Here is a 55,364-nt window from a genome sequence, read left to right as displayed (position 1 = left end):
GCCGCCCGGCAACGAACTGCTCTGCGACGCGGACGCGCACGTGGTGACGTACGAGGTCGGGGCGGCCGCGGCGTACGGCGGCATCTCCTCGCGGACCTGGCCCGCCGTCGGCGCCGACCTCGACCCGGACCTGATCGCCTCGATGGTCCGGCCGGACGGCTACCACGCGGTGCCGACCCGGGCGATCGCGGTCGAACAGACCCACAACCGGGGCGGCGGCGGGGTCATCCCGCTCGCCACCCTGGGCGAGCTGCGCCGAACCGCCGACCAGGCCGGCCTCGGCCTGCACTGCGACGGCGCCCGGATCTGGCACGCGCACGTCGCGGACGGGGTGCCGCTGGCCAGCTACGGCGAGCTTTTCGACACCATGTCGGTCTGCCTCTCCAAGGGGCTCGGCGCCCCGGCCGGCTCACTGGTGATCGGCAGCGCGGAGAAGATCGCCCGGGCCCGGGTGGTCCGCAAGCGGATGGGCGGCGGCATGCGCCAGGTCGGCGTGCTTGCCGCCGCCGGCCGGTACGCGCTCCGGCACCACGTCGACCGGCTCGCCGAGGACCACGACCGGGCGGCCCGGCTCGCCGAGGCGCTCGCCCCGTTCGGGGTGCTGGCCGGCCCGGTCCGGACCAACATCGTCCCGCTCGACCTGACCAAGTGCGGATTCGACGCCCCCACACTGGGTGCGGCGGCCCGGGAGAAGGGCGTCCTCGTCTCGGTGCTCGGTCCACGTACCGCCCGGCTGGTCACCCACCACGACCTGGACGACGCCGGGGTGGAACGGGCGGTCGAGGTGCTCACCGGGATCTTCCGCGGCTGACCGCTCCGGTCGACCGGGCGGGGCTCACCCGACTACCGGCATGGGGCCGGTCAGCGGCCGTCCCGGCTGAAGTGCTGGTAGTCGGGTGAGCGGAACTCGCCGCCCCAGTGCCAGCCGGCCGCTGCGAACGCCTCGACCAGAACGCCGCCCGGGGCGGCCATCCCGGGCCGCTGCCCGGCCCGGTCCGTGTACGCCGTCCCAGCCGGTGGCAGCACCTGGCTCTCGATCAGGTACGGGTTCTCCACCGGGTTGACGTCGACCGCCGTCCCGTACGCGTGCTCGGACCACTTCGCCGGACCGGTGGAGACGACCGGGCGGCAGTTGAAGGCGGAGGTGTTGTCGTCGGCCATCGACCGGTCGTCGCTGCCGCCGTACGCGTCGACCGGCTGCATGCGGCGGATCGGGAACTGCGACTGGTACAGGTCACGGAAGATCGTGATCACGTCGGAGACGACCGACTCGTGGACGACGATGGTGCCGATCCGGGACCCGCCGTCGAAATCCCGGTAGCTCAGTCGTACCCGTCGAAGCTGCTCCGGTCCGACCGGGCAGCCCGGTCGCCAGCTCTGGCCGAGATCGGCGGCGGTGACGGGGGAGACCTCGGAGGCGAAGGCGGCCCCGTCCGTCGTGGTGATCTTGCCGTTGTGTCCCGGGGCCGGTGGGCTGGTGCTCACCACCGCACCCCGGTCGGCGGTCGTGCCCGCCCCGGAGCCGCAACCGACCAGCGCCAGCCCGGGCAGCAGCACCGTGACCAGGGCACGGTACGACCATCGGCGCCGGACGGCGGGCAGTGGTCGGAGGCGTCGCACCGCGGCCACGGTACGCCCCCGGCCCCGCTGCGGGCACCCCGGGCGCCCGACGGACGTGGCCCGGATCATCGCCGGGTACCCGACGGACGTGACCCGGATCATCGTTCCCGGTGCCCGGCGGTGTCGGGGCACCCGTCAGGGGCGAAGGCGTTTGAGGGTACTGATGTCGTCGGCGTGTCCGAGATGCTGCTCGGTCGGCGTTTCGACGATCACCGGCACCCCGAGGGTCGCCGGATGGGCCAGTAGTTCGGCGAAGGGTGCCTCGCCGATGCTGCCCTTGCCGATCGTCTCGTGCCGGTCCCGGGTCGAGCCGCACGGGTCCCGGGAGTCGTTGGCGTGCAGCAGCCACAGCCGTTCCGCACCGACCGCGCGGACCAGCGCGTCCAGGGTTTCCGTCATGCCGCCCTCGCGGGCCAGGTCGTGCCCGGCCGCCCAGGCGTGGCAGGTGTCGAAACAGACACCGAGCCACGGGTGCCGGTCGACCGCGTCGAGGTAGGGCCCCAGGTGCTCCACCCGGGAGGCCAGTGAACGGCCCCCACCGGCGCTCGGCTCCACCAGCAGCTTCGGGCCACCGGCGGCGGAGGCGGAGTCGAGCAGCGGCAGCAACGACTCACGGACCTGCCGCATCGCCGCCTCGGCGTGGCCGGCGTCGACCGCGCTGCCGGCGTGGAAGACGACTCCGACCGCGCCGATCGCGGCGCCCCTGGTCAGCGCGTGCGCCAGCGTCGCCACCGAGCGTTCGACCGTGGCCGGGGTGGGGGAGCCGAGGTTGGTCAGGAGCGACGCGTGGATGTAGACCGGAACACCCCGTTCGGCGCAGCCGTCCCGGAACGCGGCGTCCTGGTCGGGGTCGCCGGGCGGCAGCGCCCAGCCCCGCGAGTTGCCGACGTAGATCTGGACCGCTTCGGAGCCGGCGGCGTCGACGTACGGCAGGGCGGCCCGGGCCAGCCCACCCGAGGTGGGGGTGTGCGAGCCGATGGGGCGGCTCGGTCGGGCCGGGGTCGCCGGGTGGGCGGTGGTCGGGGTCGGGTCAGAAGCAGGTGATGGCAACTTGGGATCCTGGTGGTACGGGAGTGTTCGGACCGGGGTTCTGTGACCGGACTGGCCCGTTCGGGTTGATCTGCAGCCCACCGACGGTGAGCCCGAGCCCTTCCAGGATCTGCCTCGCCTGCGGACATGGCAAGTTCATCACCGACGGTACGGCGACCAGCGGCGGGCCGTTGCTGACCTTGACCGTGATCTTCGCGCCCGCCTCCACCCCGGCCCCGTCCGACGGGTCCTGGGAGAGCACCTGGTCCTTCGGCTTGTCGGAGTCCTGGGGCTCGACGACGATCTCCAGGCCGAGCTGCTGCAGGATCGTCCGCGCCTCGTTGACGTTCTTGCCGATCAGGACCGGCACGGTGATCGGCGCCCTGCCCTTGCTCACCGTGACAATGATCTCGTCGCCCGCCTCGACCTCGGCGCCGACCTCGGGCTTGACCGAGATCACCACGCCTTCCTGCAGGTTGTCGTCGTACCGGTCGGGGCCGCGCTTCACCTTGAGCCCGGCCTCCTCCAGGTCGAGCTGGGCCAGTTCCAACGCCTTGCCGACCACGTCGGGAACCGGGAAGCGTTCCGGGCCGAGCGAGAGGGTCAGGGTGATCGTGCCGCCCCGGACGATCCGTTCGTCCGAGCCCGGGTCCTGGGCCAGTACCGCGTCCTTGGGGACCTCGTCGTTGTAGCGGGGTTCGGTGAACTCGACCTTGAACCCGGCCCGGTCGGCCCGGGTCTGCGCGTCCGCGCCGGCGAGGTTCACCAGGTTGGGGGTGGCGGTGTAGCGGCCGGCACCGAACCACCAGCCGACGCCGGCGATGACCAGGAGGACCGCCAGCGCGGCGGCACCGACGGCGACCCGGCCGCCCCGGTCGGCCAGCACCCGCTCGCGGAACTCCGCGAACCGCCCGGCGAGACCGGTGGGCGGCGGGGCGGCCCGCCGGCGGTGCGGTGGCGCGGGGCGCTCCCGCTGCTGGTCCGGCAGCCGGGCCCAGGACGGCCGGTCGGCGGGCTGGACCGTCGAGACGACCATCGTGGGCTGCTGCACCACCATGGTCGGCTGCTCCGCCGGCTGGATCTGGCGCAGCACGGTGGTGTTGGCGTTGGCCATGGTGCCGAGATCGTCCCGGACCACCTGCACCTCCGCCTGCAGTGCGCCGGCGTCGGTCGGCCGGGCGCCCGGATCGCGCCGGGTCGCCCGGACGACCAGTTCGTCGAGGACCGGCGGCAGGCCGGGGACCAACGTCGAGGGGCGCGGCACGTCCCGGTCGACGTGCTGCCAGGCGACGTCGACGGCGCGGTCGCCGTCGTACGGGACCCGGCCGGTGAGCATCTCGAAGAGCACGATCCCGGCCGCGTAGACGTCGGTACGGGGGTCGGCCCGTCCGTCGGTGACCAGCTCCGGTGCCACGTACGCGACCGTCGCCATCAGCTGGTTGGCGCCGTCGGTCTCGGAACTCGCCTCGACCGCGCGGGCCAGCCCGAAGTCGGCCACCTTGACGACACTGTCGACCAGGTTCGCCTTACCGCCGCTCGGCGCCTCGGCGACCAGCACGTTCTCGGGTTTGACGTCCCGGTGGACCAGACCGGCGCGGTGGGCGGCGGCGATCGCGGCGAGCATCTGCTCCATGATCGCCAGGGCCTCGCTCGGGTTGAGCCGGCCGCGTTCGGCGAGGAACTCCCGCAGCGTCCGCCCGCGCACGTACTCCATCACCAGGTACGGCAGGCCGGCGTGCGTGCCCTGGTCGTAGACGGCGACCACGTTGGGGTGGGTCAGCCGGGCGATCGTCTTGGCCTCGTCGGTGAACCGTTCGAGGAAGCCGGCGAGCTGCACCTGCGCCGCGTGCGCCTGGTTCGGGTGAATGATCTTTATCGCCACGATGCGGTCGAGGCGTTCGTCGATCGCCGTGTACACGGTCGCCATCCCGCCCCGGGCCACGCGCGCGCGGATACGGTAGCGCCCGTCGATGAGCGAGTTCAGCAGTGTGTCGGCGACCTGTATGTCCATCGGCACGCAGTCTATGTCTCCAGAGGGGGGCGGCAGAACAGGATGCCACAGCCGACACCGAACGGAAATCCGGAGGGGTGATTCCGGACAGTTCGGCCGGGCTTTCCGGACACTCCGGGCAGCGGGCCGACACGCCGGGACCCGGTCGGGCGCGCCGGTCCGGGAGCCGTCTGGGAACGCCCGGCGGCGACGTGGCAAGGTGATCGGGTGAGCGAATCCGTACCCGCCGACGCGCAGCCGACCGAACCGAGCGGTTGGCTGGCCCTTCCGGACGTCGCCGGGCGTCTCGAGGTGTCGATCAGCAAGGTGCACCAGATGATCCGCGACCGGGAGTTGCTCGCGGTCCGTCGGGACGGCGTCCGGGTCGTGCCGGCCGAACTGGTGGCCAACCAGACCGTACGCAAACACCTGCCCGGCATCCTCACCCTGCTGCACGACGCCGGGTACGACGACGAGGCCGCACTTCGCTGGCTCTACCTGCCCGACGACACGCTGCCCGGAACTCCGGCGGCGGCCCTCGGCGGTGACCTGGCCCGGGAGGTCAAACGACGGGCCCAGGCGGCCGGGTTCTGAGGCGACGGCGCGCCATGGGCCACCTCGGCTACCTGGCGGTGCTCGCGGGCTGCCTCGGCTGCGCGCTGTGGCTGGAGCCGGTACTGCGGGTCAACGTGCTGCGCCGCTGGCGACGCCTGCTGCTGACCCTGCTGCCGGTGGTCGTGGTCTTCGTGCTCTGGGACCTGGCGGCGATCGCCGCCGGACACTGGACGTTCGACCCGGAGCAGACCACCGGCGTCCTGCTCCCGGGTGGACTACCACTGGACGAGGTGCTCTTCTTCGTCGTCGTACCGGTCTGCGCGATCCTCGGGTTCGAGGCGGTCCGGGCGGTACGGCGCTGGCCGGCCGGCGACGAGCCGCCGCCCGCGAACGGGTCGGCGCGGGGCGAGGTGTCGTGAGCTACACGGCGGCGGCGCTGCTCGGGGTGGTCGGCGTGCTGCTGGTCGACCTCCTCGTGCTGCGGACCCGACTGGTGCTGCGGCCGGTCTTCTGGGCGACGTACCCGATCATCGTCTTCTTCCAGTTGGTCTCCAACGGCATCCTGACCGGTCGGCGCATCGTCCGCTACGACCCGGACGCGATCATCGGCTGGCGACTCGTGTACGCGCCGGTCGAGGATCTGCTCTTCGGGTTCGCCCTGGTCCTGCTCACCCTGGCGATCTGGGTCCGGTTGGGCCGGGCCGGCGTACAACGTGGTCCGGTGGCGGGCGAGGGTGCGCCGCCGCCGTGGTCACGACTCCTGCGACGGCGGGACGCCGACGGGGCCGGAAGCGGCGGGACGCCCGCACCGGCACCGCCCGAGGTCGATCGTCGCGAGGTGTCCTGAGCGCCTGTCTCCTCGGACGGGGTATCGAACCTGGAGCGTTCACGGGCGGTTTCGGCGGGGTAGCGGCGCCCCGGAAGCGCTGAAACCACGGTGAAACCGCCACGATCCGGTCCGGCGGCATGGTCTGCCCATGACGAACATTCCGACCGGACCGGCCATCGCGGTGACCGGCCTGCGCAGGTCGTACGGCAGGCAGGTGGTGCTCGACGGCATCGACCTGCGGGTGCCCGAGGGCACCGTTTTCTCGCTGCTCGGTCCCAACGGCGCCGGAAAGACCACCCTGGTCCAGATCCTGTCGACGCTGATCCGCGCCGACGCCGGCGAGGTCCGTATCTGTGGGCATGACGTGGTCCGCGATCCCGATCGCGTCCGGGCGGCGATCGGGGTCACCGGGCAGTTCGCCGCGGTGGACAACGTCCTGACCGGTGAGGAGAACCTCCTCCTCATGGCCGACCTGTACCACCTGGGTCGGGCCGAGGGGCGGCGACGCGTGGCGGACCTGCTCGAACGGTTCGATCTCGGTGGGGCAGCGAGGAGGCCCGCCGTGGCGTACTCGGGTGGCATGCGGCGCCGGCTCGACCTCGCCATGGGCCTGGTGGGCGACCCTCGGGTGATCTTTCTCGACGAGCCGACCACCGGGTTGGATCCGCGCAGCCGGCGGGACATGTGGCAGATCGTCCGGGACCTGGTCACCCGGGGCGTGACGATCTTCCTTACCACGCAGTACCTCGAGGAGGCCGACCAACTCGCCGACCGGATCGCCCTGCTCGACCACGGCCGGATCGTCGCCGAGGGCACCCCGGCCGAGCTCAAGCGGCGGGTGCCGGGCGGGCACGTCGAGCTGCGGTTCGCCGACGACCGTGCGCTGACCGCGGCCGCCGCGATCCTGGACGTCGCGCCGGATCCCACCGACGAGTCGCTGGTCCTGCGGGTGCCCGGCGACGCCGGCGTCCGCCCGCTCAAGGCCCTGCTCGACCGCCTCGACGCCGCCGCGCTCGAGGTGGACGGGCTGAGCGTCCATAGCCCCGACCTCGACGACGTGTTCTTCGCCCTGACCGGCCGGCCCGCCACGGCCACCGCATCCGCCGGCCCGGCGACCGTCCCACTTCCGGCCCCGAGAGGGTGACCACACCATGACCATGATGACCCTGGCCGTCCGCGACTCGGCCACCATGTTGCGCCGCCAGCTGCGGCACATGTCGCGCAAACTGCCCACGATGCTGATGCTGCTCGCCGTACCGATCATCTTCCTGATGCTCTTCGTCTACGTGCTCGGCGGCACGCTCGGCGACGGCATCGGCGGCGGCTCGGGCGGCCGCGCCGCCTACGTCAACTACGTCACACCCGGGATCCTGCTCATCACGATCGCCGGTGCCGTCCAGGGCACCGCGATCGCGGTGGCGATGGACATGACGCAGGGCATCATCGCGCGGTTTCGGACCATGGCGATCGCGCGGGTGTCGGTGCTGACCGGGCACGTGCTGGGCAGCGTGCTGCAGACCCTGCTCCAGCTCGCCGTCGTCCTCGGTGTGGCCGTGCTCGTCGGCTTCCGGCCCGACGCGACCGCGACCGAGTGGCTGGCGACCGCCGGAGTCCTCACCGCGACGACGTTCGCCCTGGTGTGGCTGGCCGTGGCGATGGGCCTGGCAACGAAGACCGTCGAGGCGGCGAGCAACCTGCCCATGCCCCTGCTCCTGCTGCCCCTTTTCGGCAGCGGATTCGTGCCCACCGACTCGCTGCCGGCCGGGCTGCGATGGTTCGCCGAGTACCAGCCGTTCACGCCGATCATGGAGACGCTGCGCGGCCTGCTCCTTGGTACGCCGAGCGGCGACAGCGGGGTGCTCGCACTCGGCTGGTGCGCACTGATCACCCTGGTCGGCTACCTGTGGGCGAAGTGGCTCTACAACCGGGACCGCACCCGCTGATCTGTTCCTCGGCCCGGGCCCGGCGGTTCGCCGGCTCCGGGCCCGCGTCGGGTCCGGCAGTGACCAGCTCCGGTGCCGCGTACCCGTCACCCGGGTCTCGGCGCCCGACCGGCGGTCGGGCGGTCGCCTCCCGGCCAGTGCGGCGCTGGCGCAGCAGGTGCAGCGCCGCCGCGCGGATCCCGGCCCGGTCCAGGCCGGCGTAGGACGACACCGCCTCGTCGTACGCCACCCGGTCGGCCTGCTCGGCGTCGGCCCGGACCACCGTCGCCGACATCGTCGGTTGGAAGATGCGCTGGAACCGGAAGCGTTCGGCGAGCGCGATCATCCGGGCTGCCGACCGCGCCAGGGCCGGGTCACCGGTCTGTCGGGCACGCGCAAGGTCCGCCATGGCCGTGGCCAGCAGCAGGGTGCCGCAGATCGGCTGTTCGACCAGGTACGGCGGTGGGTCGACCAGCGGATTCGTCAACAGGTCGGTGAGCAGCCCGGGCAGCGCGTCGGCGACCTCGGCGACGAGGTCGAGCCGGCCGTGCCGGGCGTGCGCGACGACGGCCACCGACCGGGCCTCGACCACCCACGGATCCAGATTGAGCCGGAGACCCGGGGCGGCGGTGCCGCCCTCGTCGCGGACCTGGTCGACGACCCGGCGCCAGAGCCGCAGGGCGGCCTCCACCTCGCCACGGGCGAGCAGCACCTCGCTCCGGATGGCGAGGTCGTAGCCGACCGTTCTGGTCTCCTCGTCGTCGAACGTGACCTGGGTGAGTCCGTCCAGCCACCGTTCGGCCTCGACGGTGTCGCCGAGCTGCAGGTTGGCCAGCACGAGCCAGGCCCGGACCCCGACCGTGTCGACCCGGGCGCCGAGTCGCCGCAGCAGCGGTAGCGCGGCGAGCAGATGGTCGCGGGCCTCCGTACCCTTTTCGGCTCGCAGGCAGAGTTCGGCGACCCTGCCGTGGCCGAGCGAGCGCGGCCACGGCAGGTCCCGGTCGGTGAAGAGGTCGAGCGCCCGCCGGGCCGTCTTCAACGCCGCGTCGACGTCACCGGCGGCCTCCCAGTGGTAACTGGCGACCATGTTCGCGGCGCCGGCCAGCAGCGGCTCGGCGCTGTCGCACAGCCGGTACAGCTCCGCGGGGTCGCCCAGCGCACGGATCACCCAGCCGACCGCCCGGACCACCGTGTCCGGCCGGGCCAGACCGAGCCGACGCAGCGCGACGGCTGCCCGTACCGGCCGCGGCCCCTCGGAACTGAACGTGTACAGCACGGCCATGGTCAGGGCGGTCCGGGTCGTCTCGACGAGGGCCGGCTCGGGTCGGTAGTGCGACAGCGGCCGAGAGACCTGCCGGATCAGCGTGGTGAGCCGTGGAAAGTTCGACTGGAGGGTCCACAGACCGCCGAGGACCGCGGCGACCGCCGCGACACCCGCCCGGTCGTCGCGATCGAGGGCCAGCCGGAGTACGTGGAGCAGGTTCTCCTGTTCCGCACGGATCACAGCCGCGGTGTGGTGGGCGTCGGGACCCAGCAGGTTCGCGTGGTGGGCCACGCCGAACTCCCGCCCCCACCGCAGGAACGCGGTCGTCACCTCGTCGCCCTCACCCGCGGCCGCCAGGCGCGCCGCGCTGAACTCCCGGACCGTCTCCAGCATCCGCAGCCGGGTACCCGACGGGGTGTCGAACACCTTGATCAGCGAGTGGTCGACCAAGTGTTCGAGGACCATGAGCACGTCCACCTCGGACGCGGTCGTGGGCAGCGAGCCGAGCAGCAGACGGGCGGCGTCGGTGGTGAACCCGTCGGCGAACACGGACAGCGCGCGCATCGCCGCCCGGCCAGCCGGGTCCAGCAGGTTCCAGCTCCAGTCCACGACCGCGTGCAGCGTGTGGTGACGGCGGGGCGCGTCCCGGGTACCGCCGCGCAGCAGGCCGAACCGGTCGTCGAGCCGCCGGGCGAGTTCCGCCACCGACATGATGCGGACCCGCGCGGCGGCCAGTTCGACCGCGAGGGGCAGCCCGTCGAGATGGCGGCACACCTCCTCCACGGCCGCCGTGGGCAGGTCGACGCCCGGCCGCGCCGCCCGCGCCCGCTGCCCGAACAGCTCGACGCTCGTCGCCAGGCTCAGCTCCGGCAACTGGTGGACCGACTCCGACGACAGCCCCAGCGGCATCCGGCCGGTGGTGAGGATCCTCAGCTCGCCGGTCATCGCCACCAGGGAAAGGACCAGGTCGGCGGCGCCGGCGACGACGTGCTCGCAGTTGTCCAGCACCAGCAGGGCCGGGCCGGTGGCGAGCGCGGCCGCGATGGCGGCCCTGACCCCGGCGTTGCCCGCGACGTGCCCGACCACGCCCGGCGCCCGCTGCCCGACCACGCCGAGGGCGGTCGCCACCTCGCGGGCCACGTCGTCGTCGGAGACGATGCCGGCGAGCGGTACGAAGGTCACCGTCGGCACCTCGGCGCGGCGGGCGATGACGTTGGCGAGCCGGGTCTTGCCGAGACCGCCCGACCCGACGATCGAGGTCACCCGGGAGGTACGCAGCAGTGCTTCCACGGCGGCGACGTCGTCGTCCCGGCCGAGCAGCGGGTTGGGCTCGTACGCGACGCCCTGCCGGACTGACGGCAGCACGCCCTGGAGCAGCCGCCGGTACTCGGCCTGCAGCGACGCCCCCGGATCGGCGCCGAGTTCGTCACGTCACGCAGTGTCCGCCGGTAGGTGTCGTAGCGGGCCAGCGCGGTGGCCGGCCCGACCGTCGCCGCCTCGCAGCGCAGCAGCTCGACCAGCACCTCCTCGTCACGCGGGCGCTCGACGGCCAGTTCGGCGAGCAGGTCCGCCGCCTCGGCCGGCCGGTCGAGACGGGCGAGGGCGAGCGCGCGGGCGCGGACCAGCGTGCGGTAGGTGACGCGCCGCTCCGCCCGCAACGCGGTGACCGGGCCGTCGGCCTCGTCGACCGGGCCGGGCTCGGCGCCACCCCAGAGGGCCAGGCCGGCGTCGGCGTGTGACAGTGCGGCGGCGTGGTCACCGGCACGCGAGCACCGGGCGGTGGCCGCCGCCCGGATCAGCATCGCCGAGCTGTCGACCTGGTCCTCGGTCAGCGTCAGCCGGTAACCGGTCGGGGTCCGGGCGATCACGTCGGCGCCGAGCTGGGACCGTGCCCGGGAGACGAGAACCTGCAGCGCCTTGGGCGGATTCTCTGGCTGCTCGTCCGGCCAGAGCCCCTCGATCAGCCGCCCGCTGCCGCAGCCCATGCGCAGGTCAGCGGCGAGCAGGGCGATGAGGTCCTGGAGCCGTGGACCCGCGACCTCCCGGCCCCGGAAGGAGAACCGCGACAGCAGGACGAGATCGGGGGACACGGTACGAGAGTACTGATCCCGCACCGCACCACGATCAGCGAAAACGGCCCGCCGCCGGCGGTGCCGGCGGCAGTTCCACGAGTCGGGCGACCGGCCGTCCCGCTCCGGGCGTACGCCGTGCCGGTCCGCCTCCGCTCTCCCCGGAGTCAGGGCGGCAACGAGCGCCCGGCGGCCCGCCTCCGTCGCGACCACGCCCGATAGCCGAGGACGGCGAGCACCACCACGAGCAGCACGTCGAAGAGCGCGCCGGGCAGCTTGCTGAGCACCGCCAGCCCCAACCCGTCGGGCAGGACCAGGAGGCTGGCCAGCACCACCAGGCCGGCGGCCCGACGGATCCACCGCCGGTCCGACAGACCCGCCGCGAGCACGGTGACGGCGGTCAGGGCGTACCAGGGGTAGAACACCGGGGAGAGCAGCGCGAGTGCCGTGAAGGCCAGGCCGGTCGCGACCACCACCCGGCGGCGGGCCGTCGGAGCCGGCGCCGAGGTCGCCGACCAGGCCCGGACAAGCAGGACGACGACCGTCGTGGCCAGCGCGACCAGCCCGAGCAGTCGAGCCACCCGGACCGCGAGGTCGAACGCCCCGGAGGCACCGGCCAGCCGCAGCAGGTAGCCGGCCGCCATGCCCAGCCCGGTCGGCAGCGACGTCCACTGCACCAGCCGGCCGGTGTCGGTGAGCGCGTCGAGCCAGCCCAGGTCGAGCCCGGTGGCCAGACTCAGCCCGGCGAAGGCGCCGACGCCACCTGCCACCACCACCGCCCCGCCGGTGGCGACCGTGCCGACCGGCGTCACCCCCGCAGGCCGGGCCCGACCGGCCGTCGGCTCAGCGGCCGCCGTCCGGGGTGTGCCGAGCAGGACGACAAACGGCAGCGCCAGCACCGCCGTGACCTTGACCGCGACCGCCAGCCCCAGCAGTACCCCGGCCCCGCCGAGCGCCGCGGTTCTGGCGGTGGTCGCCCCGCCTGACAGGCTCAGCCAGAGCGCTGCCGACACCAGGCCCACCATCAGGGCGTCGTTGTGCACCCCGGACACCGCGTGGATCATGACCAGCGGCGAGAGCAGACCGAGCCACGACGCCCGCACCGGATCGACACCGCAGGCCCGGGCGAGCCGGGGCAGGCAGCCCGCGACCAGCAACAGACCGGCCAGCGCCACCACCCGGAGCAGTACGACCGCGATCAGTAGCTGGGTGTCGGTGGACGCGGCGGCCAGGCGGGCGAGGGTGACCACCCCGCCGGAGGTCACCACCGCCAACGGCCCGTACGGGGTCGGGGTCTGCCGCCACAACCCGGGCACCGCGTCCGACCAGACGCATCCGCCCGGCAGCACTCCCATGCTGTACGGGTCGACGCCGTCGCGCCACAGCGCACCCTGACAGGCGTACGCGTAGGCGTCCCGGCTCCCGGTCGGTGGTGCGAACAGCAGGGGAGCCGCCCACAGCAGGCCGGTGCCGAGCAGGTGACGGAGCCGTACCGTCCCCGGTGGCAGTGCGACGAGGTGCGCGCCGAGGCGCCACCAGGCGGTGGCGAGGACGGCCAACCCGACCAGCCAGCCGGCGAGCCCCCACCAGTAGCTGGCCGGCGCGGTCACCGCACCGTTCGGCAGGACGGCGGCGTCGGCGTCGCCCGCCGGCAGCGCACCCGCACCGTACGCGCCCGCCGTCATCAGGACGGTGCCGGCGAGCCCGGTCAGCCGGAGCCGGGCAAGACGGTCCCGGGCAGGCACGCCTTCGATCCTCGCACGGGAGCGACCGCCGGACCCGGGTGTCGGGGAAGGCCCCTTCCCCGACCAGACGGGTCCTTCCGGACAGCTCAGTCCTTGCGGCGGGTGGCGACCACGGCCAGGTCGACCAGGACCTCGCGGGCCTCGGGTTCGAGTGCGACGCCGTGCAGGGCGGCGAGTGCGGTGTCGGTCAGCGCGGCGATGCGCCGCTCGGTGCGGTCCAGGGCGCCGCTGGCCGTGATCACCTCGCGGAGCGCGTCGACGCCGGACGGATCGAGGTCGGGGTCGCCGAGCCGGCTGCCGAGCAGTTCCCGCCCGGTCGCGTCGGTGGCCTCGAAGGCGGCGGCGATCAGATAGGTGCGCTTGCCCTCCCGAAGGTCGTCGCCGGCCGGCTTGCCGGTCTGCCCGGGGTCGCCGAACACCCCGAGTACGTCGTCCCGGAGCTGGAACGCCTCGCCGAGCGGCAGCCCGTACCCGGAGTAGGCGTCCCGGACGGCGGCGGGCGCGTCGGCCAGCGCGGCGCCGAGCAGCAGCGGACGCTCGACGGTGTACTTCGCGGACTTGTACCGGGCGACCTTGCTGGCCCGCTCGACCGAGGTGTCCCGGCTGGCCTGGGCGAGTACGTCCAGGTACTGCCCGATGGTCACCTCGGTGCGCATCTCGTCGAAGACCGGCCGGGCCCGGCTGACCACCACCGGGTCGAGGCCGCTGCCGTGCAGCAGTTCGTCGGACCAGACCAGGCAGAGGTCGCCGAGGAGGATGGCGCTGGCGTCACCGAAGCCGGCCGGGTCGCCGGCCCAGCCCGCCGCCCGGTGCCGGGCGGCGAACCGGCGGTGGATGGACGGCTCACCGCGCCGGGTGTCGGAGCGGTCCATCAGGTCGTCGTGGATCAACGCGCTCGCCTGTACGAACTCCAGCGCGGCCAACCCGCTGACGATGTTGTCGGAGTCGGGGCCGCCGGCGGCCCGGTAGCCCCAGTAGCCGAACGCCGGCCGGAGCCGCTTGCCCCCGCCGAGCACAAACGCCTCCAGCGCGTCGGCGACCGGGGCGAGTCCGTCGTCGACGTCGGCCATCCAGGCACGCTGGGTGGCGAGGAAGCTGGCCAGGGCGGCGTCGACCCGCCGGCGGAGGTCAGCGCGGTCCACCGGTGGGATGGGGTCGGGTTCGGTCACGCCCTGACGCTAGTGGATCGCCGGATCGGGCCTGTCGCGGCAGGCCTCCGCGGTTCCGTCGGGGTCGGGGGCCCGCTGCTGACCGGCGGCCGGGTGTCCGGCGGAAACGGACACCGGGCCCGTACGGTGCGGGAAAGGGCGGGAGGGACCTTCCGAACCGGTAGAGTCACCTCGTGGCGCTCGGTCTCCCCTCCGTACTCCCCGACTCGCAGCCGTCGATCGGGGACCTGGTCCGTGGTTCCGGACCCACCTTCTCGTTCGAGTTCTTCCCGCCGAAGACGGAGAAGGGCGAGCGGCTGCTGTGGCAGGCGATCCGTGAGTTGGAGTCGCTGCGTCCGTCGTTCGTCTCGATCACCTACGGTGCCGGTGGTTCGACCCGGGACACCACCGTCTCGGTGACGGAACGGGTCGCCACCGAGACGACCCTGCTGCCGATGGCACACCTGACCGCGGTCAACCACTCCGTCGCCGAACTGCGGCACGTGATCGGACGGTTGGCCGGGGCCGGGGTGCGTAACGTCCTCGCGGTGCGGGGGGACCCGCCGGGCAACCCCACCGGGGAGTGGATCGCGCACCCCGAGGGCGTGCGGTACGCCGAGGACCTGGTCCGGCTGGTCCGCGAGTCGGGCGACTTCAGTGTCGGCGTCGCCGCCTTCCCGTACAAGCATCCCCGCTCGCCGGACATCACCACCGACACCGAGTACTTCGTCCGCAAGTGTCGGGCCGGTGCCGACTTCGCGATCACCCAGATGTTCTTCGACGCCGACGAGTACCTCCGGCTGCGGGACCGGGTCGCGGCCGCCGGCTGCGACACGCCGATCCTGCCCGGGGTGATGCCGGTGACCCAGATCGGCACCATCGAACGCTCCGCGCAGCTTTCCGGGGCGCCGTTCCCGTCCGCGCTCGCCGCCCAGTTCGAACGGATCGCCGACGATCCGGAGGCGGTCTACCGGCTCGGCATCCAGCAGGCCAGCGAGATGTGTCGGCGACTGCTCGACGAGGGCGTGCCGGGTATCCACTTCATCACCCTCAACCGGTCCACGGCGACGCGGGAGGTCTGGCAGAACCTCCAGGTCGGAGTCCGGGCGTGAGATCGGCGACCGCGCCCCGGGCGCGACCCCGGGTGCCGTCCGACGGTTGAGCCAGAGGTGGGCAACCGGTTGACCTGGGACGAGTACGCCGTCAAGTGGGCACGGCTGCACGGCGGCTTCGACCCCCGGATGGCGACCACCTCGGTACGGCGCTGGCTGCGGATGTCGTACGTGCTGGGTTGTGTCCTGGCCCAGCTGCGGGTGTCGCCGACCGCGGTGACGGTGGTCGGCGTCCTGCTCTGTGTCGGTGTCCCGGTGACCATCGCCCGGACTCCCACCGGCGCGTTCGGCCCGGTGCTCGCCGCCGTCCTGGTGCTGCTCGCGTCGGTCGCGGACAGCATCGACGGGGCGGTCGCGGTGGTCACCGGCCGGACGACCCGCCTCGGCTACGTCTACGACTCGCTGGCCGACCGGGTCGGTGAGGTCGCCTGGCTGGTCGCATTCTGGCTGCTGGGAGCCCCGGGCGGGCTGGTGGTGACCGCCGGGGCGCTGTCCTGGCTGCACGAGTACACCCGGGCCCGGTCCGTCTCGGCGGGGATGAAGGAGATCGGCACGGTCACCGTGGGAGAGCGGCCGAGCCGGGTCAGCATCGCCGTGGTCGGCCTGCTGGTGGCCGGACTGGCCCGGCTGGTCATGCCGGAGCTGGCGGCCGGCACGATCACGCTGGCCACCGCGATCTGGGTGCTGCTCGGCATCTTCGGAATGGTCCAACTGCTCTCGGTGGTCCGTCGTTCCCTGGACCGCACCGAGCCGACCGGTAACCAGACGGCGACCAGGCAGCCCGGAGCGACCGGCCCGGAGCCGACCCGACCGGGGTCGGTCGGCCCGGGAGCGGACCCGGCGACGGCCCGCCCGGGGCCGGGCGGTCCGACGACGGCCGCGGAGGCGGCCCGCCGCGAGTCGATCGGTCGGGCGGCTCCGGCCGGCCGGGAACTGGTCCGCCGGGAGCCGACCGAGGTGGAGGTGACCCCGCGGGAACCGGGCGGGCCCGAACCGCCCGGCACCCTCCGCTGACCCCTCGCGACTGGTGGACAGCCGCTCAGCCGGGGCCGATCCGGTCGGCGACGATCTGGGCGGAGAGGGTCACCATCGGCAGGCCGCCGCCGGGGTGGGTGGAGCCGCCGACCAGGAACAGCCCGTGCACCGGTCCCCGGTTCGACGGCCGGAGCAGGCCGCCGGTGCTGCCGTGGATCGCCCCACCCGGTGCACCGGCCGTGCCCGCCAGGTCGGCCGGGGTACGCACCTCCCGGAAGACCAGCCGGTCCCGTACGTCGACCCCGCGCGCGGCCAGCACGTCCAGGACGTGGTCGGCGTAGGCGTCCGCCAGTCCCGGGCGCCGCCAGTCGATCCCGCCCAGCGTGCGGCTCTGCCGGGCCGCGTTGACCAGCACGAACCACGCCTCGTGCCCGGCCGGCCGGCCGGTCGGGTCGGCGGGGGCGCTGACGAAGACGGTCGGGTCGGGCACCGGCCGGGCCGGTACACCCCGGCCCGGATCGCCGAAGACCGCGTCGAACTCGGCGTCGTAGTCGGTGGGGAAGAAGACGTTGTGGTGGGCGAGTCCGGACTCGCCGCGTACCCCGAGCAGCAGGACAAAACCCCCCAGGCTCCGGTCGGCGAGCCGGGTCAGCCGGTCGGGGGTCGGCAGCAGGTCCCGGTAGAGGGTCAGCGCGTCCACGTTGGCCACCACCACGTCGGCCGGTACCCGGGTACGGCCGAGCCGTACCGCGTGCACCCGCCCGCCGGCCGCGTCGATCCCGGTGACCGTGGTGCCGGTCGCCACCACGACCCCGAGGTCGAGGCAGCGGGAGAGCAGCGCGTCGGCGAGTGTGCCGAGCCCGCCACGTGGATACCAGGCGCCGAAACGCAGCTCGGCGTAGGGGATCGCGACCAGGGCGGCCGGTGCCCGGCGCGGGTCGGCCCCGGTGTACGTGGCGTACCGGTCCAGCAGCATCCGCAGCCGGGGATCCCGCAGGTGCTGTCGGCCCAGCCCGCGCAGGGTCCGGCCGGGCGCGATCGCGGCCAGGTCCGGCAGCCGCCAGGCCAGCCGGGTCAGCGCCAGCGGCGAGTCGACGGCGGTGCGCAGCACGTCCCGCCAGGAGGCGTCCCAGACCCGTCCTGCCCGCCGCCACAGGCGCTGCCAGTCCCGGGCCGCCGGTTCGCCGAACGCGGCGCCGATCCGGGCTGCGAAGACGGCCGGGTCGGGGCAGGAGTCGAGCACGGTCGCCGGCGCGTCGGAACCGCCGTGCGCCGCCGGGAAGTGGTGTCGGACGATCGGATCGAGCGGGATCAGGTCGAGGTACTCGTCGAGTTTCGCGCCGGTCGCCTCGAACAGGTCGGCGAAGACCCGTGGCAGGGTGAGCAGGCTCGGGCCGGTGTCGAAGCGGAACGTCCCGACCTCGGTCTCCCGTTCGTACCGGCCGAGTTTGCCGCCGACCACCTCGGCACGTTCGTAGACGGTGACCTCGTGTCCGAGGGCTGCCAGCCGGGCCGCGGCGGCCAGACCACCCACTCCGGCGCCGACCACGACCACCCGCGCCACGAACCGTCCGCCTCCTCCCCGCCCCGCTGGTGTCCGCTGTCTCCGAGCGGCGGCTCAGCGCACCGGGCGTCCCCGCCAGCGCAGCCGTCCCCGCCTCCGCAGATGGTACGACCGTACGGTCAGCCAGCAGAGGAGCACGACCGACAGTGGGTGTGCCAACCCGTCCGGCCACTGCCGGCCGCCGGTCGCCCGGGCGGTGAGCAGCCGCCCGGTGACCCCGAACAGGTAGCCGGCCAGTCCGCCCAGGGCCGCCGTGGCCGACCCGGCCAGCGCCGCCCCGATCGCCAGCAGCGGCGGTACCGCGTACAGCAGCAGGAGCAGCAGGAGGACGGCGGCGGCGCCGACGGGCGGGCCGAATGCGGCCCACAGCGACTTGCCGTAGCCGTCCCGCAGCTCGGACCAGGACCGGTACATCCGGCAGTCGGCCAGCGTCGACCCGTCGGCGAGGGCGATCCGGCCGCCGGAGCGTTTGACCGCCCGGGCCAGTTCGATGTCCTCCAGGATCCGGTCCCGGACCGCCGTGTGCCCGCCGGCCCGCCGGTAGCCGGCCCGGTCCAGCACCAGGAACTGGCCGCCGGCCGCCGCCAGGCTCGGCCGGGCCGACCGTTCCATCACCCGCAGCGGCAGGAAGGTCAGCCAGAGCCACTGCAGCAGCGGTTGGACCAGTCGCTCGGCCGCCGACCCGGTGACGATCCGGGGGTACGGCGACAGCAGCGTCGCGGAGGCCGTCCGCAGGGCCGCCACCGCCGCCGCCACCGCGTGCGGGGCGAGCACCACGTCGGCGTCGACGAAGACCAGCACCGTCGCCGCCGGCCCGGCCCGGTCGGCGAGCTGCTGACACGCGTACGGCTTGCCGAGCCAGCCCGGTGGCGGCGGTGTGCCGGTCAGCAGGCGTACCCGGGGGTCGTCGCCGGCCACGGCCCGGACCACGTCGGCGGTGCCGTCGGTCGACCCGTCGTCGAGTACGACGATCTCCAGCTCGGGTACGCCCCGCTGGGCCAGGAGCGCACGCAGGCACGGGGTGACCCGGTCCACCTCGTCACGCAGCGGCAGCAGTACCGCGACGGGTTCCCGGACCGTCGCCCGGTCGGGGGGCCGGCGGAGTCGGCGGGCGGCGTTGTGACCGGCGTGTGCGGTGAGCCCGCCGACGAGACCGGCGACGGTCCAGGCGAGCACGGTGAGCAGGGTGTCCATCCGGTTCATCCGGTCGGGGTGCCGCTGCCGGCGGTGGTCGGGGCGCCGCCGGGGCCGGGCAGGACGCGGCGGTGGCGACGGGCCAGGGTCACCGCGAGCGGGCCGGCGACGACCGCCATGGCCAGGGCACCCCAGCCGGCCGAGGCGGGCAGGCCGAGGAAGACCGCGTGGGCGAGGAGGCTGGCGAGGTACGTCCAGAGGTAGAGGGCGTACATCGGTGGGTCCGTGTCGTCCGCCACCCGGGCGGCCCGGCCGGCGACCGGGCCCAGCAGTGCCATCAGCAGGGTGGCGAAGAGCAGCCAGCCCAGGTAGTTGCTGACCGGCACCGTCGGTATCCCCGGTAGCGACGGGTCCGGGTCCCGCCAGCTCCAGTAGCCCTCGGCGACCATCTGCGGGTCGAGGAAGACGTCCCAGCCGGCGAGTCCGACGGCGGCCAGCCCGACCCGGCCCGGTCCCGGGCGGCTCAACCGGACCGCGGCGAGCCAGGCGGGCCAGGCCATCCAGGTCCAGGCGAGCGGGATGACCAGGGGCACCCCGGCCAGTTTCGGGCCCAGTTCGCCGGAGTAGTGGTAACCGCCGAACGGCACCCCGGTGGTCACGCCGAGCAGTTCGACCCCCAGGCCCCCGCCGGTGGTGACGAGCACCAGCGCCGCCGCCGTACGCGGACCGCGGCTGAGCAGGGCGTGGCTCACCGACAGCAGGTAGCCGAGGACAACCGTGGCCACGGTCAGCCGGGCCCGGGCGGTGCCCCCGGTCAACGGGTAGCAGATCTGGGCCAGCACCAGTACGCCGAGGAGGAACCAGGGCAGTCGGCGGGCCAGCGACCCGGCCGGGTGACCGTCCGGCGGGACCACCGATCCCGGCCCACGCCTCATGGTTGTGGAGACGGCGCCAGCGGCAGGGTCCGGCCGAGTACGGCGAAGGCCCGCTCGTCACCGGGGAAGTGGAAGTCCCGCAGTACGTCCACGAAGCCGAACCGTCGGTACAGCCGCCAGGCCCGGGAGGTCCGCTCGTCGGCCTCCGGGGTGGAGAGCAGGGTGGTGCCGCCGGGCGCCATGCCGAGCAGGGCACGCAGCTGCCGGGCGCCGAGCCCGTGCCCCTGGGCGACCGGGCGGACGTGCAGTTCGACGACCTCGAAGCAGTCGGCGAACCAGGTCTTCCGGGCGTCGTCGGTCAGCGCACGGTGCACCTGGTCGTGCCACCACTGCCCGGGGGCGGAGAGGTATCCGTAGCCGAAGCCGACCAGGTGCCCGTCGGTACTGACGGTGGCGACCGCCCGGAAGCCGGGGCGACGTACGTGGGTCGCGATGTAGCCACGCCGCGACTCCAGGAGCTCCGGCCGGTAACCCATCGCCTCGCCGTAGACCGCCACCACGTCGTCGAGCCGTCGGGCGAGATCGTCCGGCTGCCACGGCACCAACCTCATGCTCGTCCGCTCCTCACTCCCGGCCAGGGTCGGGGCTCCTGGTCGTCGTCGGTCGTGACCCGGTCGAGCACCGCCGGGTCACCAGCGAGATCACACACCTCGAACCGGGCGAACAGTTCCTCGGCGTACCACCGTTGGATCGGGGTACGCATGATCGCCGCCCGGTGCTCGGGGTGACGGTACGCGAAGTCGGTCAGGTGCGCGGCGTCACGCCAGATGCTGACCGTGCCCTGCCAGCCGAGCGGTGCCTCGCCGATGCCGAACCGGGCCAGCAGGCCGGGTGTCTCCCGCAGCGCGGCGGCGACCGGGGGTACGGCCCGCCAGAAGGCGACGGCCCGGTGGGGGCGTAACCGGGCCCGGGTGAGGGCGAGCAGCGGCCGGTCGGACCCGGTGGGCGCGGCGGGCGGGGGAAGGGTGCCGAACGGTTCGGTACCGGCCCAGCGTCCCCGACTGGCGAGTGGGCGCAGGTCGAGCCGGGCGCCGGCGTGGGCGAGCCGGCCCCAGGCCCGGCCCACCGGTGTGGTGTCGAATCCGGCGGCCCGGGCCGGGTCGGCCCAGACGACCAGGGCGGCCCACCGGGTCGGGTCGGCGTCGGTCGGCCCGAAGCCGTCACCGTCGCCGGTGCCGAGCAGCTTGCCGAACCGTACGCCGGGGGTGGCCCGCAGTCGGTGCCGGTCGACCGCCATCCGGGCCAGGGCCCGGGGCAGCGATCGCCGGGGTACGCGCCAGACGTGCAGGGTGACCAGCCGGGCGGGCCCGGTCCCGGGGTACGCCGGACCGGCTCCTGGGCCGGGCCGGGTCATGCCACCTCGGCGGCGCTGCCAGCGGTGATCCGGAGCAGTTCGGCGTAGGTGGTGGGGAAGACGGCCTGGGGGACCCCGCCGGCGGCCCAGACCTCGGGGTGGTCGGCGAGTGCCGTGTCGACCAGGGTCCGGACCGGTTTCGGGTGCCCGAGCGGTGCGACGCCGCCGATCGGCTGGCCGGTGTGCTCCCGGACGAACTCCGGGGTGGCCCGCTTGAGCTTCCCCACCCCGAGCATCGCGGCGACCCGGGTGGTGTCCACCCGGTGCGCTCCAGAGGTGAGGACCAGCAGCGGTTCGCCGTCCGCGTCGAAGATCAGCGAGTTGGCGATCTGGCCCACCTCGATCCCGAGCGCGGCGGCCGCCGCGGCCGCGGTGTGTACCGCCTCGGACAGGACGCGGATCCGGCTCTCCGCGCCGGAGCCGTCCCGGGCGCCCGCGTTGTCGAGCGCGTCCTGCACCGTCTGCACGTTGGGATGTGACTGCATGGGCATCATCTTGCCCGGAACCCGGCGGGTGTCCCCAGTCGAATTGCCGTCATCCGGCCCGGGGCGGATGACGGTGCCGCCCGCCGGCGGCCGGGGTACGGCCTGCCGGCGGGAGACAGTTCAGCGGGGCCCGTTCCAGTCGACGAGTTGGACGATGACGCCGTTGGGGTCGCGGACCTGGAAGGCGCGTTCGCCCCACTCCTCGGTGGTCAGCGGCATGGTGATGGTCACCCCTTCGGCCTGCAGCCGGGCCAGTTCCCCCTCCAGGTCGTCGACGACGAAGGCGAGGATCAGCCCCCGGGCGTGGTCGTCGCGCTGGTCCGCCGGCAACGTCGCCAGGCCCCGACGCAGGAAGACGACGTTCATGCCGGCGTCGTCGCGGGTCAGCGAGGCGAAGCCGTCGGCGGCCATCTCCTGGCGGAAGCCGAAGTGGGTGGTGAGGAAGTCGCTGGAGGCGGCGACGTCGTCGACGTTCAGCGAGACGGCGGATGAGGTGATCTTCACACGTGCTCCTCGATGTTCCTCGGGGCGGGACGAAACTCCGTTCATTGTACACCGTACAGCGTATAGAGTTTTGCCCCGCCGGCCCCTGGTGCCTGCGGGCCGTCCCCGGTCGCGGTACGCCACGGCGTGGCGCATGCGACAAATGCCGCAGCTGGTCCACTGTGAGGAGATGATCGATTGCGGTTCGGCCCACGGGGTGGCGACGCCGGCGCGGCTGTCGACGTCGGCGCCGCTGACGAAGGTCGTACGGCAGAGATGACCTTCGGGCGGAGTCAGGGAACCTCGTCGTGGCTACCTTGGGGCGCCATGACGATCATGCGACGGATCCTGGTGGCGGTACTGGCGCTGGTGGCGGGGGGAGTCGTGGTGGCCCTGCTCGCCCCGGGGGGCCTCGGTGACCCACGGTTGCGGGTGGTGACCGACGGGCCGTCCGCCGAGGCGTACCGGGCGGTGGTCGGTGGGGCCGGACGCCTGCCGGACTGGCTGCACGCCCCCGGCGAGCACGTCGCCCTCGCCGGGGTGTTGACCATCGCCGGTCTGCTGGCCTGGACGGGGTGGACCGGGTGGCGACGTCGCAGCCCGGCGGCGGCCGGTGCCGTCCTGGTCGTGCTGGGCGCGGTGTCGGCGTACCTGACCAGCGAGGCGGTGAAGTTGGTGGTCGACCAGGAACGGCCCTGTCGGGCGTTCGGGGACGTGGTCACCTGGGTGCCGTGCCCGCCGCCCGGTGACTGGTCCTTCCCGAGCAACCACTCGACGGTGGTCGGGGCACTGGCCGCCGGACTGGTCGTCCTGGCCCCGCGACTCGGCTTCGTCGCCGTACCGGTGGCCGGCGTGGTGGCGGCGATGCGGGTGGTGGCCGGGGTGCACTATCCGCACGACGTACTGGCCGGGCTCCTGCTCGGCGCGACCACCACCATCGCGCTGCTGGTGACGTTGACCCCGGTCGCCGAACGGCTGACGGCACGGTGGTACGCGGGTCGGTTGCGACCGGCCCGACCGCGGCGGTGACCGGACCGCCGGTCGGGACCGCGCCCGGAGGGTGACCGGACGGACGGGTCGGCCGCCCCGGCGGTCGGCGGGAGCCGTGGGTCGGTCAGCGGGGGGCGGCGACCACGTCGGGGGCCGGTGCGGGGGTGCCGGGCGCGGCCGGTGGCGCGCTGGTCCGGGCGGTCTCGGCGAGCGCGACGCCGGCCAGCACCAGCAGGCCGCCGGCGAGCTGGGCGGCGTTGAGCGCCTCGCCGACCCCGAGCACGGTCCAGGCGACCGCGGCGGCGATCACCGGTTCGACCATGCCGAGGATCCCGACACTGGTCGCGGGGAGGTGCCGTAGCGCGCCGGCGACCAGCAGGTACGGCACGATCGAGCCGAGCAGGACGACGTACCCGCAGAGCAGCGCGACCGGTACGCCGGCGTCGGTCGTCGCGCCCAGCGGCTCCCAGCCGCCGGTCCCGTCGGTGACCACCCGGACCAGCAGCCCGGCCACGGCGGAGGTGCCGAACGCCCAGGTGGTCAGCGACAGGGTGTCCCGTTCCTGGACGCCGCGGGCGCCGAGCACGTAGTAGCCGGCCAGCAGGACGGCGGCGCCAAGCCCGGCGAGTACCCCGAGCGTGTCCAGTTTGAGTTCCCCCCAGACCTCGGCCACGCAGGCCAGTCCGACGAGGCTCAGCGCCAGCCCGGCCCAGAGCCGGGACCGGACCTGCTGGCGCTGGCCGAACCGGGCCCAGAGGGCGACGAGCAGTGGGGCGGTGTACTCGAACAGCAGCGCGATCCCGACCGGCATCCGGGAGATCGCGACGAAGTAGAGCATCGGGACGAGGAAGAACCCGGCCAGGCCGTACCCGATCAGCAGGGGGAGCTGTCCGGCGGTGACCCGGAGCCGGCGGATGCCGGGCCGCAGGAGCAGGCTCAGCGCGAGCAGGCCGACGAACGCGCCCGCGGCGCGGAGCAGGGTGAGCTGTGGTGCCTCGACGCCGGCCTGCAGTACCAGTTTCGAGACGGTGCCGTTGACCGCGAAGAGGACACCTGACGAGAGCACCATCAGTACGCCGAGCGCCGGCTTCCGTGTTGTCGCCACCGGATGAGGCTACCCGGTGAGATGTCAGGAGCTAAGTGAGTATCGGCCATTACGCCGAGCGGGCGGCGCGGCCCCGGACCCATCGACGGCATTGACTGTATTGAAACGATTCGATACGTTGCCTGGATGCTGGGAAAGCCTTTTCCCCCGTGCTCGGTCAACTCGTCGGGCGGTTTTCCCGGCCACCGTTCCCAGCCTCAGCCTCAGCCTCAGGAGGACCGATGACACCCATCACCAGCAGGATCCCGCCCGACGCCGGAACCCGACGCCGGGGCTGGCGTGGCGCCCTCGTCGTGGTCGTCGCGGCGCTGCTGGCCGGTACGGCGGTCGGCGTGGCGCCTGCCGCCGCGGCCACCATCGACACCGGCGCCTGGTACGTGTTCGTCTCGCGACACAGCGGCAAGGCGCTCGACGTCTACAACTTCGCCACCAACGACGGGGCACCGATCGTGCAGTGGGCCCGCAACGACGGTAACCAGCAGCAGTGGCAGTTCGTCAACGCGGGCAACGGCTACTACAAGATCAGATCCCGGCACAGCGGCAAGGTCCTGGAGCTGCCGAACGCCTCCGACGGCACCCAACTGGTGCAGAACGCCGACAACGGCTCGAACCGCCAGCACTTCGGGGTCGCCGACTCCGAAGGCGGGTACGTGCGCTTCGTCAACCGGCACAGCGGCAAGGCGCTGGACGTCTGGGAGTGGTCCACCGCCGACGGCGGCATCGTCGCCCAGTACCAGGACCTGGGCGGCTACAACCAGCAGTGGCAGCTGGTCCGGGTCGGCTCGGGCGCCGGCGGTGGTGGCGGCAGTGCCGACTGCGGCAGTGGCTCGTTCCACGCCGAGGCGGTACTGAACGGCGGCACCTGGACCGCCCGCAACGGTGGCAGCACGGTCTACACCGGCAGTGACATGCGTTCCGCCATGCAGGCCGCGGTGAACAGCCTGTCGTCGGGGCGTACCTCGAAGCAGCGGGTGGTGGTCCGGGGTTCGGGTTCGGTGAGCGCGAACTCCCGGCTGTCGCTGCCCAGCTACACGATCCTGGACGTCTGCGGCACGATCAACGTGACCGGTTCCGGATCCGGGGACCAGGCCCCGGTGTACGCCCGTGGCGCCACCGACATCGAGGTGCAGCACCTCACCCTGACCGGGTCGCCGCTGTACGGCATCTTCATGCGCAACGTGAACAACCTGACGCTCGGCCAGATCGACATGCGGCTCTCCGCCGGGCTCGGCGTCCGGATCGACAACCACGGCGGGGACCGGGCGGTGAAGGTCCGCAACATCCGGATCGACAACGTGTACGTCCAGGGCACCCGCAGCCAGGGCGTGGAGACGTACGGGGTGGACGGGTTGACCGTCGGCACCGTGACGGCCCGCAATGTCGGCGAGTCCGGACTGCTGCTCAACGACACCATCAACGCCACCATCGGTACGGTCGACGCCGACAACGCCGGCGCCGGCACCGGGTACGCGGCGTTCCGGATGGCCAACCGCAACGGTCGGGTGGGCAGTGGCTACCCGACGAACATCCGGGTCGGCACGGTGATCGCCCGGGGTGGTGGGCGCGGGATCTTCTGTGTGTCGGAGAGCGGCGGCGCGGTGATCGACCGGGTGACCATCTCGAACACCGGAAACAACTCGATCCTGATCGAGAACTGCTACAACGTCACCGTTGCCGGGCAGTCGGGGACGGTGACCGGCGGCGGTGAGGTCCGGATCGCGGCCCGGTCGGAGTTCCCGATCTCCTCCGGCATCACCCTGCAGAACCTGACGGTGAGCAACACCAACATCACCCAGAACCCCTGCGGCGGTGCCAACAACGTGATCCGCAACGTCACCCGGAACAACTCCACGCTGAACTGGTGCTGACCTTGGCCTGGTGCGGTCCGACCGCCCCGGTTACTTGCGTTCTTGTCGGTGTCGGGGTGTACTCTCTCCAGTAGTTAGAACGAGTGTTCGATTGGGTGAGAGTCGATGCCACTCACCTCGATGGCAAACGCCTCGACGCGGGTCACTCTCCCCGGACCGGACGCTCGGGCAGACGCCGGGGGCGGCGTTCGCGGCGTGACCCCCGGAGTGCGGTTTTCGCGGACCGCACGGGCTTCGGAGCCGCGATTCCGGAGCCCTCAGGCGGATCACCGTCCGCCGCCCACGACCCCCGGGCGGCGTGCGGTCGAACCGCCGGGTCGGCCGGCCGGGTGTGGTGTGGGGAAGCGTCCACATCCGGCCGGCGACACTCGTCGCGCCTTCCCCCACGCGGCGGGTCGTCCGGCTCGAGAGCGTCACCGCCGATCTCCGGTGGTGGCGTGGTGAATGGGTGACGCGGAGGAGACAGTCCCATGCCGACCAGCCAGGCTCAGGCGCCGACGGTGCCGTCGCACGTGCTGCCGCACCGCACCCCGGCCCAACTACTGAAGATCGCCCGAATGGGGCTGGCGGAAGCCGCCGAGACCAGACCCGACGGCCTGCGGTACGCGGCGGCGCACCTGGCCGCCCTGCGTGCCGCCGCGGCGCTGCTCGCCGCCCGGGCCCGGCCCGCGCCGACCCGCCGTAACCGGGTCACCAGTGTCTGGGCCCTGTTGGTGGTGGTCGCCCCCGAGCTGGGGGAGTGGGCCAACTACTTCGCCACCGGCGCGACCAAGCGGGCCGCCGCCGAGGCCGGCATCCCGCGGGTGGTGAGCGCCCGGGAGGCCGACGACCTGCTCCGCGCCGCCGAGCAGTTCGTCGCGGTGGTCGAGGTGGCGCTCGGCCTGGCCAATCAGCCCGTGCTCGACGGCATCGCCGCCTGAGTCGGGTCCGGGCGCCCAGGCGCGTCCGGGTGTGGTCGGGGCGGACCAGAGACGGACCGGCGGCGATGCCGTCGACCGGAGACAGGCAGCACCTGGTACAGGGCAGCTCCGGAGGCGGCCAGCACCTACCGGGAGCAGGGGAATGCCGGGGACAGGGCGGCACCGGGGACAGGCGACACGGGGGGCGGGGCACTATGGCGGGGCGGATGGTGCTCGGGTCCACTGCCCTGGCCGGGCTGGTCCGACCGGCGTCCGGTACGGCGTCGACCGACCCGCACCGGACGCTACCGGTGCTGCCGGAACTGGCCGGGCTGCTGCCGCAGCGCGGGCTGCGACGCGGTAGCACCGTCGTGGTCGGGGCCACTCAGTCCGGGCCCAGCGGCAGCACCTCGCTGATGTTGGCGCTACTCGTCGAGGCATCCCGGGCCGGATCGTGGTGTGCCGTGGTGGGGGTGCCCACGCTCGGCGCGGCCGCCGCCGCCGAACTCGGCATCGCACTGGACCGGCTCGCTCTCGTACCCCATCCCGGCCCGGAGTGGGCGACCGTGGTCGCCGCCCTGATCGACGGGGTCGACGTGGTGGTCGCCGCGGTTCCCGGCACCGTCTCCGCCTCGGTCGCCGACCGGCTGGCCGCTCGGGCCCGCCAGCGGGGCAGTGTGTTCGTACCGTACGGCCGCTGGACCGGGGCCGACCTCACCCTCCAGGTGCTGCGCGGCCGGTGGGAGGGCCTGGGGCAGGGGCACGGACGGCTGCGACGGCGGGAGGTGACCATCTCCGCCCGGGGTCGGGGGACGGCAGCCCGGCCGAAGGAGATCCGGGTCTGGATGCCCGGCGACCGGAAGACCCGGACGGCGGCGTCGCCCCCGGTCGCGGCCTCGACCACGGTGGCGCCCACCGGACGTCAGACCCCGCCCACCGGACGTCAGACCCCGCTTGCCGTCGTCCGGACCCGGTGACTCCGGGCACCCCGGTCGGAGTGCCGCCGGGTCCCCACACAAACCGCCGTGTTCCGTCCGCCGGGATCCCGACGGACGGAACACGGCGGAGTGGCCGTGCAGGGATGATGACTCAGCTGGTCGGCAGGCCTTCCAGGCCCTTCAGCATGTCGGCGAAGTCGGCGGTCTCCGACTCGGCCGGGGTCTCGATGTTCACCGGCTTGCCGTAGTCGGTGTAGTCGATCTTCATGTCGCTCATCGTGCCCATCACCATGTGCGCCCGGCGCGGCAGGTACTGCTCGTCGACCCAGAGGTCGATCTTGACCTCCTTGACGCCGTTCTTGGTCAGCTCCTGCTCGACCGTCTTGCGCGCGTCCGCGTCCATCTGTCCCAGGTAGGTCGCCACCGGGGTGGTCACGGTGTAGTGGACCGTGCGTACCCCGTTCAGCGTCTCCTCGCCGACGACGGTGGTCCCCTCGGTCGCGAGCAGCGTCTTGACCTGCTTGGTCGGGTCGATGTCCTCGAGCTGCTTGGCGAAGTCCATGCCAGCCTGGGCTCCGGCGGCGCCCAGGTCCATCTTGAACCAGCGCTTCCCGCCCATGGTCGAGCGCTCCGCCTCGGGCACCTCGACGTAGATGACGGTGCCGATCATCCGCATGGTCATCGCGCCCTCCGGCGCGTCCATCGTCATCTCGGCCTTGACCGGGTCACGCAGGTCCAGGACCCCCCGCATGTTGATCTTTTCGCCCGCGGCCGTGCCCTCCACGGTCATGGTCACGGAATTGGCTTTGTCGGTGGTGTCGACGATCTTCTGCAACGAACCCTTGAGGTCGCTGGCGAGCTGCTCGAGCACGCTCGGCTTCGACCCGTCCGACGGACCCGCGTTCGAACCGCAGGCGGTCATCGTGAGTGCCGTGAGTGCGGAGACCGACAGGACCGCGGCGCTCTTCCAACGTGACAAGTGACAGCCTTCCCCCGAGAGATGGATGGGGAACTCCCCCCATAGACGGGTGACACGCTATCCCAACCGGTCAACCCGGGACGGTGGACCCCAGCTGGGACGGGGGCGGCCCGGACGACCGGACGGCGGCCACCCCGGGCCAGTGAACCTTTTCAACCTGAACCGCGCGGCGCATGCATCCCGACTTCCACCTGCGCCACGACGGACCGCAAGGGGAGGTTGAAAAAGGTTCAGTGTGGACGTGCGCCGTCCCCGCTTTGCCGCGCGCCGTCCCACCAGGGAGAACCCGCACTCTCACCAGGGAGAATCCGTACCGAGGTAGGCCGGTTGGGGCAGCGGCTGGTCGAGCAGGAACGCGCGGACGAGCGCGTGGTACAACCGGGGCCGGTCGGTGGGGATGGTGTGTCCCGCATCCCCGACACCGACCAGGGTGGCGTTCGGCAGCACGTTCCGGTACTCGCGGGTGATCGGCCAGGCGAGGTAGTCGCACTCGCCGCGCAGCACCAGTACCGGCGCGGTGGCCTGGCGAAGCGTCGGTCTCGGATCAGGTGCCCGTTCGGCGTCGAACGCGGTCGCGGCGTTGGCCCAGAAACCGAACCCGCGAGGCTCGTCCGGAGCTCTCACGGGTCGGACCGCGCATCCGGGTCGCATGTCGAGGTCACCGACGAGCGACTCGAACACGCCGTCCAGCTGTTCGTCGGGAAGCAGGGTACGAGCGACCCGCGGACCGGCCACCGACATCAGCACGTGGGCGAGCAGAAGCTGCGGGTGGCGGGAGACCGCGGACCGCTGGTCGTGGCGACCGGCGTCGGTGAACCGCTCGGTCTCGGAGACCGCCGGTGCCCACAGTTCGCCGGGCGAGGAGACGACCGCACGGTCGACCCGGTCGGGATGTGCGGCGAGGTAGTGGGCGATGAGCGTACCGCCCCACGAGGCACCGACCAGGACGAGCCGGTCCGCCCCGACCGTCCGCCGGATCGCCTCCAGGTCGGCGACGTGCCGGGCCACCGTGTACTCCCCGGCGTCGGCCAGGCGTCCGGACAGGCCGGAGCCGACCTGGTGGTAGTCGTACACGGGGAAACCGGCGGCGGTGAGCTCGGCCGCGAGCGCGTCCTGAGGCCCGCCGGGGGCGCCCGGACCACCGTGTACGAGGACAACCGGCGTGGGGCGGATCTCACCCCGGGCCGGGAAGTGCAGGTAGGCGATGCGCGAGCCGGTGGACAGTTCCCAGTACCGGACATCGTCGGTCTGGATGACGGGGGTGCTGGGCGGTGCCGGTGCGAAAAGGAACGCGCCGAACAGGACCGTCACGCCGGCCAGGGTGACCGTCGTGACCGCTCCGGTCAGCCAGGTACGGCTACGGCCCCGGGCGGTGATCCAGCGGCCGGCGAGCCGGACGAGCCCGCCGGTGCAGACGAGTGTGGCCAGCCCGGCCCCGACCACGGCCGCGCCCCGGCTGCCGGTGACCGCCGCGACCGCGAGCAGCGTGGCGATCGCAACCGGCACACCAGCCAGGGCCGCGACCACGACGCCGGACCAGGCGACCACCCGCTGCGGCAGGGAGGGACGCTTCGGCTCACCCATCGCTGACGACCTTGCTGCCGGTCACCCGGTCCAGCAGACGTCGCCGGTCGCCCCACAGCAGCGGAATCCAGTCCAGCCAGGCGAGTGGCCCGAGGAGGAAGCTGAGCCGGCGTAGCAGCGCCGTCCCGGTGGAGATCCGCAGGCCGTCCTCGGTGACGACCCGCAGCCGCAGCATCCGCTTGCCCGGGGTGGTGCCGGCCCGGCTCTCGAGGATTCCCAGACCGAGGATCGACCAGAGCAGTGCGGCCGGTACACCGATCGCCCGGAACAGCCCGGCGCCCGGGTACGCCTCGGCGCCGCAGTCCAGCGGGGTGACCGTCGCACAGAAGCCGCCGATCTCGAGGTACGGCGTGGGTGGGAAGGTCGCGGCGAACCCACCGCCCGCGGTCGACGCGCGAACGACGTCGAGAACGAACAGTGCGATCGTCACCCCGATGAGCGGCAGATTGTCGACGGCCGCGGCCGCGAACCGCCGCCCCGGAAGGGCGAGGGGCCGGGTCCGTTCCCCGGCGAACGACTTCGCCGCGGACTCTGGACTGCCCAGCCGGTCCAACGCCGCCGCCAGTTCGTCGGCCTCGGCGGCGTCGGTCAGGTGCCCGACGAGTTCGGCCCGGCGTTGCCGGCGTTCGTCGGGCGGTGCGACCAGGTGTCGGGCGAACTCGTCGGCGAACTCGTCGATCCGTTGTTGTTCGGTCATTGCTTCACACCCTGTCCAGCGCGTCCAACAGGCTGCGCATGCCGTCGACCAGCCCGGTCCACTCGGCGCGCAGCATGGCGAGGTGGGCCTGGCCGGCCGGCGTGATGTCGTAGTACTTCCGGGGTCGGGTCCGACCCTCGACCTCCCACGTGGCCGTGATCTGACCGGCGTCCTCGAGCCGGTGCAGCAGCGGGTAGAGCGTGCCCTCCTTGACCTCCAGCACCCCGGTGCCGGTCTGCTCGAGCAGCTTGAGCAGCTCGTAGCCGTACCGGCGGCTGGAGGTCAGCACGGAGAGGACGGCGAGTTCGGCGGTGCCGCGGGCCAGTTCGCGACGCAGCCGGGCGAGGGCGGTCGGCCCGGTGGTGTCCCCGGTGTCGTCCGGTTGGTCGGCGGAAATCCCCGCTCGTCTCGCCACCCTAGCATCGTACGACCAGATACCTTGCGCGACAAGGTATCTGGTCACCACGGGAATCGACGGGTCCGGAACCCGAGACGACGTGAGTCGAACACGTGTTCTAGGATCGGCGGTATAGCTGCTGGTCAGGGAGGTGTGGGTGAGTCAGGCACCGGTGCGCACCATGCTGCTCTGGTGCCCGGACTGGCCGGTGGTCGCGGCCGACATCGTCGACGGGATCTCCGCTGCCACCCCGGTCGCGGTGCTGCACGCCAACCGGGTCGTCGCCTGCTCCGAGGCGGCCCGGGCCGACGGCGTACGCCGGGGGCTGCGCAAACGCGAGGCACAGAGCCGCTGCCCCCGGCTGACCGTGCTGGACCACGACCCCGGACGGGACGCGCGCGCCTTCGAGCCGGTGGTCGCCGCCGTCGAGGAGGTCGTCGCCGGGGTCGAGCTGATCCGGCCCGGCGTCTGCGCGGTCGCCGCCCGCGGTCCGACCCGCTACTTCGGTGGCGAGGAGCAGGCCGCCGAACGGATCGTCGAACACGTCGCCCAGAGCTGTGCGGTGGAGAGCCAGCTCGGCATCGCCGACGGGGTCTTCGCCGCCGGGCTGGCGGCCCGCTCCGGCCGGATCGTCCCACCCGGCGACACCCCCGGATTCCTCGCCGGGCAGCCGGTCGAGGCGCTGGGCCGGCCGACCCTGGTCGACCTGCTGCGCCGACTCGGACTGCGTACCCTCGGTGACTTCGCGGCGTTGCCGGCCGGGGACGTACTGGCCCGGTTCGGCTTCGACGGGGCGCTGGCCCACCGGCTGGCCGGCGGCCGGGACCACCGGGCGCTCGCGGTTCGGCGCCCGCCACCCGACCTGGCGGTGACCGAGACGTACGACGACGACCCGCTCGACCGGGTCGACGCCGCCGCGTTCGCCGCCCGGGCCCTCGCCGAGCGGCTGCACGACAGACTCGCCGGACACGGCCTGGCCTGCACCCGGCTCGGCATCGAGGCGGTCACCGCACACGGCCAGGAACTGCACCGGGTCTGGCGGCACGACGGGCTGCTGACCGCGTCGGCGATCGCCGACCGGGTCCGCTGGCAGCTCGACGGCTGGCTCTCCGGGACCAGCCGGCGTCCCGGCGCCGCCCGCCCCGGCCCGGCCCGGCCGACCGCCGGCATCATCCGGCTGCGGCTGGTCCCCGACGGGGTGCTTGCCCACCTCGGCCTGCAACCGGGCCTCTGGGGCGAGACCGGGGAGGAACGCGAGCGGGCACACCGGGCACTGAACCGGGTGCAGGGTCTGCTCGGCCCCGAGGCGGTGGGCACCGTGGTGCTCGGCGGCGGTCGCTCCCCGGCCGAACAGACCCGGTTCGTGCCGTGGGGCGACGAACGGGTCCCCGCCCGGCCGGCGGCCCCGCCCTGGCCGGGGCGGCTGCCGGCGCCGGCGCCCGCCGTCGTCCTGCCCGAGCCGATGCCGGCGACCGTGCTCGACGCCACCGGCGAACCGGTCCGGGTGACCGCCCGGCTCGAGGTCAGCGCCCCGCCGGCCCAGCTGGAGATCGGTATCCCGGCCGCCGGTCCGCGGACCGGCGGTGCGGCCACCGCCGGCCGGGCCGGCGAGATCGTCGGCTGGGCCGGCCCGTGGCCGGTCGACGAACGCTGGTGGGCCCCGGCCGAGGCCAGCCGGCGGGCCCGGTTCCAGGTCAGCCTCGCCGACGGTACGGCGCTGCTGCTCGCCCTCGCCGGTGGCCGCTGGTGGGTGGAGGCGATCTATGACTAGTCAGCGCGGCCGGGGGAGCCGATGAGCGAGCGTCAGCGAGCGATGTGGCGGTTCAGTGCGGTGGAGCCTCGTCGGGTCGCCGAGCGCAGCGAGGCGGGCCGATGAGCTTCCACAACCCGGACATGCCCTGGTCGGAGCTGGAACGGGCGCTCTCCGGCCGACCCGCCGGACGCGGCGGACACCTGCGGGTGGTCGACCCGCTCGCGGTCGACGCCGACGGCGGCGACTCGCCGGCCTGGACCCGGCGGCGACCCGGGTACGTCCCACCGGAGCCCACCGCACCGGTCGAGGGCGCGGTGCCGTACGCCGAACTGCACGCGCACACCAACTTCAGCTTCCTCGACGGGGCCAGCCACCCGGAGGAACTGGCCGAGGAGGCGACCCGGCTCGGGCTGACCGCGCTGGCGGTGACCGACCACGACGGCTTCTACGGTGTGGTCCGGTTCGCCGAGGCGGCCCGGGCACTGCGGCTGCCCACCATCTTCGGCGCCGAACTCTCCCTCGGGCTGCCCGGACCGCAGAACGGGGAACCGGACCCGCTCGGCCGCCACCTGCTCGTCCTCGCCCACGGCCCCGAGGGGTACGCCCGACTCGGCCGGACCATCGCCCGGGCCCAACTGCGCGGCGGGGAGAAGGGCCGACCGGTCTACGGGGAACTGGAGGAGATCGCCGGGGAACTGCGCGACCACGTACTCGTGCTCACCGGATGCCGGAAGGGTCACGTACCGGCGGCGCTGCTCACCGAGAGGGTCGAGGCGGCGGCCCGCGAGTTGGACCGGCTCACCGCGCTGTTCGGCGCGGAGACGGTGGCGGTGGAGCTGACCGACCACGGCGACCCGCACGACGGCGACCGCAACGACGCCCTCGCCGAACTCGCCGCCGTGGCCGGGCTACCGACCGTGGCGACCAACAACGTGCACTACGCCACCCCGGCCCGCCGCCGGCTGGCCACCGCGCTCGCCGCGGTCCGCGCCCGGCGCAGCCTGGACGAGATCGACGGCTGGCTGCCCGCCGCCGGCACCGCGCACCTGCGCAGCGGGGCCGAGATGGCGGCCCGGTTCGCCGCCTACCCCGGGGCGGTGGCCCGGGCCGCCGAGTTCGGCGCCGAGCTGGCCTTCGACCTCAACCTGGTCGCCCCCCGGCTGCCCGACTACCCGGTGCCGCCCGGACACACCGAGATGAGTTGGCTGCGCAAGCTGACCATGGACGGCGCCCTGGAACGGTACGGGCCGCCCGAGGCACACCCGGACGCGTACCGGCAGCTCGAACACGAGCTGAACATGATCGAGACGCTCGGCTTCCCCGGCTACTTCCTGGTGGTCTACGACCTCGTCAGGTTCTGCCGGGACAGCGACATCTACTGCCAGGGCCGGGGCTCGGCGGCGAACTCGGCGGTCTGTTACGCGCTGCGGATCACCAACGTGGACGCCGTCCGGCACCATCTGCTCTTCGAACGGTTCCTCGCCCCGGAACGGGACGGGCCGCCGGACATCGACGTCGACATCGAGTCCGACCGCCGGGAGGAGGTGATCCAGCACGTCTACGCCAGGTACGGCCGGGAGCACACCGCCCAGGTCGCCAACGTCATCTCGTACCGGCCCCGGTCGGCGGTGCGGGACGTCGCCAAGGCGTTCGGCTTCTCGCCCGGGCAGCAGGACGCCTGGAGCAAACAGATCGACCGCTGGGGCCCGGTCGCGACGGTTGACGTCCAGGACATCCCGGAGCACGTCGTCGCGTACGCCAACGAACTGCAGACCTTCCCCCGACACCTGGGCATCCACTCCGGCGGGATGGTGATCTGTGACCGGCCGGTGATCGAGGTCTGCCCGGTGGAGTGGGGGCGGATGCCGGGCCGCACCGTCCTGCAGTGGGACAAGGACGACTGCGCCAGCGTCGGACTGGTCAAGTTCGACCTGCTCGGCCTCGGCATGCTGTCGGCGCTGCACTACGCGTACGACATGATCGGCTCCTCCCTCGACCTGGGCGAGATGTCGCTGGACGACCCCGAGGTCTACGAGATGCTCTGCCGGGCCGACTCGGTCGGGGTGTTCCAGGTGGAGAGCCGGGCCCAGATGGCGACCCTGCCCCGACTCAAACCCCGGGAGTTCTACGACCTGGTGGTCGAGGTGGCGCTGATCCGACCCGGCCCGATCCAGGGCGGCTCGGTGCACCCGTACATCCGGCGCCGCAACGGGCAGGAGCCGGTGACGTACCCACATCCGCTGATGCGCAACGCCCTGGAGAAGACCCTCGGGGTGCCGCTGTTCCAGGAACAGCTGATGCAGCTCGCGATCGACCTGGCCGGCTTCGACGCCGGTGGCGCCGACGAGCTGCGCCGGGCGATGGGCTCGAAACGCTCCGCCGAGCGGATGGCCGCGATCCGGGACCGGCTCTACGCCGGGATGGCCGAACGCGGCATCGTCGGCGAGGTCGCCGACGACGTCTACCTCAAGCTCTCCGCCTTCGCCAGCTACGGCTTCCCGGAGAGTCACGCGATGAGCTTCGCCTACCTGGTGTACGCCAGCTCCTGGCTGAAGCGCTACCACCCGGCGGCGTTCCTGGCCGCCCTGCTGGGCGCCCAGCCGATGGGGTTCTACTCACCGCAGACCCTGGTCGACGACGCCCGCCGGCACGGTGTCGAGGTACGCCGTCCGGACGTCAACGCCAGCGACGCCAGGGCCAAGCTGGAATCCACCCCGCAGACCCGGTGGGGCAGCGCGCCGGGTGAACCACCACACCGGTGGGGGCTGGGCGGGCCGGCCGTCCGGCTCGGACTGTCCGGGGTGCGTACCCTCGGCGACGACATCGCGGAGAAGATCGAGGCCGAGCGGACCGCGCACGGGCCGTACCGGGACATGCCGGACCTGGCCCGCCGGGTCGGACTGACCGCCGCCCAGCTGGAGGCGCTCGCCACCGCGGACGCGTTCGCCTGCTTCGGGCTCTCCCGGCGGGCGGCGCTCTGGGCGGCCGGCGCGGCGGCCCAGGCCCGACCGGACCGGCTGCCCGGCACCGTCGCCGGGGCGCAGGCGCCGACCCTACCCGGGATGGACGCCGTCGACCGGCTGGTCGCCGACGTCTGGGCGACCGGACTCTCCCCGGAGAGCCATCCGGCCCGGTTCGTCCGGGACCAGCTCGACGCGGTCGGCGCGGTGCCGATCGCGAAACTGGGCCAGGTGGAACCCGGCCGCAGGATCCGGGTCGGCGGCATCGTCACCCACCGGCAGCGGCCGGCGACCGCCGGCGGGGTCACCTTCCTCAACCTCGAGGACGAGACCGGCATGCTCAACGTCGCCTGCTCACCCGGCCTCTGGCAGCGCTACCGCACGGTCGCCCGCAACAGCGCCGCCCTGGTGGTGCGCGGCCGTCTTGAGAGGTACGACGGGGTGACCAACCTGACCGCCGACCGGCTCGACCCGATCACCCCGCCGGTCAGCCCGGCCTCCCGCGACTTCCGGTAAGCCCTGTGGCACCGGTTCTTGTGTGTGGAACCCTGTCCCGACAGCCGTAGGTCACCGGGCCTTTCCCGGGGCGGCGCGGTTGCCCCGACACAGGTATCCGACGGTGCCGACGACAAAGAGCCCGACCGCGACCAGCCACGAGACCTCCACGGTGGAGGGCTGCACCGGCCAGGCCCACACTCCGGCGGCGCCGCCGACCTGCCGGGGTGTGGCGGCGTAGACGGCGCAGACGTACCCGAACGCGACAACCCAGGCCAGCCGGGCGCCGAGCAGCACCGCGGCCCCGGCGACCAGGCCGGCACAGCCGAGGGTGTTGCGCACCAGGGCGTACGCGCCGAAGACCTCGGGCCTACGCAGCCCGCCCAGCACCAGCGTCCCGCCGATCAGGGTGGCGCCGAGCAGGACGTGTCCGAGCCGCCACCGGGGCCAGGGCAGTGGGGTGCCGCGTTCCAGTTCCTCGTCGGCCCCGCCCAGGGTCGGGGCGAGCAGCGTCGCGCCGAGCAGCGGGGCGAGCGCGACGACCGGGATCCGGGCGGCCGGGCCGTCGAAGTACGGGCGACTGGCCAGCCAGTTCCCGCCGAGCCAGGCCAGTACCGCGACGACCCCGACCCCGACCAGGAACGTCGGAGCGCCCCGGGCCCGCAGGTGCAGCCGGAGCAGTCGACCGGTCACCACAGCTCCTCGCCGAGCCCGATCAGGCGCGGCACGTCGCAACGGCTGGCGGCGGCCAGGTACGCCCCGAACCAGACCCGCTGCCGGTCCACCGGAAGCGCGTGGAGTCGGGCCAGCGACCTGGCCTGAATGTCATCGGGAAGCGGAACGGCGCCCTCGGGCGGTGCTTCCGAGCCGAACAGCCAGTCGTCCGCCACACTCGTCGTGCGATAGATCCGCTGGTCGGGGTCGCCCCGTTGGTAGTCACAGCGCGGGTAGACGAGTTGGGAGAACTGGCTGCGGAGCCAGTCGGGTCTGGCCAGGCCGGTCCCGAACGCCGTCGGCTGGCCATCCAGGCTCAGCCAGAGCGTCCCGTCGCGTAGCCAGCGCGGGCTGTCGGCCGGGTCGACCACCCGGCCGGGCGCGGCGTCGGCCCGTTGGGTGAACTCGTCGGCGGCCCGGGTCGGCGCGCCGGGGATCCCGGTCAGCCGGAGCAGCACCGGCTGGGCGATCGGCGCCACCTCGTCGAGGAGGAACGCGTTCATCCTGGCCACGCAGACCTCCGGCCCGGTGGTGGTGCAGACCGGCTCGGCCGCACCCGGCTCGGCCGGAAGCCGATGGCGCCCCGGACCGGTGCCGAGCGGCACCGCCACCGCGACCGCGAGTACGCCGCAGACCAGCGCCGCCATCCGCATCCGGGCGGCGAGGGCGAGCAGTGTCCCGGTCAGCGCCACGAACCAGCCCGCCTGCAGCAGGTGGAGGCCCTCCGGCAGACGCAGCCCGGCGAGAAGGTTGTCGTGCAGCGGGGAGAGCCAGTTCCACCCGGAGCCTTCCAGGTAGCCGGGGATGGCGAGCCCGACATAGGTGAACAGCCCGGCGATCGGGGCGGCCACCCGCAGCGGCACCGTCCGCCCGATCAGCACCCCGAACGCGGTGGCAGCCCAGAGCCCGAGGAGGCCGACGACAATCGTCCACCACCAGCCGCCACCGGCGTACGTGGCGACCCGGCCGACCAGCACCGCCGCCCCGGCGAACGCGAGCAGCAGCCCGGCGGTGCCGGCGAGCGAGACCGCCAGCCAGGCCACCACCAGCGGCTGCCACGCGGGCCGGGGTGTCGAGTCGAGCATCTCGGCCATCCGGCGGCGTCGTTCCCGACCGGCCTGCCAGGCACCGGCGGCGACCATCAGCGCGCAGAGGACCAGCATCGACACCCGCAGGTAGCTGGCGAGCCCGCTCCACCGGCCGCCCCAGTCCTCCGGATGCGCGGCCAACATCCAGACGCCGGCACCGAACATCACCAGGGCGGTCGCCGGCGCCGTACCCCGGCGAAGCTCGACCCGCAGCGGACCGGTCACCGCCAGCCGAGCGGGCCGTCCGTCCGTGGTCAAGTCGTCCGGGCCGCTCACGGGCGTTCCGCCCGGGCGCCACGCAGCACCGCCGTGTAGCCGCGTTCGATCGGCGAGTCACCGCTGCCACCGTCGACACCGGCCGCGACCAGCTCCTCGGTCGTACCGGTGAAGGCGAGCCGGCCGCCGTCGAGCAGACTCACCCGGCTGCAGGCGGTGCCGACGTCCTCGACAAGGTGGGTGCTGACCAGTACGCACGCGTCGACCCCCAGTTCCCGTAGCAGGGCCCGGAACTCGACCCGCTGCTCCGGGTCGAGGCCGGCGGTCGGTTCGTCGAGCAGCAGCAGTCGCGGGTCGTTCACGATCGCCTGGGCGATCCCGGCCCGGCGCAGCATGCCGCCGGAGAGGTGCTTCATCCGGTCGTCGGCCCGGTCCAGCAGCCCGACCCGGTCCAGCGCCCGGTCGACCGCGAGCGGCACCTCGGCCCGGGGCAGCTCCCGCAACCAGGCGAAGTACTCGACGAACTCCCGCACGGTGAACCGGGGGTAGAAGCCGAAGTCCTGCGGCAGGTAGCCCAACCGGCGGCGGATCCGCCGCAGCGCCGCCCGGTCGGTGACGTCCCCGTCGAGCAGCCGGACCCGGCCCCGCTCGGGGCGGGCGACGGTGGCCAGCACCCGGATCAGGGTGGTCTTGCCGGCGCCGTTCGGCCCGAGCAGTCCGTGCACGCCAGGGGTCAGCGCCAGGTCCAGTCCGTCGAGGACAACCCGACGGCCGTACCCGACCCGCAGCCCGCTGACGTTGACCGTGAGCCCGATGTCTGTTCCGACCGTCATCCCGTCACCTCTCCACTCATCCGATTCCGGGTCAGCCGGGGCCCGGTCACCATCAGCGCCACGGCCACCGCCGCCGCGGTCAGCCACCCCGGCACGGCCGCCGGGGCGACCAGCCGGTCACCGCCGACCGGTGCCAGCACCAGCAGCGCCCAGCCGACGGCCACCCCGATCCCGGCCCGGTACGGCTCGACCACCGCGCCGAGCCCGAGGGTCAGTACGGTCAACGTCAGGCAGGGCAGCAGCCACAACCCGGGTACGCCGATCCCGGAGACCGCCCCGGCGGCCAGGCTCACCGGTACGGCGACCGCCAGCACCGACAGGGTCCGCCACAGCACGATCCGCAGCCCGGCGTACGGCGTACTGGCGACGAGGTCGTGCAGCGGGTCGGTGTGCCGGCCGTACGACGACGCGACGCCGAGCACCGGCAGCACCGGTGCGGCCAGCAGCAGCACCCAGGGTTTCATCGGCAGGATGTCGGTGGCGACCGCCGCGACCAGGGCGAGGGTGACCGCGACCGAACCGACCCAACCGGCCCGGGCCGCCGGCCCGGCGCCGAGCAGCACGGCACTGCGCCGCCATCGGGTCCCCGGCCGGGCCCGTCCCTGCACCGGGAGCCGGTCCCGCAGCGCGGCACCGACCTCGTCGACGAGGTGGACGGTCGCCTCGTCCAGCGGCAGCCGCCCCCGGCAGGCCGGGCAGCGGTCCAGGTGCGCCTCGACCGACCAGGCGTCGACGTCGGCGAGCCGCTCCTCGGCGTACGCGCGGAGCACCACGTCGGCCAGGTGCATGCCCCTCACGACAGGGCCGCCCGCAGTTCGCGCCGGGCCCGCATCGCCCGGGTCTTGACCGTGCCCTCCGGCACCCCGAGCAGGACGGCGGTCTCCCGGACGGTCAACCCGTCGAGGACCGTTGCCTGCAGCACCGCCCGCAGTTCGGGGGAGAGCCGACGCAGCGCCTGGGCCAGCTCCCCGTCGTACGTCCTGCGCATGGCCTCCTCCTCCGCGGACGGTGACCGGACGAGTTCCGCCCACGGCGACCGGCCCTCGTCGAGTTCGTCGGTGCCGGCGGCGGTCTTCGGCCGGGCCAGTGCGCGCCGGCTGGCGTCGATCAGACGCCGGGCGGCGATGGTCCAGACCCAGCCGACGACCTCACCACTTCCCCGGTAGCCGTCCGCCGCCCGCCAGACCGCGAGGAACGTCTCCTGGAGCAGGTCGGCGACGAGTTCCGGGTCCCGGCACCGGCGGCGCAGCCGCAGGGTCAGCCAGGGCGCGTGCCGGGCGTAGAAGACCTCGAACGCCCGTCGGTCGCCGGAGCCGACGCGGCGCAACAGCTCCTCGTCGCCGAGTTCCATCACGTGACGGTAGGACGCAGCCGGCGCCGGAACGGTTCTCCGCCCGCCCCCGGCGCGTCCGGGTGAGCCCGCCAGACCGTGTCCCCTGACGGTCGGCGATCCGGGTTGTGCCGGGTGGCTTAGGCTCCTCGGGTGGAGCGAACAGAGAACCGGTCGGGTGACCTGACGACCGGTCGCCCGCTCTCGGGCGGCGGACCGCAGGCCACCCCTCGTACCGCCCTGGTCTGGGCGGTGCTGCGCCGCGAACTTGACCAGCAGGCCGACGGCCGCCAGCTCAGTGTGCTCGACGTCGGCGGCGGCACCGGCGGGTTCGCGGTGCCGCTGGCGGAGGCGGGCCACCGGGTGACGGTGGTCGACGCCAGTCCGGACGCGCTCGCCGCGTTGACCCGACGCGCCGCCGAGGCCGGGGTCGCGGACCGGATCTCGGCCGTGCAGGGCGACGGGGACGCGCTCGCCGACCTGGTCGAGCCGGCCAGCGTCGACCTGGTGCTGTGCCACGCCGTACTGGAGGTGGTCGACGACCCGGCCCGGGTGGTTGCGGCGATCGCCACCGCGCTGCGCCCGGGCGGCGCGGCCAGCCTGCTGGTCGCCAGCCGGGCCGCCGCCGTGCTCAGCCGGGTGACCAACGGGCACCTCGACGTCGCCGCCGCGCTGCTCGCCGACCCGGACGGCCGCTCCGGACCGCGGGACACCCTGCGCCGACGGTACGACGCGGAGAGCGCCGCCGCGCTGCTGCGGGACGCCCGGCTCACCGTGGAGCAGACCCACGGGGTACGGGTCTTCGCCGACCTCGTCCCAGCGGTGGCCGCCGAGACCGACCCGCAGACCCTGCTCGACCTGGAGTTGGCCGCCGCCGCGCGACCCCCGTACCGGGACGTTGCCGCCCAACTGCACCTGTTCGCCCGCCGGCCGGCATGACCGGGCCGCTCGGCGGCGCGGATCCGTTCGCGCGGGTCCACCCGCACTACCACGGTGGCAGCCTGGCCGACGTGCTGCCGAGCGCGCTGGCGGTGCTCGGCGGCACGTCCGGTGCCGGCCGGGCGGCCCGGTTCACCGACCCGCTGGGGCTGACCGGCCCGCTGACCGGGGTACGCCGGATCGCGGTCCTGCTGCTCGACGGGCTCGGCTGGTACCAGCTTCCGGTCGCCGCACCGTACGCGCCGACCCTGGTCGACCTGGCGCACCGGTACGGCCGGCCGCTGACCTCGGGTTTCCCCTCCACCACCCCGACCAGTCTGGTGACCCTGGGTACCGGCGCGACCCCCGGCGCCCACGGGGTCCTGGGGTTCCGGGTGAACGTGCCGGGAACCGACCGGGTGCTGACCCACATCGACTGGCCGAAGGCGCCGGTGGCCGGGCCCGGGTTCCCCGGCGGTGGTCCGGCGTCCCCGGTCGGCGGGCACCGTCCGGGGGCGACCTGGCCGCCGACGGGCGCGCCGGAGCCAACCGGTGCGCCGGAGCTGACCGGTGTCGAGGTGCCGGCCGGTGTCGAGGTGCCCACGGGCGCGGAGGAGCCGACGGGCGCCGAGGTGCTGACGGGGGCCGAGGAGCAGCCGAGGTTGGCGGCGGCCGGGGAGGACGAGCCTGACCCGCGTCGGTGGCAGCCGCTGCCGACCCGGTTCGAGCAGGCCGGGGCGGCCGGTGTCACCACCACCGTGGTGAGCCGTCCGGAACTGGCCCGGACCGGACTGAGCCTGGCGGCGTACCGGGCGGAGGCGCACCGGGGCGCGGCCGACGCCGACGCGCTGGCCACCGAGATGCTCGCCGCGCTGACCGACGGGGACGGCCCGACCCTGGTCTACGGCTACCACCCGGACGTGGACCGGTACGGGCACCGGCACGGGATCGACTCGCCGCAGTGGCGGGACGCGGTCGCGGTGGTGGACCGGCTGCTGGCCCGGTTGGTCGACGGGTTGCCGGCGGACGCCGCCCTGCTGGTCACCGCCGACCACGGGCAGTTGGACATCCCGGCGCAGGGGCGGCTCGACCTGGACACCGATCCGCGGTTGCGGGCCGGGACCCGGGTGATCGCCGGGGAGGCCCGGGTGCGGTACCTGCACACCGAGCCGGGCGCGCGCGACGACGTACGGGCCACCTGGTCGGAGCTGCTCGGGCCGGACGCCTGGGTGGTGACCCGGGAGGAGGCGGTCGAGGCCGGCTGGTTCGGGCCGGTGCCGGAGGCACACCTGCCCCGGATCGGTGACCTGGTCGCCACCTGCCTGGGCACGAATGTGGTGGTCGCCTCGGTGGAGAACCCGATCGAGGCGGGACTCGTCGCCTACCACGGCTCCTGCACCGCCACCGAGATGACGATTCCGCTACTGACGGTTCGTTCGCCGCACCGCCGCTGACCACCGCCGGGCCGGCCCGCGTCGGCTGGGCGGCCCCGGCCCGCCGTCCCGGCCCGCCGTCCCGGCGATGCCGCCTCCGGATGCCGGACTCCTCGCGAGCCGGGTCCGCGGATCCCAAAATATCGTCAGCCTTCAATGTAAATGCTCCCCGGACCTGGCGGTGCCGGTAGGACTGCTCTACCGTCTGGACATGGTTTCGCGTCGATCCGTCCTGCGGGCGGTGCCGCTCGCAGCTGCCGCCCTCGCCGCCGTCCCAACTGCTCCCCGCCGGCTCGGCCGGGCCTCCATCTCGACCGATCCGGTACGCGTACCTCCCGACCCGGCCACCATGCAGGCCGCCGCGACCGCCGTACGCGGTTTCACCGCCGACCTCTACCGCGAACTGGCGTCGACCCGGGTGGGCGGCAACGTGGTGTGCGCCCCGTACTCGGTCGGGCTCGCGCTCGCGATGACCAGGGCCGGTGCCGGCTCGACCACGGCGGACGAGATGGATGCCGTGCTGCACGCGCCGGACCCGCGACCCGGCACGCTCGACAGCGGGTTGAACACCGTCGACCAGCTGCTCGCCGACCGCTACCAGGACGGCGACGGCACCAAGCAGCCCCGACTGACCACGGCCAACGCCCTGTGGACCCGGCTCGACCTGGAGCTGCGAGCCGGGTTCCGGGACACCGTGGCCGGCTACTACGGTGCCGCGCCCCACCCGGTCGACTTCCGCGGTGCGCCGGACGCGGCTCGTCAGGAGATCAACACCTGGGTCTCCGACCGGACCAACACGAAGATCCCGGAGCTGCTGCCGTCCGGCGTGGTGGGCTCCGACACCAGTCTGATCCTGACCAACACGACGTACCTGATGGCAGCCTGGTTGTACCCGTTCATCGCGGCGGCCACGACGGCGCAACCGTTCACCCGCGACGACGGCACGATCGTCGACGTTCCGGTGATGAGCGGACCGTTCGACCCGATGGGCTACCTCGAGGGAGACGGGTGGCGCGCGGTCGACGTCCCGTACGCGGGCGGCGGGTTGGCCATGGCCATCGTCATGCCGACCCGTGACGATCTCGCCGCCGTCGAGGCGAATCTCGACGTGACGTGGCTGGGCTCGCTTTTGACCGGGTTCCGGTCCACCAGCGTCCAACTGCGCCTGCCCCGGTGGACGTTCCGGCTACCCGCCGAGCTGGGGGCGTGCTGAGCAGCCTCGGCATGCCCACCGCGTTCACGTCGCAGGCCGACTTCACCGCCATGAGCACCGATCCGTCCCTGTGCATCGACGACGTGGTGCACGAGACGTTCATCGCGGTGGACGAGAAGGGTACCGAGGCGGCAGCCGCGTCGGCCGTCATAGTCCGGCCGCCGTCGATTCCGCAGGGGCCGCAGTTCTTCGTCAACCGGCCGTTCCTGTACGTCATCCACGACCGGTTCACCGGCGTACCGCTCTTCCTCGGCAGGGTCCACAACCCGCTGGTCACCGGCCCAGCCTGACCCGACCGTGCCTGTCCCGGCTCCCGCACCGCCGCCTGGGTGCTGGGGTGGGCGGTATGGCCTCCGCCGGGCGGTCGCCGGTCACAGCGTCGCGGGCGGCGAACAGAAGAGATGCTGTGGCCCGTTCAGCGGATACCTCCCGCAACCGTCGTCGGCCGGCTTCGGCGCGGCGGCCTCGCTCTGCGGCACGACGCCGAGACAGAAGACCACTTCCCGCACCGGCTCCGGGAGCTTGACCTCGCTCACATAGGGCCGGTCGCCTGCCAGCGGCAGCGGAACCGCGAACTCCTCGGTGAATCCCTCGCCGGGTGGGATCACCACGCCTTCGATGGTGCCGACCGCGTCGGCGTTCACGTTGGGCGGGATGGCGAAGGTGCGCTTGGCGACCTCGACCGTGCCGTCCTGCCGAGCGGTCACGTAGACGTCGTCGGCATGCGAGGCGGCGTCCCTCTCCACCCCGACGTAGCCGACGATCGGCTCCGCACCCTGGTTGCGCAGTGTGTAACGGATGTTCAATGCCTCGCCCCGAGGGGTGACCGTCGCGTCGAAGTTCACCTCCGGCCTGGCGCCGGTCGGGGTCCACTCCGGCTCGAAATCCACGTAGGCATCCGCACCGCAACCAGCCAGTGTGACAACGCCCAGCGCTGCCGCACCGCCGGCGAGAAGCAACTTCTTGATCACGAGTACGACGTCCTTCTCGGCCAGTCCATCTCGTCCCGGAAAGCATCCTCGGTGCAACTGTAGGGGTGGTCACACACCGACTGCGTCGGGTAGCGGCCGGCCTGCACACTCCGCCCGGGTCACGTGCGACCACGACCGGGGTACGGGCGGGTGGGTGCGGCGGTCTGGACCGGGTTGGGTGCGGCGGTCTGGACCGGGTTGGGTGCGGCGGTCTGGACCGGGTTGGGTGCGGCGGTCTGGACCGGGTTCGGCGGGGTGGGCTCGGCGGTGGTGCCGGCGACGCCGCCCCAGCGGTCCCGGCAGGCGTAGGAGAGGCTGGCGTGGATCCAGTTGCCGTCGTTGTCGCGCAGCACCGCCAGCCGGCAGTGCCGGCACGAACTGACCCGGGGGTATGGCGGCACCGAGGCGGCTCCGGTCGGGCTCACCGACGCTCTCCCTGGTTGCGGTCAGCGCCGTCGTCTCTCCGGTTGCCGTCAGTCCTGTCTTCCGCCCGGTCGCCGGTCGGTTCGTTCCCGTCCCAGCAGAGGCCGCCGGCGGTGCTCTCCCGGTGACAGCCGGAGTGGCCGGTGGCGCGGACGCAGGTGACGCCGACGGGTCCGGGCCGGCCGCAGCTCACCGGCTCCAGGTGGTTCCACTGGTCAGCCCGGGAGAGCAGCGCCGGGCTGACGCTCAGCTCGGGCCGGAGCGCCACCAGGGCTTCGGCGTACGCGGCGGCCTTGCCCCGGGCGACCCGCAAACTGCTCGCCGGGAAGGTCAGGTGCAGGGTGTAACGCCGCCGGATGTCGCCCGCGTCGACCGAGCGGAGCCCGAGCCCGGAGTCGTCACCGGTCTGGATCGTGCCGGCTTGCTCCGCTGTCGTGGCTACGTGGCCGGGCGGCGGGATGAGCGCGTGGGCGAGCGCCGACCGGACCGCCTCCGAGACGTCCGCCCGGTCCAACGCCGCGAACAGCTCGGCGTACGGCTCGGACGGCGCACTCCGGTCGGTCGACGCGGGTCGCTGCCGTTCCCGACGTGACCGGTCAAAGTGCGGCGAGCTGTTGTTCGTCACGCGTACCTCCAGGCCATCCAAGGGGCCGACAGTCCACAGCAGATGTTGATCGTGATGAGTGTTGATGGTGCTACGCAGAGCATGGAGGACGGGAGTCGATTTTGCAACGTCGCAAGTCAAGATTCAGTAGAACAAGCTAAGTGTTGTACGTTGACTCGCCGATGCGCTCCGGCAAGAATCGACGAATCTGGTTGAAGGGAGCAAGGCGTTGGCGCAGATTCCCAGCCCCACCATCAGGGCTCGACGGCTACGACGCGAGTTGCGGCGAATCCGCGACCGAGCCGGGCTGATTGCCGAGGATGTCGCGGCGGGCCTCGGTTGGCACCGGACCAAGGTGATCCGGATCGAGCTTGGCCACTCGCGCGTGACGCTGAACGATGTCCAGAACCTGCTGACCCTCTACAAGGCCACGGACGAGGAGCAGGAGTCGCTGACCGCGCTGGCGCGGCAGGCCAGGCAGAAGGGCTGGTGGAACGCCTACGGCGACGTCCTGCCCGACGACTACGTCGGCTTCGAGGCAGAGGCCGAGTCGATCAGCACCTTCCAGAGCCTCTACATACCCGGGCTGCTGCAGACCGAGGAGTACGCCCGCGCGATCATCCGTGCCGGCCGCTCCACGGCCGACCCCGACGAGATCGACCGGCGGGTCGCCGCACGGACCGCGCGAAAGGCGTTGCTGTCCCGGGATACGCCGCCGAACCTCTGGATCGTGCTTGACGAGGCTGCGCTCCGGCGCGTCGTCGGTGGCCCGGATGTGATGCGGGCGCAGGTCGCTCGCCTGATCGAGGCGTGCGCCCGACCCACGATCGAGATCCAGATCCTGCCGTTTGCCGCCGGAGCGCACGCCGCGATGGGCGGTCCCTTCACCATCCTCGACTACGCCGAACCGACGCTCGACCCCACCATCGTCTACGTCGACAACGACGCCACCACCGCACTGCTCGAAGAGGAGGAGCAAGTGACGCGGCATAGACTCATCTTCGACCACCTGCGGGCCAAGGCACTCGACCCGGACAAGGCCGGTGACTTCCTGGCCCGGGTGGCGAAGGAGTACCCCAGCCAGTAGTCGAAGGAGCCCGATGACCGCCACCGACCTGGATCGCGCCGTCTGGCGGAAGAGCAGCCGCAGCAGCGCCAGCGGTTCTGACTGCGTCGAGGTTGCCGAGATGGCTCAAGCGGTCGGCGTACGGGACTCGAAGGATCCGGCTGGGCCGGTGCTCCGCTTCTCCCCGTACGCCTGGGCCAGCTTCACCGGCGGCCTTCGCAACCAGGGATCGGCGTCACGCTGCTCCTGAGCGATCCTTCTGCGTACGGGCTGATTTTTGCAGGTAACGGAGCAGGGCAAGCACGATCAGTGTGAGCAGGGCACCGAGCAAACAGGCGCCCGCGTACGGATAGGTGACGGCCAGGACCGCGACGGCGATGAGGCCCATGTAGATCGCCAGGCCGGCGAGGGGTGGCAGTATGGCCCGCCAGCCGTTCGGCCGTCGGGTCGACTCTTTGCCGGTCTCTGCCGGTCGGCGTGGATCGATCAGGAACATGGCCACCCCCGTTGATGAGGGTAGATGTTTCGCGGTTGTCTGTGGGCCCCTGAGCTCGCGTCCGTAGGGCGTCCGTAGGTTCGATGTGTCATGGTCAGGGCATGCCCTTCGAGGACGAGACAGCCCGCTTCGACTGGTCTCGCATCCCGACCTACCTCGGCTACGCCGAAATGTTGCCCGGCGCTGTGCGAGCCCTGATCACGGCTCCGGACAGCGCCGAGGCCGACCGGCTCGGCACCTGGATCGAGCGCGTTCTCCTGTCGGTGGCGGGCCCCTGCGAGGGCTGTGCGCCGGTTGCCACCGTCCTGGTCGTGGCACTGCCCGAGATGACACCGGCTGGCCGCAGTGTGGCCTTGGACCTCTTGACGCTGCTCGGCGCCGCCGAGATCACCGGACCTCCGCACGAGCAGATTGGACGGGTCGACGTTGCGGAGATCCGGCAGGCGGTCGCGGCCGGCTTCCACCATTACGTCTCGGTGCTCCAGACCGAAGCCTCCTCGGACAACGACGTCCACACCTGCGTCGGCCTTGTGGAGATCGCGGCATTCCACGATCCCAGCCTTGCGGCAGCCGCGATCAGGGCCCTCGGAGCGGTCCGGACCGGCGGCCGTTCCTCGGGCCTGGCTGCTCTGATCGACAGCACAGTCGCCGATCTGACCGAGCTTTCCCACACTCCCCAGGGGCGGCGCGCATCCTGACATCAACACGAGTCGTCCTGGGTTTCACGGCAGGCTCATGCGGCGTTCGGCTATCCACCGTCGATGAATCTCGACGGGGCGGTTGTGACCGCATTCGATGCTGTTGCCGGCGCTGTCGGTGACTGTGGCGTAGAAGTCACCATGCTCCACCCACACCGCCATCTGCTCGATGCCGTCGGCCCGGTAGGCCTCGTCCGCCCAGCTGACGACGGAGAACGCCGACTCGTCGCCGTGATAGTCGGTCGCGATGTGGAACGTCTCGTCCGGCCGAAGCCATCGGTCTTCGCCGAGCGGCTCCAGCCACAGCAGGAGCCGACCGGCATGGTCGTTCCGGACGCTCACCATCGCCATGGCCGCACGGTAGCGGTCCGGTGCTCAAGCCGTGTCAGAGCGCAGGATTCGCGACTTCACGCCTCGACCCGCAGCCAGGTGTCACCGGTACGAAGCCACAGGTGGCCGTCGCGTCCCTGGCCACACCACAGCACGACGCGGCCGGGCACCTGAGTGTTGTGTCGATCCGTCACGGCCCAGGAACCGTCGACGAGTTCGGCGCGGAACACCTCCGTCGACCGTTCGTTGTGGTTCCGCCGCGTGAGGATCGCACGGTTGCCGCGTACCGCCAGTCCGTCCGGAGACGGTACGGGACTGAGCCAGCTGACCACCTCGCCGGTCAGGGGATTGATGCGGCTCAGAAAAGTGTCGCTGTTCCGGTTGCCGGCGTACCAGGCCAACCAGACGTAGTGACCTTCGGTGGCTGCGGCGCAACCGGCCAATGGCCAGTCAGGCAGTCGACCGTCAGGTGTCCAGACAACCTGCCCCTGATCGCTCCAGCCGGCCAGCCCTGCCGCTGACTGCGGATGGCTTCCATAGATGCCCTCGTCGCCGTAGGCCGTCCAGATCGAGCCAGCATGGTCGGTCAGCAGAACGTCGATGTGATCGCCGATGCAGAAGCTGGTCAACCGCTCACCTTCGACCGAGTACACCGAGGCATTCGGTCTCCAGGCTCCCGCGTCATCCCGCCCTGTGCGACCTCCTGCAAGCAGGAGCCGGGCATCCGGAAGGAGAGCGACGTGGCGTGGTAGCTCCGGGATGGCCTCGACGGCCCGGTGCTGCAGCGATCCGTCAGGGTGCCGGATCACGAACACGCCGTCGAAGGGAAGCCGGGGAAGCCAGCCCGGCCAGCCTCGGACATAGCTGATCTTCGTCAGTCGACGTCGGTCGACGAACAGGACGCCGAGCTCTCCTGACGGGCCGACGGTCCACCACAGCGGCCGCCGTTCCTGGGACAAGCCCGTCGCGGACGGCTCCCACACCACCTGCATGTCCACAACCACTCGGGCTGTTCTCCTCGGTACAGATCGGTACCACGCCGCCGAAGAACGCAGTGTATGAACCCATTCCGGTACGACAACCTTCGGTGCGCTGGCCGGGAAGAGGTCCCGTACCGGTGGAGGTGTCGCTGGCCGCCGATACCGTGCGGCGGCATGGGACAACGTGGTTTTCTGCTCGCGCTCCACGACGCCTGCGCCGAGCGGGTGCTGGCGGCCGACCAGGACGACCAGCGGGCGACGGCCGCCGGTCACGCCACGGTCTTCGTCATCGACCAGTAACCCGCAGCCGGACAGGTCCTGTCACACCAGAGTGCGGCGTGGTTGCCCGTCGACTCCGGTTGCGGTGGACGGTTACCGTCTCCCTTGATCATTTGCTGGAGCCGGGGGTGGGTGCCGTGACAGATGTGAGGCCCGAGTCGTTGGACGGGAGCGCGAACACCCTGCTGGAGTTGGCCGGCCTACTCCAGGCTGGGCGGCCGGAGCCCAGCCTCGCCGGCCGGGTCGCGACGCCGGCGGCGCACCCGGAGGTGGCCGACAAGACGAAAGCCTTCGCCGAGTTCGCGCAGGACCAGTACCAGGACGTGGTGGCGCTGCTGACGGCGTTGTCGACCAAGCTGAAGGTCGCCGCCGACGGCTACACCAGGGTCGACGCGGCGGCACAGCAGAAGCTGGACTCCTTCCTCACCAACTCCACATACCGGCCGGCGTGACGCCATGACATACCGGGACGAGGTCAGGTACATCGAGCAGATGCAGCCGCGGCTGGTCGACATCGCGGCCGAGGACTTCAAACGGGTGGTACGCCTGATCGACTCGGCCGTGCCCACCCTGGAGCAGGTCCGGGGCACGACCGAGTGGACCGGCCAGGGCAAGGACCTGTTGGACCGCCGCCTCAAGGAGGCCGACCTGCTCCTGGAGGCGCTCCGCAACGGCTACGACAAGGCCGGCGGGGCACTCGACGACTACGTGACCGCACAGACCGAGGCCAAGCGGCTGGTCGCCGAGGGCGTACGGGTCGAGGGCGCCCTGGGTAACCTGATCCGGCACATCGAGGATCCCGGCCCCGAGCCGATGAAAACGTGGAACGACGTGCGTGGTACGCAGGGATTCTTCGACTGGATCGGCGAGATCGGCACCGGTGACGACGTCGAGAAGATTCGCGCCGAGGCCGACCGTCTGTTCGACGAGGCGAGCGACTACTACCAGCGGGCGAAACGGACCGAGACCGAGGCCCGCGCCGAGATCGTGCCCGCGCTCGGGTCGGCCCGGGCCAATCTGCCCGACTTCCTGGCCGACAGTAGCCATGCCCGGGCCGTCATCGACGGTGTGCCGGCGTTGCAGCAGGAGATCTACCAGGCGGCCAGGGACCCCAACGCCCGCCGGCCCGGCGAGACCATCCTGGGCGAATACCAGGTCGCCGAGGACACCGGAAAGGAGATGTTCCCGGGAGCGCCACTGAACTGGTTCGTGGACGAGCGTGAGGTCACCGCGTCCGAGGCGGCGATCCTGCGGGAGTTGCAGGACCGGCACGGTGCCCTGGGACTGAAGAAGTTCCAGGAGATCCACGACGAGGCGTTCACGGTGGCGGACGCACGGTTTGTCTCCCCGGACCAGAACGACGACCACAACGACGCCTTCCGGCACGCCTACTGGAACGCGCGGCTGACCCAGGAGTTCGGCGAGGACTGGACGAAGCGCTTCACGACGGCGCACGAGTCCCTCCCGGGTAACCCGGCCGCCCGTGAGGCCATGGACCTGTACAACAACGAGGTCGGACGTTCGGTCGCGGTGGCGAACCCGGACGCCTCGCCCCAGGAACTGGCGGACAAGGTGCAGGAAGCCGTCCGGCAGGGACGTACGGTGGTCATCGGCGGTGACGGCCAGTTGGACTACAGCGACCAGATCACCACCGAGGACACGGGCAAGCCCGAGAACAGAACCCTGCCGGGCCATCCCCAGCCAGGGAAGCAGACCGATTCGTGATGCGCAGAAGGACGATGCTGGCGGCCCTGCTGGTGCTGCCCGTCGTGGCAGCGTGTGAGAAGGAGAGCCAGCCGATGACCCCGCAGTCCGACAGGGACCTCGACGCCAAGCTCGCCGAACTGCGGGACAGCGGCGGTTCGGCACCCCTGCGCACCCTCACCTCGTTCGACTGGGACGCCGTCTACTGCTACTACGAGGGCGCACGCGCCGACGACGTCAACAACGAGGTGGGGGAGACGGTCCTCAGGGCCGGCAGCCGGCTGATGGTGACCGGTGCCCTGGCCGTGTTCACCAGCGGTGGCACGGTGACCAGGGTGCTGGTCGTCCCCGAGCTTGTCTTCACGCCCGGCCGGCAGCCCGCCGGCACCGGTGTGCTGGTCGAGAAGGGCATGAGCCTCGTCAACCCGGGTTAGCGAACTGGCTGTCAGTCTCCGACCCGGTGCCCGTGGCCGTGTCCTCCGACCCGCTCTACGCGGCCGTGTCGCCGAGCGCGACCAGTACGTCCCGAAGGGCGTCGACGGCGGCGCGGGTGGTCTGCGGTGCCACGTCGCGTAGTGCGGCGGCCTGTGCAGTGCTGGCGGCGCGTACCGCCTCCTCGGCCATCCTGACTCCGCTGGCCGAGAGTCGTACCCATGAGCTGCGGGCGTCGGCCGGATCGGGGTCGCGTTCGATCAGGTCCGCGGCGGCGAGGCGACGTAGCACGTTGCTGGTGCCACCGGAGGTCAGTACGAGGCGTTGGGTCAGCACCGACGGGCGCAGCCGGTAGGGCTCTCCGGACGCCCGGAGCACGGCGAGGATGTCGTACTCCGCCTTGGTCAGGCCCAGCCGCGTCAACGTCGCCTCGACGGGGGCGTTGAGCAGGGCGGCCAGTCGTGCCGCGCGTTTGCTCAGCTCCAGTTCGATGCCGGCCACGCCGGGCAGTTCCCTGCCCCACGCGTCGGCGATCTCGTCAACGGTGTCCCTGGCCACCAGCACATCCTACTTGCGTTCAAAAAGCTTTCCTTATAGCTTTTGTAAAAGCTTTCGGGGGAGGAAGAATGAACCTGTTGATCAGGGGTGGCCATCTGGTGTCGGGTGACCGCGCCGACATCCTCATCGACGATGGCGAGATCATCGCCGTCGGCTCCGTACCGGTCGCGGAGACGGTCGAGGTGATCGACGCCGACGGGCTCGTGGTCGTGCCCGGCTTCGTCGACGGGCACCGCCACGTCTGGCAGGCGCCGCTGCGCGGAATCGGCCCGGACATGACCCTGCCCGCGTACCTGACCGTAGTGCTCGGCCGGGCCCTGAGCAGCTATGGACCCCAGCAGGCGTACGACGCCACACTGCTCGGTGCGGCCGAGGCCCTCAACGCCGGCATCACCACCGTCTTCGACTGGAACAACGCGACCCGCACCCCGGGGCACACCGACGCGGTGCTGGACGCCTACACCAGGGCCGGCATCCGCGCCGTCGTGGCGCACGGCAACCCGGACGACGAGCGGGACGTACGACGGGTGGCGGCCCTGCGTGGCCGGGTCACCGCCGGGCTCGCGATCCTCGGCACCGACTACGGTCCCTGGGACGAGGCCGTACGCCAGATAGAACTCGCTCGGCAGCTCGGCCTCGTCGTCTCCATGCACGCCAGCGGTGGACACCACTCGCCGCTGCGTCGCATGAACGAGGCCGGCCTGCTCGGCCCGCACCTCCAACTCGTCCACGTCAACAACATGACCGACGACGACGCGAAGCTGCTGGCCGACAACGGCGTCGGTGTCATCGTGACCCCGATCGTCGAGGCAACCATGGGCCACGGCGCATCCTGCTTCAGCCGGTTCGCGGACGCGGGCGGCCGGGCCGGCCTCGGTACCGACGTTGTCGTCAACGCCCCGGCCGACCTGTTCGAACCGATGCGCGACACGCTCCGATCACATCGGGCCCACACCGGCACCATGTATCCGGCTGGCAGCATCCTCGCCGCCGCCACCGTCGACAGCGCATCCGCCATCGGCCTCGGCGACGTCGTCGGGACGATCGCCGTAGGCAGACGAGCGGATCTTGTCCTGCTCGACGGCCTGACGCACCTGCTCGGGACCGGAGAACTCGCCGGGGCGGTCGTCACCGCGCTTGGCCCCGCCGACGTCCACACGGTTGTGGTGGACGGGCGCGTCGTCAAACGCGACGGGCACCTTGTCGGACTCGATCTGGCCCAGCTGCGGCGCTCGACCGCCGAACTCGCCCGCCAGGCGAGGTAGCTCGGGCTGTGGAGGGTCGTGACCGGGGTGAGGCGGCCGGCCTCGGCATGGGCGCGAGTACGTCGAGGTGTTGCCGGCTGGGCACTGCATCGAGGGTGACGATGCGGTGTCGTACGAAGGGTGCCAGCAGTCCCTACGTGCCGTCCAGGAGGCGCGCGGGCACCACACACGCCGAACTCCGGTCTCGGCGAGCTTCGTGCCGCTCTGGCACCCCTGCTGCCCGTCGGCGCCCGCTCTGCTTCAATCGTTACGACGATCAAGAAGGAAGTGGGTACTCCGTGACGCCAGAACTCCAGGAGCAGGAAGAACGCCTCCAGTTCGACCGCTTCGACCACGACGACGCCTGGGAACTGGGAAACCTGCTCGTCCGGCTGGCCCGGGAACGCGGCCTCGCGGTCACCGTCGATATCCGCCTCGGCGACCATCAGCTCTTCCACTGCGCGCTTGCCGGCACCACGGCCGACAACGACGACTGGATCGAGCGCAAGATCCGGGTCGTCCGACGGTTCGGGCACAGCTCCTACCTTGTCGGCCAGAGCTTCCGGGACCGTGGTACCACCTTCGAGGAGCAGACCCCGCACCTCGACCCGGCCCGCTACGCCGCGCACGGCGGCTGTTTCCCGATCATTCTCCGGGGCACCGGCCCGGTCGGCACCGTCACCGTCTCGGGCCTGCCCCAACTCGACGACCACCGCCTTGTCGTCGAGGCCCTCGACCTCTTCCTGAGCGCCCGGGCCGCCGCATAGCGCGAACCCGCGCGGCCCGGTCACACCAGAGGCCGCTAGTGTCGCGTAATTGAGATTTTTTGCGTGGCTTGGTGTTACTTCGTGGTGATTGACTCTGGCTCGTGGGGTTGACGCAGCAGCAGCGGGCTGAACTGTCCAGTCTGGTCGGTGACCGGCGGGTGGACGCGGTGGTGGCGGGGCGGGCGCGGA

The 55,364-nt window shown here is 72.6% G+C and carries 57 protein-coding genes and 1 pseudogene (1 of these 58 running past the window's edge); 27 read left to right on the top strand and 31 right to left on the bottom strand.

Annotated elements, in window-relative coordinates:
* Nucleotides 1-811, top strand: partial view of a GntG family PLP-dependent aldolase gene (locus tag ABGB05_RS26425; protein ID WP_347656424.1) — the 3' portion only. The gene continues 233 nt to the left of window position 1, outside the view; only the last 811 of its 1,044 coding nucleotides appear in the window; its start codon lies beyond the left edge, outside the window; it ends in the stop codon at nt 809-811.
* Nucleotides 812-861: 50 nt separating this feature from the next.
* Here ABGB05_RS26425 and ABGB05_RS26420 read toward each other — a convergent pair whose 3' ends face one another.
* The 3 genes from ABGB05_RS26420 to pknB form a co-directional block, all read right to left on the bottom strand.
* Nucleotides 862-1,620 carry a M15 family metallopeptidase gene (locus tag ABGB05_RS26420; RefSeq protein ID WP_347656423.1) on the bottom strand — a complete coding sequence of 253 codons (759 nt, stop codon included), beginning with the start codon at nt 1,618-1,620 and terminating at the stop codon, nt 862-864.
* A 135-nt stretch (nt 1,621-1,755) separates the two neighbouring features.
* Nucleotides 1,756-2,598 (bottom strand): deoxyribonuclease IV, encoded by an 843-nt coding sequence (locus tag ABGB05_RS26415; RefSeq protein ID WP_347656469.1) that lies wholly within the window; start codon nt 2,596-2,598, stop codon nt 1,756-1,758.
* Between the two features lie 52 nt (nt 2,599-2,650).
* On the bottom strand, nt 2,651-4,660 hold the full coding sequence (gene pknB, locus ABGB05_RS26410; RefSeq protein WP_347656422.1) for a Stk1 family PASTA domain-containing Ser/Thr kinase: 2,010 nt from the start codon (nt 4,658-4,660) through the stop codon (nt 2,651-2,653).
* Nucleotides 4,661-4,867: 207 nt separating this feature from the next.
* Between pknB and ABGB05_RS26405 the strand changes: the two genes are divergently transcribed.
* The 5 genes from ABGB05_RS26405 (at nt 4,868) to ABGB05_RS26385 (ending at nt 7,966) form a co-directional block, all read left to right on the top strand.
* The gene (locus tag ABGB05_RS26405) at nt 4,868-5,233 is read left to right on the top strand and encodes an Rv2175c family DNA-binding protein (protein ID WP_347656421.1); all 366 of its coding nucleotides are present in this window, start codon (nt 4,868-4,870) and stop codon (nt 5,231-5,233) included.
* Between the two features lie 14 nt (nt 5,234-5,247).
* Nucleotides 5,248-5,613, top strand: a complete 366-nt coding sequence (locus ABGB05_RS26400) for a lycopene cyclase domain-containing protein (protein WP_347656420.1) — start codon at nt 5,248-5,250, stop codon at nt 5,611-5,613.
* The gene (locus tag ABGB05_RS26395) at nt 5,610-6,041 is read left to right on the top strand and encodes a lycopene cyclase domain-containing protein (protein ID WP_347656418.1); all 432 of its coding nucleotides are present in this window, start codon (nt 5,610-5,612) and stop codon (nt 6,039-6,041) included. Before ABGB05_RS26400 ends, ABGB05_RS26395 begins: the two co-directional genes overlap by 4 nt.
* A gap of 130 nt (nt 6,042-6,171) precedes the next feature.
* Nucleotides 6,172-7,167, top strand: coding sequence for an ATP-binding cassette domain-containing protein (locus ABGB05_RS26390; protein ID WP_347656416.1), 996 nt, complete (start codon nt 6,172-6,174; stop codon nt 7,165-7,167).
* Between the two features lie 7 nt (nt 7,168-7,174).
* Entirely contained in the window at nt 7,175-7,966 is a 792-nt protein-coding gene (locus ABGB05_RS26385) for an ABC transporter permease (RefSeq protein WP_347656414.1), read from the top strand.
* Here the strand turns inward: ABGB05_RS26385 and ABGB05_RS26380 are convergent.
* From ABGB05_RS26380 to ABGB05_RS26365, 4 genes are all read right to left on the bottom strand, one after another.
* Entirely contained in the window at nt 7,908-10,574 is a 2,667-nt protein-coding gene (locus tag ABGB05_RS26380) for an AfsR/SARP family transcriptional regulator (RefSeq protein ID WP_347656413.1), read from the bottom strand. The genes ABGB05_RS26385 and ABGB05_RS26380 overlap by 59 nt on opposite strands.
* A complete protein-coding gene (locus tag ABGB05_RS26375) occupies nt 10,469-11,299 on the bottom strand; it encodes a BTAD domain-containing putative transcriptional regulator (RefSeq protein WP_347656411.1) in 831 nt (276 codons plus the stop codon). Before ABGB05_RS26375 ends, ABGB05_RS26380 begins: the two co-directional genes overlap by 106 nt.
* A gap of 146 nt (nt 11,300-11,445) precedes the next feature.
* Complete coding sequence (gene mptB / locus ABGB05_RS26370; RefSeq protein WP_347656409.1) at nt 11,446-13,023, bottom strand: polyprenol phosphomannose-dependent alpha 1,6 mannosyltransferase MptB; 1,578 nt, start codon at nt 13,021-13,023, stop codon at nt 11,446-11,448.
* 86 nt (nt 13,024-13,109) lie between these two features.
* Complete coding sequence (locus ABGB05_RS26365; protein WP_347656407.1) at nt 13,110-14,192, bottom strand: polyprenyl synthetase family protein; 1,083 nt, start codon at nt 14,190-14,192, stop codon at nt 13,110-13,112.
* Nucleotides 14,193-14,365: 173 nt separating this feature from the next.
* Here ABGB05_RS26365 and metF point away from each other — a divergent pair, with 173 nt between their 5' ends.
* Both metF and ABGB05_RS26355 read left to right on the top strand, forming a co-directional pair.
* Nucleotides 14,366-15,283: a methylenetetrahydrofolate reductase [NAD(P)H] gene (gene metF, locus ABGB05_RS26360; protein WP_347656405.1), complete on the top strand. Its 918-nt coding sequence runs from the start codon at nt 14,366-14,368 to the stop codon at nt 15,281-15,283.
* A gap of 57 nt (nt 15,284-15,340) precedes the next feature.
* Nucleotides 15,341-16,021 (top strand): annotated as a pseudogene (locus ABGB05_RS26355) (CDP-alcohol phosphatidyltransferase family protein); the annotation flags it as partial.
* A gap of 301 nt (nt 16,022-16,322) precedes the next feature.
* Here the strand turns inward: ABGB05_RS26355 and crtI are convergent.
* From crtI to ABGB05_RS26320, 7 genes are all read right to left on the bottom strand, one after another.
* Nucleotides 16,323-17,822, bottom strand: coding sequence for a phytoene desaturase family protein (gene crtI / locus ABGB05_RS26350; protein ID WP_347656403.1), 1,500 nt, complete (start codon nt 17,820-17,822; stop codon nt 16,323-16,325).
* 54 nt (nt 17,823-17,876) lie between these two features.
* The gene (locus tag ABGB05_RS26345; protein WP_347656467.1) at nt 17,877-19,016 is read right to left on the bottom strand and encodes a glycosyltransferase family A protein; all 1,140 of its coding nucleotides are present in this window, start codon (nt 19,014-19,016) and stop codon (nt 17,877-17,879) included.
* A 5-nt stretch (nt 19,017-19,021) separates the two neighbouring features.
* Nucleotides 19,022-19,891 (bottom strand): carotenoid biosynthesis protein, encoded by an 870-nt coding sequence (locus tag ABGB05_RS26340; protein ID WP_347656401.1) that lies wholly within the window; start codon nt 19,889-19,891, stop codon nt 19,022-19,024.
* Nucleotides 19,888-20,442, bottom strand: a complete 555-nt coding sequence (locus tag ABGB05_RS26335; protein ID WP_347656399.1) for a GNAT family N-acetyltransferase — start codon at nt 20,440-20,442, stop codon at nt 19,888-19,890. The genes ABGB05_RS26340 and ABGB05_RS26335 overlap by 4 nt, the downstream gene beginning before the upstream one ends.
* The gene (locus tag ABGB05_RS26330; RefSeq protein WP_347656397.1) at nt 20,439-21,245 is read right to left on the bottom strand and encodes a monooxygenase; all 807 of its coding nucleotides are present in this window, start codon (nt 21,243-21,245) and stop codon (nt 20,439-20,441) included. Before ABGB05_RS26330 ends, ABGB05_RS26335 begins: the two co-directional genes overlap by 4 nt.
* Nucleotides 21,242-21,730 (bottom strand): YbaK/EbsC family protein, encoded by a 489-nt coding sequence (locus ABGB05_RS26325; RefSeq protein ID WP_347656395.1) that lies wholly within the window; start codon nt 21,728-21,730, stop codon nt 21,242-21,244. Before ABGB05_RS26325 ends, ABGB05_RS26330 begins: the two co-directional genes overlap by 4 nt.
* Before the next feature lie 120 nt (nt 21,731-21,850).
* Nucleotides 21,851-22,234: a VOC family protein gene (locus tag ABGB05_RS26320; RefSeq protein WP_347656393.1), complete on the bottom strand. Its 384-nt coding sequence runs from the start codon at nt 22,232-22,234 to the stop codon at nt 21,851-21,853.
* 306 nt (nt 22,235-22,540) lie between these two features.
* Here ABGB05_RS26320 and ABGB05_RS26315 point away from each other — a divergent pair, with 306 nt between their 5' ends.
* The gene (locus ABGB05_RS26315; protein WP_347656391.1) at nt 22,541-23,242 is read left to right on the top strand and encodes a phosphatase PAP2 family protein; all 702 of its coding nucleotides are present in this window, start codon (nt 22,541-22,543) and stop codon (nt 23,240-23,242) included.
* 85 nt (nt 23,243-23,327) lie between these two features.
* On the opposite strand, the gene ABGB05_RS26310 is transcribed toward ABGB05_RS26315, so the two are convergent.
* Nucleotides 23,328-24,308, bottom strand: coding sequence for an EamA family transporter (locus ABGB05_RS26310; RefSeq protein ID WP_347656389.1), 981 nt, complete (start codon nt 24,306-24,308; stop codon nt 23,328-23,330).
* A gap of 221 nt (nt 24,309-24,529) precedes the next feature.
* Between ABGB05_RS26310 and ABGB05_RS26305 the strand changes: the two genes are divergently transcribed.
* The 3 genes from ABGB05_RS26305 (at nt 24,530) to ABGB05_RS26295 (ending at nt 28,052) form a co-directional block, all read left to right on the top strand.
* Entirely contained in the window at nt 24,530-26,176 is a 1,647-nt protein-coding gene (locus ABGB05_RS26305) for an RICIN domain-containing protein (RefSeq protein ID WP_347656387.1), read from the top strand.
* 470 nt (nt 26,177-26,646) lie between these two features.
* On the top strand, nt 26,647-27,096 hold the full coding sequence (locus ABGB05_RS26300) for an SAV_6107 family HEPN domain-containing protein (RefSeq protein WP_347656385.1): 450 nt from the start codon (nt 26,647-26,649) through the stop codon (nt 27,094-27,096).
* 194 nt (nt 27,097-27,290) lie between these two features.
* The gene (locus ABGB05_RS26295; protein WP_347656383.1) at nt 27,291-28,052 is read left to right on the top strand and encodes a hypothetical protein; all 762 of its coding nucleotides are present in this window, start codon (nt 27,291-27,293) and stop codon (nt 28,050-28,052) included.
* Between the two features lie 112 nt (nt 28,053-28,164).
* Here ABGB05_RS26295 and ABGB05_RS26290 read toward each other — a convergent pair whose 3' ends face one another.
* The 4 genes from ABGB05_RS26290 to ABGB05_RS26275 form a co-directional block, all read right to left on the bottom strand.
* A complete protein-coding gene (locus ABGB05_RS26290) occupies nt 28,165-28,992 on the bottom strand; it encodes an LppX_LprAFG lipoprotein (protein WP_347656381.1) in 828 nt (275 codons plus the stop codon).
* A gap of 294 nt (nt 28,993-29,286) precedes the next feature.
* Nucleotides 29,287-30,576, bottom strand: a complete 1,290-nt coding sequence (locus ABGB05_RS26285) for an alpha/beta fold hydrolase (protein ID WP_347656379.1) — start codon at nt 30,574-30,576, stop codon at nt 29,287-29,289.
* Nucleotides 30,569-31,273, bottom strand: coding sequence for an RDD family protein (locus ABGB05_RS26280; protein ID WP_347656377.1), 705 nt, complete (start codon nt 31,271-31,273; stop codon nt 30,569-30,571). Before ABGB05_RS26280 ends, ABGB05_RS26285 begins: the two co-directional genes overlap by 8 nt.
* 4 nt (nt 31,274-31,277) lie before the next feature.
* Entirely contained in the window at nt 31,278-31,688 is a 411-nt protein-coding gene (locus ABGB05_RS26275) for a PadR family transcriptional regulator (RefSeq protein ID WP_347656375.1), read from the bottom strand.
* Nucleotides 31,689-31,851: 163 nt separating this feature from the next.
* Here ABGB05_RS26275 and ABGB05_RS26270 point away from each other — a divergent pair, with 163 nt between their 5' ends.
* On the top strand, nt 31,852-33,441 hold the full coding sequence (locus ABGB05_RS26270) for a DNA polymerase Y family protein (RefSeq protein ID WP_347656465.1): 1,590 nt from the start codon (nt 31,852-31,854) through the stop codon (nt 33,439-33,441).
* 101 nt (nt 33,442-33,542) lie between these two features.
* Nucleotides 33,543-36,899: an error-prone DNA polymerase gene (locus tag ABGB05_RS26265; protein ID WP_347656373.1), complete on the top strand. Its 3,357-nt coding sequence runs from the start codon at nt 33,543-33,545 to the stop codon at nt 36,897-36,899.
* Nucleotides 36,900-36,950: 51 nt separating this feature from the next.
* Here ABGB05_RS26265 and ABGB05_RS26260 read toward each other — a convergent pair whose 3' ends face one another.
* The 5 genes from ABGB05_RS26260 to ABGB05_RS26240 are packed head-to-tail and all read right to left on the bottom strand — an operon-like array spanning nt 36,951 to nt 41,083.
* On the bottom strand, nt 36,951-37,571 hold the full coding sequence (locus ABGB05_RS26260) for a hypothetical protein (protein WP_347656371.1): 621 nt from the start codon (nt 37,569-37,571) through the stop codon (nt 36,951-36,953).
* On the bottom strand, nt 37,568-38,905 hold the full coding sequence (locus ABGB05_RS26255) for an ABC transporter permease (protein WP_347656463.1): 1,338 nt from the start codon (nt 38,903-38,905) through the stop codon (nt 37,568-37,570). The genes ABGB05_RS26260 and ABGB05_RS26255 overlap by 4 nt, the downstream gene beginning before the upstream one ends.
* Nucleotides 38,906-38,952: 47 nt before the next feature.
* Nucleotides 38,953-39,729 (bottom strand): ATP-binding cassette domain-containing protein, encoded by a 777-nt coding sequence (locus tag ABGB05_RS26250; RefSeq protein WP_347656369.1) that lies wholly within the window; start codon nt 39,727-39,729, stop codon nt 38,953-38,955.
* The gene (locus ABGB05_RS26245) at nt 39,726-40,517 is read right to left on the bottom strand and encodes a zf-HC2 domain-containing protein (RefSeq protein ID WP_347656368.1); all 792 of its coding nucleotides are present in this window, start codon (nt 40,515-40,517) and stop codon (nt 39,726-39,728) included. Before ABGB05_RS26245 ends, ABGB05_RS26250 begins: the two co-directional genes overlap by 4 nt.
* A gap of 5 nt (nt 40,518-40,522) precedes the next feature.
* Nucleotides 40,523-41,083 carry a sigma-70 family RNA polymerase sigma factor gene (locus tag ABGB05_RS26240; protein WP_347656366.1) on the bottom strand — a complete coding sequence of 187 codons (561 nt, stop codon included), beginning with the start codon at nt 41,081-41,083 and terminating at the stop codon, nt 40,523-40,525.
* A gap of 159 nt (nt 41,084-41,242) precedes the next feature.
* Here ABGB05_RS26240 and ABGB05_RS26235 point away from each other — a divergent pair, with 159 nt between their 5' ends.
* The 4 genes from ABGB05_RS26235 (at nt 41,243) to ABGB05_RS26220 (ending at nt 44,913) form a co-directional block, all read left to right on the top strand.
* A complete protein-coding gene (locus ABGB05_RS26235; RefSeq protein ID WP_347656461.1) occupies nt 41,243-41,998 on the top strand; it encodes a methyltransferase domain-containing protein in 756 nt (251 codons plus the stop codon).
* Nucleotides 41,995-43,431 carry a nucleotide pyrophosphatase/phosphodiesterase family protein gene (locus ABGB05_RS26230; protein ID WP_347656364.1) on the top strand — a complete coding sequence of 479 codons (1,437 nt, stop codon included), beginning with the start codon at nt 41,995-41,997 and terminating at the stop codon, nt 43,429-43,431. The genes ABGB05_RS26235 and ABGB05_RS26230 overlap by 4 nt, the downstream gene beginning before the upstream one ends.
* Nucleotides 43,432-43,621: 190 nt before the next feature.
* Nucleotides 43,622-44,623: a serpin family protein gene (locus tag ABGB05_RS26225; RefSeq protein WP_347656362.1), complete on the top strand. Its 1,002-nt coding sequence runs from the start codon at nt 43,622-43,624 to the stop codon at nt 44,621-44,623.
* Nucleotides 44,617-44,913, top strand: coding sequence for a serpin family protein (locus tag ABGB05_RS26220; RefSeq protein WP_347656361.1), 297 nt, complete (start codon nt 44,617-44,619; stop codon nt 44,911-44,913). The genes ABGB05_RS26225 and ABGB05_RS26220 overlap by 7 nt, the downstream gene beginning before the upstream one ends.
* A gap of 81 nt (nt 44,914-44,994) precedes the next feature.
* Here the strand turns inward: ABGB05_RS26220 and ABGB05_RS26215 are convergent, their stop codons facing one another.
* The 3 genes from ABGB05_RS26215 to ABGB05_RS26205 form a co-directional block, all read right to left on the bottom strand.
* Nucleotides 44,995-45,594 (bottom strand): hypothetical protein, encoded by a 600-nt coding sequence (locus tag ABGB05_RS26215; RefSeq protein WP_347656360.1) that lies wholly within the window; start codon nt 45,592-45,594, stop codon nt 44,995-44,997.
* Nucleotides 45,595-45,713: 119 nt separating this feature from the next.
* Nucleotides 45,714-46,019 (bottom strand): hypothetical protein, encoded by a 306-nt coding sequence (locus ABGB05_RS26210; RefSeq protein ID WP_347656358.1) that lies wholly within the window; start codon nt 46,017-46,019, stop codon nt 45,714-45,716.
* On the bottom strand, nt 46,016-46,642 hold the full coding sequence (locus ABGB05_RS26205) for a hypothetical protein (RefSeq protein WP_347656356.1): 627 nt from the start codon (nt 46,640-46,642) through the stop codon (nt 46,016-46,018). Before ABGB05_RS26205 ends, ABGB05_RS26210 begins: the two co-directional genes overlap by 4 nt.
* A 208-nt stretch (nt 46,643-46,850) precedes the next feature.
* Here ABGB05_RS26205 and ABGB05_RS26200 point away from each other — a divergent pair, with 208 nt between their 5' ends.
* Both ABGB05_RS26200 and ABGB05_RS26195 read left to right on the top strand, forming a co-directional pair.
* Nucleotides 46,851-47,708 (top strand): helix-turn-helix transcriptional regulator, encoded by an 858-nt coding sequence (locus ABGB05_RS26200; protein WP_347656354.1) that lies wholly within the window; start codon nt 46,851-46,853, stop codon nt 47,706-47,708.
* Nucleotides 47,709-47,721: 13 nt separating this feature from the next.
* A complete protein-coding gene (locus ABGB05_RS26195) occupies nt 47,722-47,937 on the top strand; it encodes a DUF397 domain-containing protein (protein ID WP_347656352.1) in 216 nt (71 codons plus the stop codon).
* Here ABGB05_RS26195 and ABGB05_RS26190 read toward each other — a convergent pair.
* Entirely contained in the window at nt 47,923-48,189 is a 267-nt protein-coding gene (locus ABGB05_RS26190; RefSeq protein ID WP_347656350.1) for a hypothetical protein, read from the bottom strand. The genes ABGB05_RS26195 and ABGB05_RS26190 overlap by 15 nt on opposite strands.
* 95 nt (nt 48,190-48,284) lie before the next feature.
* Between ABGB05_RS26190 and ABGB05_RS26185 the strand changes: the two genes are divergently transcribed.
* Complete coding sequence (locus ABGB05_RS26185; RefSeq protein ID WP_347656348.1) at nt 48,285-48,881, top strand: hypothetical protein; 597 nt, start codon at nt 48,285-48,287, stop codon at nt 48,879-48,881.
* A 24-nt stretch (nt 48,882-48,905) separates the two neighbouring features.
* Here ABGB05_RS26185 and ABGB05_RS26180 read toward each other — a convergent pair whose 3' ends face one another.
* Complete coding sequence (locus tag ABGB05_RS26180; protein ID WP_347656346.1) at nt 48,906-49,232, bottom strand: hypothetical protein; 327 nt, start codon at nt 49,230-49,232, stop codon at nt 48,906-48,908.
* Nucleotides 49,233-49,288: 56 nt separating this feature from the next.
* A complete protein-coding gene (locus tag ABGB05_RS26175; RefSeq protein WP_347656344.1) occupies nt 49,289-50,215 on the bottom strand; it encodes a hypothetical protein in 927 nt (308 codons plus the stop codon).
* Nucleotides 50,216-50,365: 150 nt separating this feature from the next.
* Here ABGB05_RS26175 and ABGB05_RS26170 point away from each other — a divergent pair, with 150 nt between their 5' ends.
* The 4 genes from ABGB05_RS26170 (at nt 50,366) to ABGB05_RS26155 (ending at nt 52,608) form a co-directional block, all read left to right on the top strand.
* Complete coding sequence (locus ABGB05_RS26170; protein WP_347656342.1) at nt 50,366-50,491, top strand: hypothetical protein; 126 nt, start codon at nt 50,366-50,368, stop codon at nt 50,489-50,491.
* Nucleotides 50,492-50,607: 116 nt separating this feature from the next.
* The gene (locus ABGB05_RS26165) at nt 50,608-50,922 is read left to right on the top strand and encodes a type VII secretion target (protein WP_347656340.1); all 315 of its coding nucleotides are present in this window, start codon (nt 50,608-50,610) and stop codon (nt 50,920-50,922) included.
* Nucleotides 50,923-50,926: 4 nt separating this feature from the next.
* A complete protein-coding gene (locus ABGB05_RS26160) occupies nt 50,927-52,195 on the top strand; it encodes a hypothetical protein (RefSeq protein ID WP_347656338.1) in 1,269 nt (422 codons plus the stop codon).
* On the top strand, nt 52,195-52,608 hold the full coding sequence (locus ABGB05_RS26155) for a hypothetical protein (protein ID WP_347656337.1): 414 nt from the start codon (nt 52,195-52,197) through the stop codon (nt 52,606-52,608). Before ABGB05_RS26160 ends, ABGB05_RS26155 begins: the two co-directional genes overlap by 1 nt.
* A 55-nt stretch (nt 52,609-52,663) precedes the next feature.
* Here ABGB05_RS26155 and ABGB05_RS26150 read toward each other — a convergent pair whose 3' ends face one another.
* Complete coding sequence (locus ABGB05_RS26150; protein ID WP_347656335.1) at nt 52,664-53,164, bottom strand: MarR family winged helix-turn-helix transcriptional regulator; 501 nt, start codon at nt 53,162-53,164, stop codon at nt 52,664-52,666.
* Between the two features lie 68 nt (nt 53,165-53,232).
* Here ABGB05_RS26150 and ABGB05_RS26145 point away from each other — a divergent pair, with 68 nt between their 5' ends.
* Together ABGB05_RS26145 and ABGB05_RS26140 are read left to right on the top strand one after the other, a co-directional pair.
* Nucleotides 53,233-54,429: an amidohydrolase family protein gene (locus tag ABGB05_RS26145; protein WP_347656333.1), complete on the top strand. Its 1,197-nt coding sequence runs from the start codon at nt 53,233-53,235 to the stop codon at nt 54,427-54,429.
* 278 nt (nt 54,430-54,707) lie between these two features.
* Nucleotides 54,708-55,175 (top strand): heme-degrading domain-containing protein, encoded by a 468-nt coding sequence (locus ABGB05_RS26140; RefSeq protein ID WP_347656331.1) that lies wholly within the window; start codon nt 54,708-54,710, stop codon nt 55,173-55,175.
* Nucleotides 55,176-55,364: the final 189 nt, after the last annotated feature.

This window comes from Plantactinospora sp. B5E13, assembly GCF_039871775.1.
Lineage (GTDB): Bacteria > Actinomycetota > Actinomycetes > Mycobacteriales > Micromonosporaceae > Plantactinospora.
This window is presented reverse-complemented; position numbering and strand designations above follow the sequence as displayed.

Excerpts from the sequence above, each read along its gene's own strand:
- ABGB05_RS26340 (WP_347656401.1), bottom strand. The coding sequence starts at position 19,891 with ATGAGGCGTGGGCCGGGATCGGTGGTCCCGCCGGACGGTCACCCGGCC.
- ABGB05_RS26185 (WP_347656348.1), top strand. The coding sequence starts at position 48,285 with ATGCCCTTCGAGGACGAGACAGCCCGCTTCGACTGGTCTCGCATCCCG.
- ABGB05_RS26230 (WP_347656364.1), top strand. The coding sequence starts at position 41,995 with ATGACCGGGCCGCTCGGCGGCGCGGATCCGTTCGCGCGGGTCCACCCG.
- ABGB05_RS26280 (WP_347656377.1), bottom strand. The coding sequence starts at position 31,273 with ATGACCGAACAACAACGGATCGACGAGTTCGCCGACGAGTTCGCCCGA.
- ABGB05_RS26330 (WP_347656397.1), bottom strand. The coding sequence starts at position 21,245 with ATGACCCGGCCCGGCCCAGGAGCCGGTCCGGCGTACCCCGGGACCGGG.
- ABGB05_RS26385 (WP_347656414.1), top strand. The coding sequence starts at position 7,175 with ATGACCATGATGACCCTGGCCGTCCGCGACTCGGCCACCATGTTGCGC.
- ABGB05_RS26400 (WP_347656420.1), top strand. The coding sequence starts at position 5,248 with ATGGGCCACCTCGGCTACCTGGCGGTGCTCGCGGGCTGCCTCGGCTGC.
- ABGB05_RS26265 (WP_347656373.1), top strand. The coding sequence starts at position 33,543 with ATGAGCTTCCACAACCCGGACATGCCCTGGTCGGAGCTGGAACGGGCG.
- ABGB05_RS26315 (WP_347656391.1), top strand. The coding sequence starts at position 22,541 with ATGACGATCATGCGACGGATCCTGGTGGCGGTACTGGCGCTGGTGGCG.
- ABGB05_RS26170 (WP_347656342.1), top strand. The coding sequence starts at position 50,366 with ATGGGACAACGTGGTTTTCTGCTCGCGCTCCACGACGCCTGCGCCGAG.
- ABGB05_RS26250 (WP_347656369.1), bottom strand. The coding sequence starts at position 39,729 with ATGACGGTCGGAACAGACATCGGGCTCACGGTCAACGTCAGCGGGCTG.
- ABGB05_RS26155 (WP_347656337.1), top strand. The coding sequence starts at position 52,195 with ATGCGCAGAAGGACGATGCTGGCGGCCCTGCTGGTGCTGCCCGTCGTG.
- ABGB05_RS26390 (WP_347656416.1), top strand. The coding sequence starts at position 6,172 with ATGACGAACATTCCGACCGGACCGGCCATCGCGGTGACCGGCCTGCGC.
- ABGB05_RS26245 (WP_347656368.1), bottom strand. The coding sequence starts at position 40,517 with ATGCACCTGGCCGACGTGGTGCTCCGCGCGTACGCCGAGGAGCGGCTC.
- ABGB05_RS26300 (WP_347656385.1), top strand. The coding sequence starts at position 26,647 with ATGCCGACCAGCCAGGCTCAGGCGCCGACGGTGCCGTCGCACGTGCTG.
- ABGB05_RS26180 (WP_347656346.1), bottom strand. The coding sequence starts at position 49,232 with ATGGCGATGGTGAGCGTCCGGAACGACCATGCCGGTCGGCTCCTGCTG.
- ABGB05_RS26145 (WP_347656333.1), top strand. The coding sequence starts at position 53,233 with ATGAACCTGTTGATCAGGGGTGGCCATCTGGTGTCGGGTGACCGCGCC.
- ABGB05_RS26285 (WP_347656379.1), bottom strand. The coding sequence starts at position 30,576 with ATGGGTGAGCCGAAGCGTCCCTCCCTGCCGCAGCGGGTGGTCGCCTGG.
- ABGB05_RS26160 (WP_347656338.1), top strand. The coding sequence starts at position 50,927 with ATGACATACCGGGACGAGGTCAGGTACATCGAGCAGATGCAGCCGCGG.
- ABGB05_RS26335 (WP_347656399.1), bottom strand. The coding sequence starts at position 20,442 with ATGAGGTTGGTGCCGTGGCAGCCGGACGATCTCGCCCGACGGCTCGAC.
- ABGB05_RS26345 (WP_347656467.1), bottom strand. The coding sequence starts at position 19,016 with ATGGACACCCTGCTCACCGTGCTCGCCTGGACCGTCGCCGGTCTCGTC.
- ABGB05_RS26195 (WP_347656352.1), top strand. The coding sequence starts at position 47,722 with ATGACCGCCACCGACCTGGATCGCGCCGTCTGGCGGAAGAGCAGCCGC.
- pknB (WP_347656422.1), bottom strand. The coding sequence starts at position 4,660 with ATGGACATACAGGTCGCCGACACACTGCTGAACTCGCTCATCGACGGG.
- ABGB05_RS26225 (WP_347656362.1), top strand. The coding sequence starts at position 43,622 with ATGGTTTCGCGTCGATCCGTCCTGCGGGCGGTGCCGCTCGCAGCTGCC.
- ABGB05_RS26270 (WP_347656465.1), top strand. The coding sequence starts at position 31,852 with ATGCTGCTCTGGTGCCCGGACTGGCCGGTGGTCGCGGCCGACATCGTC.
- ABGB05_RS26295 (WP_347656383.1), top strand. The coding sequence starts at position 27,291 with ATGGCGGGGCGGATGGTGCTCGGGTCCACTGCCCTGGCCGGGCTGGTC.
- ABGB05_RS26305 (WP_347656387.1), top strand. The coding sequence starts at position 24,530 with ATGACACCCATCACCAGCAGGATCCCGCCCGACGCCGGAACCCGACGC.
- ABGB05_RS26325 (WP_347656395.1), bottom strand. The coding sequence starts at position 21,730 with ATGCAGTCACATCCCAACGTGCAGACGGTGCAGGACGCGCTCGACAAC.